This is a genomic window from Vibrio sp. 1CM7H (genome assembly GCF_023161645.1).
GTDB classification, from domain to species: domain Bacteria; phylum Pseudomonadota; class Gammaproteobacteria; order Enterobacterales; family Vibrionaceae; genus Vibrio; species Vibrio diabolicus.
The window spans coordinates 1507405-1565075 of the sequence record NZ_JALNTV010000001.1 but is presented as its reverse complement, the minus strand read 5'-3'; the positions used below and the strand labels follow the sequence as shown (position 1 = coordinate 1565075).

The 57671-nt window shown below is 45.1% G+C and carries 53 protein-coding genes, 2 pseudogenes and 1 riboswitch (2 of these 56 only partly in view); of the genes and pseudogenes, 19 read left to right on the top strand and 36 right to left on the bottom strand.

The genetic code is table 11. The features are described 5' to 3' along the window. Positions 1 to 391: the end of an alpha-amylase gene (locus tag MSG33_RS06905; protein ID WP_248380358.1), read on the top strand. Its footprint begins 1670 nt before the window's first position; only the last 391 of its 2061 coding nucleotides appear in the window; its start codon lies beyond the left edge, outside the window; its stop codon occupies positions 389 to 391. A 67-nt stretch (positions 392 to 458) separates the two neighbouring features. On the opposite strand, the gene MSG33_RS06900 is transcribed toward MSG33_RS06905, so the two are convergent. Continuing rightward, positions 459 to 1175: a DsbA family protein gene (locus tag MSG33_RS06900; RefSeq protein ID WP_248380356.1), complete on the bottom strand. Its 717-nt coding sequence runs from the start codon at positions 1173 to 1175 to the stop codon at positions 459 to 461. A gap of 96 nt (positions 1176 to 1271) precedes the next feature. Next, on the bottom strand, positions 1272 to 1559 hold the full coding sequence (locus MSG33_RS06895; protein WP_317410657.1) for a hypothetical protein: 288 nt from the start codon (positions 1557 to 1559) through the stop codon (positions 1272 to 1274). Positions 1560 to 2007: 448 nt separating this feature from the next. Here MSG33_RS06895 and MSG33_RS06890 point away from each other — a divergent pair, with 448 nt between their 5' ends. The 4 genes from MSG33_RS06890 to MSG33_RS06875 all read left to right on the top strand — a co-directional run bounded on the left by MSG33_RS06890 (position 2008) and on the right by MSG33_RS06875 (position 4892). Next, positions 2008 to 2745: a nucleoside recognition domain-containing protein gene (locus MSG33_RS06890; protein ID WP_248380352.1), complete on the top strand. Its 738-nt coding sequence runs from the start codon at positions 2008 to 2010 to the stop codon at positions 2743 to 2745. After that, positions 2745 to 3212: a YjiG family protein gene (locus MSG33_RS06885; RefSeq protein ID WP_005458317.1), complete on the top strand. Its 468-nt coding sequence runs from the start codon at positions 2745 to 2747 to the stop codon at positions 3210 to 3212. Before MSG33_RS06890 ends, MSG33_RS06885 begins: the two co-directional genes overlap by 1 nt. A 9-nt stretch (positions 3213 to 3221) precedes the next feature. Continuing rightward, the gene (locus tag MSG33_RS06880; RefSeq protein WP_248380351.1) at positions 3222 to 4346 is read left to right on the top strand and encodes a M20 family metallopeptidase; all 1125 of its coding nucleotides are present in this window, start codon (positions 3222 to 3224) and stop codon (positions 4344 to 4346) included. 171 nt (positions 4347 to 4517) lie between these two features. Next, the gene (locus MSG33_RS06875) at positions 4518 to 4892 is read left to right on the top strand and encodes a YkvA family protein (protein ID WP_140348663.1); all 375 of its coding nucleotides are present in this window, start codon (positions 4518 to 4520) and stop codon (positions 4890 to 4892) included. 9 nt (positions 4893 to 4901) lie between these two features. On the opposite strand, the gene MSG33_RS06870 is transcribed toward MSG33_RS06875, so the two are convergent. The 8 genes and pseudogenes from MSG33_RS06870 to MSG33_RS06830 all read right to left on the bottom strand — a co-directional run bounded on the left by MSG33_RS06870 (position 4902) and on the right by MSG33_RS06830 (position 14939). Then, positions 4902 to 6095 carry a lipase family protein gene (locus tag MSG33_RS06870; protein WP_248380350.1) on the bottom strand — a complete coding sequence of 398 codons (1194 nt, stop codon included), beginning with the start codon at positions 6093 to 6095 and terminating at the stop codon, positions 4902 to 4904. Then, entirely contained in the window at positions 6095 to 6568 is a 474-nt protein-coding gene (locus tag MSG33_RS06865) for a DUF6795 domain-containing protein (RefSeq protein ID WP_248380349.1), read from the bottom strand. Before MSG33_RS06865 ends, MSG33_RS06870 begins: the two co-directional genes overlap by 1 nt. A gap of 674 nt (positions 6569 to 7242) precedes the next feature. Then, positions 7243 to 7580, bottom strand: a pseudogene (locus tag MSG33_RS06855) (IS3 family transposase); the annotation flags it as partial. A 110-nt stretch (positions 7581 to 7690) separates the two neighbouring features. Beyond that, entirely contained in the window at positions 7691 to 8995 is a 1305-nt protein-coding gene (locus MSG33_RS06850; protein ID WP_005397791.1) for a dicarboxylate/amino acid:cation symporter, read from the bottom strand. Positions 8996 to 9397: 402 nt separating this feature from the next. Then, positions 9398 to 10662: pseudogene (locus MSG33_RS06845) on the bottom strand (DUF1835 domain-containing protein). 366 nt (positions 10663 to 11028) lie between these two features. Next, positions 11029 to 13194, bottom strand: coding sequence for a polysaccharide biosynthesis tyrosine autokinase (locus MSG33_RS06840; RefSeq protein ID WP_248380348.1), 2166 nt, complete (start codon positions 13192 to 13194; stop codon positions 11029 to 11031). A gap of 55 nt (positions 13195 to 13249) precedes the next feature. Then, on the bottom strand, positions 13250 to 13690 hold the full coding sequence (locus MSG33_RS06835) for a phosphotyrosine protein phosphatase (protein WP_031780663.1): 441 nt from the start codon (positions 13688 to 13690) through the stop codon (positions 13250 to 13252). A 130-nt stretch (positions 13691 to 13820) separates the two neighbouring features. Further along, on the bottom strand, positions 13821 to 14939 hold the full coding sequence (locus MSG33_RS06830; protein ID WP_006740798.1) for a polysaccharide export protein: 1119 nt from the start codon (positions 14937 to 14939) through the stop codon (positions 13821 to 13823). Positions 14940 to 15394: 455 nt separating this feature from the next. Between MSG33_RS06830 and MSG33_RS06825 the strand changes: the two genes are divergently transcribed. Further along, positions 15395 to 16288, top strand: a complete 894-nt coding sequence (locus tag MSG33_RS06825; protein WP_006740797.1) for a hypothetical protein — start codon at positions 15395 to 15397, stop codon at positions 16286 to 16288. Positions 16289 to 16353: 65 nt separating this feature from the next. Here the strand turns inward: MSG33_RS06825 and nfsA are convergent, their stop codons facing one another. Further along, positions 16354 to 17076, bottom strand: a complete 723-nt coding sequence (nfsA, locus tag MSG33_RS06820; protein ID WP_248380347.1) for an oxygen-insensitive NADPH nitroreductase — start codon at positions 17074 to 17076, stop codon at positions 16354 to 16356. Between the two features lie 195 nt (positions 17077 to 17271). Between nfsA and MSG33_RS06815 the strand changes: the two genes are divergently transcribed. Together MSG33_RS06815 and MSG33_RS06810 are read left to right on the top strand one after the other, a co-directional pair. Further along, a complete protein-coding gene (locus tag MSG33_RS06815; protein WP_248380559.1) occupies positions 17272 to 17913 on the top strand; it encodes a MarC family protein in 642 nt (213 codons plus the stop codon). 179 nt (positions 17914 to 18092) lie between these two features. Then, complete coding sequence (locus MSG33_RS06810) at positions 18093 to 18965, top strand: patatin family protein (protein ID WP_248380346.1); 873 nt, start codon at positions 18093 to 18095, stop codon at positions 18963 to 18965. Between the two features lie 53 nt (positions 18966 to 19018). On the opposite strand, the gene gbpA is transcribed toward MSG33_RS06810, so the two are convergent. From gbpA to MSG33_RS06795, 3 genes are all read right to left on the bottom strand, one after another. After that, positions 19019 to 20482 carry an N-acetylglucosamine-binding protein GbpA gene (gbpA, locus tag MSG33_RS06805; RefSeq protein ID WP_248380345.1) on the bottom strand — a complete coding sequence of 488 codons (1464 nt, stop codon included), beginning with the start codon at positions 20480 to 20482 and terminating at the stop codon, positions 19019 to 19021. 105 nt (positions 20483 to 20587) lie between these two features. After that, a riboswitch (cyclic di-GMP riboswitch) is annotated at positions 20588 to 20688 on the bottom strand. A gap of 274 nt (positions 20689 to 20962) precedes the next feature. After that, positions 20963 to 21463, bottom strand: coding sequence for a fasciclin domain-containing protein (locus MSG33_RS06800; RefSeq protein ID WP_046875719.1), 501 nt, complete (start codon positions 21461 to 21463; stop codon positions 20963 to 20965). A gap of 80 nt (positions 21464 to 21543) precedes the next feature. Continuing rightward, complete coding sequence (locus MSG33_RS06795; protein ID WP_248380344.1) at positions 21544 to 23025, bottom strand: deoxyribodipyrimidine photo-lyase; 1482 nt, start codon at positions 23023 to 23025, stop codon at positions 21544 to 21546. A 108-nt stretch (positions 23026 to 23133) separates the two neighbouring features. Here MSG33_RS06795 and MSG33_RS06790 point away from each other — a divergent pair, with 108 nt between their 5' ends. After that, entirely contained in the window at positions 23134 to 23439 is a 306-nt protein-coding gene (locus MSG33_RS06790; RefSeq protein WP_006740792.1) for a DUF6482 family protein, read from the top strand. Between the two features lie 70 nt (positions 23440 to 23509). Here MSG33_RS06790 and MSG33_RS06785 read toward each other — a convergent pair whose 3' ends face one another. Then, positions 23510 to 24490 carry a rhodanese-related sulfurtransferase gene (locus tag MSG33_RS06785; RefSeq protein WP_047009631.1) on the bottom strand — a complete coding sequence of 327 codons (981 nt, stop codon included), beginning with the start codon at positions 24488 to 24490 and terminating at the stop codon, positions 23510 to 23512. Positions 24491 to 24813: 323 nt separating this feature from the next. Here MSG33_RS06785 and MSG33_RS06780 point away from each other — a divergent pair, with 323 nt between their 5' ends. Then, entirely contained in the window at positions 24814 to 25305 is a 492-nt protein-coding gene (locus MSG33_RS06780; RefSeq protein WP_048625423.1) for a GNAT family N-acetyltransferase, read from the top strand. Between the two features lie 58 nt (positions 25306 to 25363). Here the strand turns inward: MSG33_RS06780 and MSG33_RS06775 are convergent, their stop codons facing one another. After that, complete coding sequence (locus tag MSG33_RS06775) at positions 25364 to 26659, bottom strand: alpha/beta fold hydrolase (RefSeq protein ID WP_248380343.1); 1296 nt, start codon at positions 26657 to 26659, stop codon at positions 25364 to 25366. 210 nt (positions 26660 to 26869) lie between these two features. Here MSG33_RS06775 and MSG33_RS06770 point away from each other — a divergent pair, with 210 nt between their 5' ends. After that, the gene (locus MSG33_RS06770; RefSeq protein ID WP_182035976.1) at positions 26870 to 28027 is read left to right on the top strand and encodes a D-alanyl-D-alanine carboxypeptidase family protein; all 1158 of its coding nucleotides are present in this window, start codon (positions 26870 to 26872) and stop codon (positions 28025 to 28027) included. 84 nt (positions 28028 to 28111) lie between these two features. Here the strand turns inward: MSG33_RS06770 and MSG33_RS06765 are convergent, their stop codons facing one another. Continuing rightward, the gene (locus tag MSG33_RS06765; protein ID WP_248380341.1) at positions 28112 to 30769 is read right to left on the bottom strand and encodes an alpha-amylase family glycosyl hydrolase; all 2658 of its coding nucleotides are present in this window, start codon (positions 30767 to 30769) and stop codon (positions 28112 to 28114) included. A gap of 129 nt (positions 30770 to 30898) precedes the next feature. Then, a complete protein-coding gene (locus MSG33_RS06760; protein ID WP_248380339.1) occupies positions 30899 to 32362 on the bottom strand; it encodes an AraC family transcriptional regulator in 1464 nt (487 codons plus the stop codon). Positions 32363 to 32529: 167 nt separating this feature from the next. On the opposite strand from MSG33_RS06760, the gene nfsB reads away from it, so the two are divergent. After that, positions 32530 to 33183 (top strand): oxygen-insensitive NAD(P)H nitroreductase, encoded by a 654-nt coding sequence (gene nfsB / locus MSG33_RS06755; protein ID WP_248380337.1) that lies wholly within the window; start codon positions 32530 to 32532, stop codon positions 33181 to 33183. Between the two features lie 69 nt (positions 33184 to 33252). Beyond that, positions 33253 to 33543, top strand: coding sequence for a putative quinol monooxygenase (locus MSG33_RS06750; RefSeq protein WP_021450535.1), 291 nt, complete (start codon positions 33253 to 33255; stop codon positions 33541 to 33543). Here MSG33_RS06750 and MSG33_RS06745 read toward each other — a convergent pair. Beyond that, the gene (locus tag MSG33_RS06745; protein ID WP_193271807.1) at positions 33540 to 34463 is read right to left on the bottom strand and encodes a LysR family transcriptional regulator; all 924 of its coding nucleotides are present in this window, start codon (positions 34461 to 34463) and stop codon (positions 33540 to 33542) included. The genes MSG33_RS06750 and MSG33_RS06745 overlap by 4 nt on opposite strands. Positions 34464 to 34613: 150 nt before the next feature. Here MSG33_RS06745 and MSG33_RS06740 point away from each other — a divergent pair, with 150 nt between their 5' ends. After that, complete coding sequence (locus MSG33_RS06740; protein ID WP_005396617.1) at positions 34614 to 34832, top strand: VF530 family DNA-binding protein; 219 nt, start codon at positions 34614 to 34616, stop codon at positions 34830 to 34832. 864 nt (positions 34833 to 35696) lie between these two features. On the opposite strand, the gene MSG33_RS06735 is transcribed toward MSG33_RS06740, so the two are convergent. Continuing rightward, positions 35697 to 36149: a thioesterase family protein gene (locus MSG33_RS06735; RefSeq protein WP_005374933.1), complete on the bottom strand. Its 453-nt coding sequence runs from the start codon at positions 36147 to 36149 to the stop codon at positions 35697 to 35699. 210 nt (positions 36150 to 36359) lie between these two features. Between MSG33_RS06735 and MSG33_RS06730 the strand changes: the two genes are divergently transcribed. Next, positions 36360 to 37124: a ferredoxin--NADP reductase gene (locus MSG33_RS06730; RefSeq protein ID WP_006740782.1), complete on the top strand. Its 765-nt coding sequence runs from the start codon at positions 36360 to 36362 to the stop codon at positions 37122 to 37124. Between the two features lie 134 nt (positions 37125 to 37258). Here the strand turns inward: MSG33_RS06730 and MSG33_RS06725 are convergent, their stop codons facing one another. The 10 genes from MSG33_RS06725 to MSG33_RS06680 form a co-directional block, all read right to left on the bottom strand. Next, positions 37259 to 37930: a DUF2057 domain-containing protein gene (locus MSG33_RS06725; protein WP_054866817.1), complete on the bottom strand. Its 672-nt coding sequence runs from the start codon at positions 37928 to 37930 to the stop codon at positions 37259 to 37261. A gap of 216 nt (positions 37931 to 38146) precedes the next feature. After that, the gene (locus tag MSG33_RS06720) at positions 38147 to 39295 is read right to left on the bottom strand and encodes an AI-2E family transporter (RefSeq protein WP_248380335.1); all 1149 of its coding nucleotides are present in this window, start codon (positions 39293 to 39295) and stop codon (positions 38147 to 38149) included. Beyond that, positions 39288 to 39974, bottom strand: a complete 687-nt coding sequence (locus MSG33_RS06715) for a potassium channel family protein (protein ID WP_005462716.1) — start codon at positions 39972 to 39974, stop codon at positions 39288 to 39290. The genes MSG33_RS06720 and MSG33_RS06715 overlap by 8 nt, the downstream gene beginning before the upstream one ends. 16 nt (positions 39975 to 39990) lie before the next feature. Then, the gene (locus MSG33_RS06710; protein WP_248380333.1) at positions 39991 to 40881 is read right to left on the bottom strand and encodes an HlyD family secretion protein; all 891 of its coding nucleotides are present in this window, start codon (positions 40879 to 40881) and stop codon (positions 39991 to 39993) included. Positions 40882 to 40893: 12 nt separating this feature from the next. Beyond that, complete coding sequence (locus MSG33_RS06705) at positions 40894 to 41097, bottom strand: DUF1656 domain-containing protein (protein WP_085342527.1); 204 nt, start codon at positions 41095 to 41097, stop codon at positions 40894 to 40896. Further along, positions 41097 to 42740, bottom strand: a complete 1644-nt coding sequence (locus tag MSG33_RS06700; RefSeq protein ID WP_005396609.1) for a TolC family protein — start codon at positions 42738 to 42740, stop codon at positions 41097 to 41099. Before MSG33_RS06700 ends, MSG33_RS06705 begins: the two co-directional genes overlap by 1 nt. A 10-nt stretch (positions 42741 to 42750) precedes the next feature. Beyond that, complete coding sequence (locus MSG33_RS06695; protein WP_248380331.1) at positions 42751 to 44925, bottom strand: FUSC family protein; 2175 nt, start codon at positions 44923 to 44925, stop codon at positions 42751 to 42753. 388 nt (positions 44926 to 45313) lie between these two features. After that, positions 45314 to 46183, bottom strand: coding sequence for a DMT family transporter (locus tag MSG33_RS06690; protein WP_021452935.1), 870 nt, complete (start codon positions 46181 to 46183; stop codon positions 45314 to 45316). 141 nt (positions 46184 to 46324) lie between these two features. Then, complete coding sequence (gene yidZ, locus MSG33_RS06685; RefSeq protein WP_054866820.1) at positions 46325 to 47293, bottom strand: HTH-type transcriptional regulator YidZ; 969 nt, start codon at positions 47291 to 47293, stop codon at positions 46325 to 46327. Beyond that, complete coding sequence (locus MSG33_RS06680) at positions 47268 to 48458, bottom strand: MFS transporter (protein ID WP_248380329.1); 1191 nt, start codon at positions 48456 to 48458, stop codon at positions 47268 to 47270. The genes yidZ and MSG33_RS06680 overlap by 26 nt, the downstream gene beginning before the upstream one ends. 132 nt (positions 48459 to 48590) lie before the next feature. Between MSG33_RS06680 and MSG33_RS06675 the strand changes: the two genes are divergently transcribed. Further along, positions 48591 to 49061 (top strand): GNAT family N-acetyltransferase, encoded by a 471-nt coding sequence (locus tag MSG33_RS06675; protein WP_248380327.1) that lies wholly within the window; start codon positions 48591 to 48593, stop codon positions 49059 to 49061. A 25-nt stretch (positions 49062 to 49086) separates the two neighbouring features. Then, positions 49087 to 49542, top strand: a complete 456-nt coding sequence (locus tag MSG33_RS06670; RefSeq protein ID WP_248380325.1) for a GNAT family N-acetyltransferase — start codon at positions 49087 to 49089, stop codon at positions 49540 to 49542. A gap of 10 nt (positions 49543 to 49552) precedes the next feature. Here the strand turns inward: MSG33_RS06670 and MSG33_RS06665 are convergent, their stop codons facing one another. Continuing rightward, a complete protein-coding gene (locus tag MSG33_RS06665; protein ID WP_053808269.1) occupies positions 49553 to 50065 on the bottom strand; it encodes a DUF2799 domain-containing protein in 513 nt (170 codons plus the stop codon). Between the two features lie 343 nt (positions 50066 to 50408). Next, the gene (locus MSG33_RS06660) at positions 50409 to 51083 is read right to left on the bottom strand and encodes a fructose-6-phosphate aldolase (protein WP_248380323.1); all 675 of its coding nucleotides are present in this window, start codon (positions 51081 to 51083) and stop codon (positions 50409 to 50411) included. Between the two features lie 214 nt (positions 51084 to 51297). Between MSG33_RS06660 and MSG33_RS06655 the strand changes: the two genes are divergently transcribed. Then, on the top strand, positions 51298 to 52227 hold the full coding sequence (locus tag MSG33_RS06655) for a glycyl-radical enzyme activating protein (RefSeq protein ID WP_005396594.1): 930 nt from the start codon (positions 51298 to 51300) through the stop codon (positions 52225 to 52227). A gap of 2 nt (positions 52228 to 52229) precedes the next feature. Continuing rightward, positions 52230 to 54653: a formate C-acetyltransferase/glycerol dehydratase family glycyl radical enzyme gene (locus MSG33_RS06650; protein WP_248380321.1), complete on the top strand. Its 2424-nt coding sequence runs from the start codon at positions 52230 to 52232 to the stop codon at positions 54651 to 54653. A 49-nt stretch (positions 54654 to 54702) separates the two neighbouring features. Here MSG33_RS06650 and MSG33_RS06645 read toward each other — a convergent pair whose 3' ends face one another. The 4 genes from MSG33_RS06645 to MSG33_RS06630 form a co-directional block, all read right to left on the bottom strand. Next, positions 54703 to 55785 carry a saccharopine dehydrogenase NADP-binding domain-containing protein gene (locus MSG33_RS06645; protein ID WP_248380319.1) on the bottom strand — a complete coding sequence of 361 codons (1083 nt, stop codon included), beginning with the start codon at positions 55783 to 55785 and terminating at the stop codon, positions 54703 to 54705. A gap of 24 nt (positions 55786 to 55809) precedes the next feature. Continuing rightward, on the bottom strand, positions 55810 to 56754 hold the full coding sequence (locus MSG33_RS06640; protein ID WP_248380317.1) for an SDR family oxidoreductase: 945 nt from the start codon (positions 56752 to 56754) through the stop codon (positions 55810 to 55812). A 253-nt stretch (positions 56755 to 57007) separates the two neighbouring features. Continuing rightward, positions 57008 to 57445, bottom strand: coding sequence for a MerR family DNA-binding transcriptional regulator (locus MSG33_RS06635; RefSeq protein ID WP_006741992.1), 438 nt, complete (start codon positions 57443 to 57445; stop codon positions 57008 to 57010). 98 nt (positions 57446 to 57543) lie between these two features. Beyond that, on the bottom strand, positions 57544 to 57671 hold the 3' portion of the coding sequence (locus MSG33_RS06630; RefSeq protein ID WP_047009615.1) for a TetR/AcrR family transcriptional regulator. 418 nt of this gene lie beyond the right edge of the window; the window shows 128 of its 546 coding nt (coding positions 419–546); its start codon lies off the right edge, out of view; the stop codon is at positions 57544 to 57546.

Genomic DNA, 57671 nt, shown 5'->3' with positions numbered 1-57671 from the left:
AGACTTCAACCCAGTCAGTTACATGTCTTCTCACGATACGGAGTTGTTCTTCTCTCGCTTCAAAGACTACGGCATGCAGCGTAACGCCGCGAATGCACTGCTTCTGAGCCCAGGTGCGGTTCAGGTTTATTATGGTGATGAAGTAGGTCGTAACATTGGTCCTTACGCGGATGATTTCCACCAAGGCACACGTTCAGACATGGTTTGGAAACTATCGGATGAGAAGCAAGCGCTGCTCAAACATTGGCAAACCCTTGGTCAGTTCCGTCAAGCACACCCTGCCATTGGCGCAGGTCAGCATCGAGTGATTGAACAGGAAGGTGCGTACGTTTTCTCTCGTTCGCTTGGCAATGACAAAGTCGTCGTGGCGTTTGTAGGACGTAATAAGTAACTAAACGCTCTTTATGTCGATAAATAAAAAGCCCTTCCTTGAGTTATCAAGGAAGGGCTTTGTTGTTTTAGTTCGCCAGTTCTTGGTCGATGACTTTTTCTAGCTCGTCAAACGGCACATAGCCAGGAATGACCTGATCATTAATGATCAACGCAGGCGTGCCGCGTAAACCAAGTTGCGTGAAATACTGATAGTTCTTATCAAGCAGCGCTTTGGTCTCTTTGTCGTCGACAAGCTGCGCTTCTGTCCCTGTTTTCTTCGCGATTTGCTTTAACGAGCGTGCATCATGTGCGCCCGGTTTTTTCACCAATAACTCATGCACTTGTTCGTACTTATCTCGCTGTTTTTGCCAAACATTTAATGCGTAACTTGCCGAGTTGTAGCCGTTTTTCTCGTATTGTTCTTTAAAAGAGACATTGAGGTTAAGCACTTTTATCTGCGGGTATTCCTTACCAACTTTGACCAGTTCTCCTTCTAAACGTTTACAAAAAGGGCAACTGTAGTCCGTTACGTTAATAATGGTTAACTCTGGGGTTTCAGCACCAAAAGAGGAATGTTTGCCATCACTTAGATAGTGACGAACCTCCTTCAAGGTGTCGCCAAATGACTGTTGATACGCAATGTACTCTTGAAGGTTTTGGTGCAATGAATCAAGAATTTGAGGATTCTCTTTTAGTATCTGAGTAACTTCCCCTAGCTTTTGTTCTGCGGTCTTTTCTGATGCGAAAGATACGGCAGGTACGATAGCCATCGTTAACGTCAAAAGTGTACGAGTGAATGTCATAATATTTCCTAAAACTTTTAGATTTCGTTGTTTGTTATGTGAAGTGAATAAAATACGTACAAAAGTCAGGCGAGAAGATCTTTCGCCTTGCTCGGTTTATTCTCTAAACACACAAAGTTTTAGGTGAACCCGACACTTTTCCGGTATCGGTTCTGTGTATTCCAGATAATGAATTGCTGTGGATGCCATCGGCAGCGCCACAATCAAAGCAAACAGAAAAAATGGAATAAGAATATGATCAAACTGGTGTTGGTACGCTTGAACTAGCTTCTCTGAAAGGTCGCAAGATGGTGATAAATTCACGCTTTCATCTTGCTGACTCTGTATTTGGTGAGCCTTAGGGCAGCTTTTCGAGAAGCCGGAGTTTTGGCTTAAACATACCATCACCACCCAAAACACGAGGGCGAGTGTCCACTTGGCTATTTTAGGTTGTGAGCGTAACAATGGGCTGCTTAGTCCTGTCGATTCTGGTTTATGCCGTTTGCATATGACCGGACAATCCTAACCTAAATTTCATTATGGAATGTTACTTTCGAGTTAATCGATATCGCCTCAATTCCAAAGTATGAAGTACGTCATGAATGTTGTAGAAAGCAATATTCGTTGGAATCATTGGTCGGATTGATGAAGAGGTCCTGAGGTATCGATATAGATTAATATACCTAATTGTTAGCACAAATTTTTATTATCTTTCAAATGTGATTAAAATCATAAAACAAAACTTCATAACTGAGTCGCCAGAATGTTCGGCAGGCGGATTGATTTTGATCATCTCTCTAGCACATTATTCGGGTGAACATATGTGTCCTGTCCCACATGTGTAGGTAATGTTATGAAAAATCCTGTTCAAACCGAGCGCGAGGTTACGCTGGGGTGCTACGTTGCACTGGCGTTTGCGGTCGTCTTCTTTTCTGGTCTCATGCAATCGAACGAATGGTATGGCGTATTTGATTTCACAACGTTGAATGGCTCTTTCGGCAAGGTGGCTTATGGTGTCACCGAAACGGCTGACGGTGTGCAAGTTGCAACAACGTCGCTTCGTGGTACTGGTGGTAGCGGTGCACGTGACGGTTTCATTTTTGCACTTACTTTGATTCCTACCGTTATGTTCGCACTGGGTATGATCAATGTACTTGAGCACTATGGTGCGCTTGAAGCAGCTCGTAAGCTTCTTACTCCTCTTCTACGTCCTCTAATGGGCATCCCAGGTAACTCTGGTTTGGCTCTTATCGCTTCGCTGCAAAGTACTGACGCAGGTGCGGCGATGACTCGTCAGCTTAAAGATGAAGGCCATCTTACCAAACGCGAAACCGATGTGTTCACTATGTTCCAGTTCACCGCTGGTGCCACCATTGTTAACTTTTTTTCCTCAGGTGCGGTGCTGTTTACGCTGACGATGGCGGATGGCTCGCTTGCCGTAACGTCTTCTATTGGTTTGGCGGTTGTGGTGATGTTCTTGTTTAAAATTGTGGGCGCGAACTTATTCCGTATCTACCTAAACATCACAGAAGGTAAAGAAGACAAGCAAGATCAAAACAAATCTGAGAACTTAAAAGAGGAGGCGGCGTAATGAGTGACGTAAAAGTAAGTAAGCCGATGGTGACAGATATTTTCGTTGAAGGTGCTAAAAAAGGCTGGGTTATTGCGACAACATCAACCGTGCCTAACGTTCTTATGGCGTTTGTCATCATTAAAGCGTTGCAGATTACTGGCGCGTTGGATTTGATGGGCTCGGTATTTTCTCCAGTAATGGCGGTTTTTGGTTTGCCAGGTGAAGCGGCTGCGGTGCTGATTGGTGCTTGGATGTCGATGGGCGGCGCAGTTGGCGTGGTTATCACATTGTTTGACCAAGGCATCTTGAACGGAACGCACATCGCGATTCTTGCACCTGCAATTTATCTAATGGGCTCACAGGTTCAGTACATGGGTCGAATTATGGGACCTATCGGTACTGAAGGTCGTTATATCCCAATTATGATTGCGATTTCCGTATTGAACGCATTTGGCGCAATGCTAGTCATGAACTTGTTTGTTTAGGGGGCAATCATGCAGTTTTCTCTCAATGAATATCTCGAAGAACTTCGTCCTCTCATCAATGTCGATTGTGGTACGTACACCACTGATGGCATTGAGTTCATCGCTTCTCAATTTGAAGATAAGTACCAAGCGATGTCAGGTTGGAGCGTAAAACGCATCGACTGTGGCAGAGCGGGTATCGGTCTTGAAGTTCGAAACAAGCCTGAGACTGAGCAAGTTGACGTGATGCTGATTGGTCACATGGATACAGTGTTCCCTGTCGGCACCGCTGGATTACGTCCTATGTCTCAAGACCCTGAAAAAGCGTACGGTCCGGGTGTCTCGGACATGAAATCTGGCTTGCTGAATATTGTGTACGCGATGCGTAACCTCGACCAAGCGGTGTTGGATAAACTGTCGATTTGTATCTGCATGAACCCAGACGAAGAAACCGGATCGTTAGATTCGGTCGACTGGATTCAATCTGTTGCAAAAAACGCGAAGAACGTATTGGTGGCAGAAGCAGCACGTGCAGACGGCGGTTTAGTCAAAGCGCGCAAAGGCATGGCGCGTTACAAAATCACGTTTAATGGCATTGCAGCCCACGCGGGCAACGAGCCAGAAAATGGCCGCAGTGCAATTACCGAGATGGCGAACTGGATTCTCGCAATCAATGCCATGACGAACTTCGAATCTGGCACCACATTAAACGTGGGTATTGTGTCTGGCGGTAACGGCGCAAACATCGTCCCTGAGCACGCTGAAGCGATCGTGGATGTGCGTTTCTGGAATAACGATGAGTACGATGATGTCGATAGCAAGCTAAACGGTATGCTGGAGACACCATTTGTTGATGGCGTTAGCATCGAGTTGGTTCGTGAAGCTTACAAACCTTCTATGGTGCCAAGCGCGCAAACTGAAAGTCTGATGGCATTAGTTGAAGAAGCCGCAAGTGAACTGGCTATCGACATCAACTGGAAAGAAGTGGGTGGCGGCTCTGATGCAAACAATACGGCAATTCTTGGCGTTCCAACTTTGGATGGTCTAGGACCTATCGGTGCAGGTTTCCACAGTGACCAAGAGTACTTGTTGCTTGAGTCTATCGAACCACGTATCAAAATGCTGATGCGTGTACTGGAGAAGATTGCTCAATAAGGCATTCTGCTTCTAAAGCTTGGTTCCCAAGACAATAATCCCCGGACTTCGGTTTGGGGATTTTTCTATCTGTGTTTTTGTTTCACTTTACTATCATTTCTTGTTATTAATCTTGCGTTCAGGTTCGATTTATTAATATGTTGGCCACAGTCATAAATTTCGGAGGCAACGATGACCACAACAATGTCTGTAAAATCGGCGCCGAAAGACGCCAAAGATCAAACGATGCAAGCGCCAGATGAGAAAACATTCTGGCGCAAAATGAAAGGGTCGGTTAAGAAAGCGGGTGAAGAAATTGCCGTTATGGGTATCAAATCATGGCTCGCGATGACAGATTCCAACACCGCCGTTCGCCATAAGGCGATTTTAGGTGGCGCGTTGGCTTACTTCGTATTACCCACCGATATGGTGCCAGATGTACTAGCAGGCGTCGGCTTTACCGATGACATGGCAGCGCTTACGTTAGCCGCTAACTCTGTCGGCAATGCCATCACTAAAGAACACGAAGAACGAGCCAGAGAAAAATTGAATTCGATGGCGGATTAAGTTGAAAATTTATTGTACAGCGCTAATAGCCATTTGTGCTGCTCGATAAAGTTTTCCAAATACCATAAGAAAAACATTTCTAATAAATTTTGCAGACATATCTTCAATTGCTGTTACTGGTTTTCCAATAAACACCAGCATATGGCCTAACAGCCCTTTGACTTGTGATTCTCTTACTTTAGATGCTTCAGCTACTTTTTCTATATTTCTAGCGAGTATGTCATAAAATGTCATTCCAGTAGATACTGTGGCTTGGGCTGCTATTGCTGAAAACAAGCCAGTATCTTTTAATAATGTTATTAATGCTGCTTGAATTCTTTCTGACCAATACTCTGTAAATGATGCTTGGTTTCTGTGCTCAAACTTAAATCTAGTAGGAGTATACAAGTACTTGTTAGATCTGACTTTTATTGCTCCCCACGTTTCGGAGCTAGCATTATCTAAATACCCTAAACTTGTTTCGCTAGACATACTATGAGCATTTAAATTAAAGCCAGTACTAGCGTCTAAGCGGTACTCATCGCCATTATGTGGCGCATGGATAAATGGCCAGACAGGTACTTTAGGTACAGGATCTGCGCCGTGAGTACAGCGGTATACTTTGTCGTTGCTTTTACTAGATTTACGGGAATATTGTTCTAAACCAACTCTAGGTGCGCCAAAAGTATATAAATTCACTCTTAAGGAATACTCTTCTCTCAGCCAATCAGAACATAATGAAGCTAGAGCCCCTCCTAAACTATGCCCAACACAATGAATACGGTTAGGTAAACTTTGGAATTGCTGTAAATATTGTTTTATACTTGGTTTGATACTTGAAAATGAATTAATAAATCCAGCATGAGCAATAGAACCATTTGGAGAGCCTTTAAGGCCTACATTTAGGTTGGTTACCCAATCATTGGCGTTTTGCGTCCCTCTAATGGAAATTACTAAATCTCCCTTATATTTTCCTTTCCCAACACCAATTACCGCAAACGCTTCAGATGTTCTCATTACACCAGGTATCACTTTTCTAAACAATGGTATACGATCTAATCCTGTGATACCTCCAGTTCGGCCACTAATAACATCTTGCTGCGAAAATGCAAAGTGTTTTTCAAAACCTCCTTGTCCCTTGAACGCTAGTCTCCCTTGCCCCTGATATACTCCATAAGGTATGTTCGCGATCTCTGATGCAAGTTTTGGTGTTAAAGACGGCATTATGTATCCTCCGTAAACTCTGTTTTATATAAAAATCCATTTAAATTGCAATTGCTAATAACCATTAGATCTCGAGCATTATCTAGATTGATATTTTTGAAAAAATATCGGAATTCTTTATTTTTAAGCTCACAGTAAAGGTTATTTAAGTTATCTTTTATAAATATAGGCGGTGAAACGTAGCTTAACTGGGACTCCCAAATGTACTTCTTTTCTTCATTTATATAGGTATATATTCCGATATATGAATATGTTTGATTCAAAGCTGATTCTTTGAACCTTTGAGAATGTATGACTGGTTTAAAGTGAAATTCACCTAACTCATTAGTACTTGAACTCCTTTTGTAAGTATTCTTTAAAAAATTAGCTTCTAAGTAAACGGTTACATTTTCTAGAGGTCTTTGCTCAAGAACTAAAGTACCTTTTATCTCTGGGCTTAATGTGTATTTAAATTTCTTAAAAAAACCGAACATACTTTCGTTGAAACCTAATGCAAGTATTGGAAATGAGAAACTGAATAAAAAAAGACTATTTTTAAACATGAATTTATGATGTATGTATCTTAGTACCAACTTAATTATCAGACTACTACCTATCGCGATTTGGTTTTGATCTTTAATTTAATAATGGAATTTGTATCTCTATATGATGAAAATGTCCCTTATGTCATTTTCAAAATGATAAACATAGACTAGTAAAACTCTAATTCTTCAGAAGAATTATTATCATAACCTAGCTACTTACCGATTCGTAACTAAGAAAAGTCTAGAAGCAATTATATCTGTACATTAGCACCTTTAGCGGGGGCGTCTGGTACTAAAATGCGTTGACATTTTTTACACTAAGCCAACTTCGTTAGCTGTCGGCTTTTTGTATAGAGGCCTCCAGTTAGGCTGGATTTCCCGTAAAGCTTACAGCTATAAGTCAGTTATATAACCCCTTTCAATTTGATAAAAACGTCTTGTGGTCTGGCAATTGCAGAGTTAATTAAGAATTGAAAGGGGTCCCAATGGATACAAAAAGAGCTTAGCGCACACGCGATGGAATTATAAATATCATGTAGTTTTTGCACCAAAGTATGAAGGCAGGTGTTCTATGGTGAGAAGCAAAGGACAGTAGGCGAGATACTTTTTATGAGATTCGTCCAATGTTCAGAGTCGAGAATATCAATTAACTCGTTAAAGGAGAGGTTCTTCACCCGTTCATCTTCCAATTCTCTTTCAAGTCGTTGGATTTTTTTAGCCGGAGACTCTTTCGGTTTCGTTTTTTATGCATGGTGTTCTTCCTTGGGTTATGTATCCAATCCATTTTTCCATATTTTCTTAGTCAGGTTAAAACCGTTGAACGCCCTTGAATAACATAGGTTGCTTGGGCCTGTTTGTAATTCATGTAGCCTTTTTCAATAGCATCGACGACCTGTAATTTAAAGCATAGTGTGCTATTACGCGGGGTTCGCTTAACGTAGGGGGTATGTGCAGTAGTCATAATTTGTCCTCAATGTGTAAATACATTTCAGGACAACACATGGAAACAAAAAAACCACCTTAGAATAAGGTGGTTTTTTCTTAGACAGGATAATTTAATCGAAAAACGATTTAGGCGTCAGCGCGTTTAAGGTGCACTTCTTCTTCGGCAACGCCTGCCATTGGGTCGTTGAAGCGAGCTTCATCCAATGCGCCTTCTGACTTCGCAACAATGACGGTTACTGCACTGTCACCAGTGATGTTTACCGCAGTACGAATCATATCAAGTAGACGGTCAACACCCATGATGAGCGCGATACCTTCAAGAGGCAGACCAACTTGGTTCAATACCATGGCTAGCATTACAAGGCCAACACCAGGGACACCCGCAGTACCGATAGATGCCAATGTAGCTGTCATGATGACCATTAGGTAATCGCCCATAGTTAAATCAATATTGAAGGCTTGAGCAATAAAGGCGGTTGCGACACCTTGCATGATCGCCGTACCGTCCATGTTCACGGTTGCACCAAGAGGTACTGTGAACGATGATACGCGGTTCTCAACCCCCATACGGTGCTTAGCCGTTTCCATTGTCACTGGAATCGTCGCGTTTGATGATGCGGTCGAGAAAGCAAACATGATCGCGTCTTCCATCTTACGTAGGAACGTTATTGGATTTAGACCAGTGAAACCTTTTAACATTAAGCTGTAAGTGACTAGGCCGTGCAGGACAAGCGTACCCGCCAGTACTAAGAAGTACTCTGCCAGATTGACGATTGCGCCCAGACCAAGACCAGTAAATAGCTTCGCCATTAAGAAGAACACACCATAAGGCGCTAAGTTCATCAAAATCGCTACCAGTTTCATGATCACTTCATTCAGATCAGAGAAGAACGCTGCAATACGTTCACCAGGTTTGCCTGCTGCGCTGATCGCAATACCAAATAGCACTGCGAAAACAATAACTTGCAGGGTTTTACCTTCAGCCATTGCACTGATAGGGTTGGTTGGGAACATATCGATGATCACCTGACCCAAAGATGGTGCTTCTGCTGATTTGAATGAACTTGCTGCGGTTAGGTCAGCGCCAGCACCTGGCTGGAACAGAGTACCCATAGTTAGAGCAAGCGTAATCGCGATAGCCGTTGTTGTAACGTAGAAAGCGAGGGTTTTACCACCCATGCGACCCAGTGTAGAAAGGTCTTTGAGGGAGCTAGTACCACAAACTAGTGAAACAAACACTAGAGGGACTACGAGCATTTTTAAGCTGGCGACGAAGATCTGTCCACCAACTTCAAATAATCCATTAACAATGTATGCGTCGACAAATCCGTTGCCGGCAAAAAGTGTGCGAATTGCAAATCCTGTCAAGATACCCGCTACCATACCCAAAATTACGCGGCTGGTTAGCGACATCGGTTTCTTGGTATTCATGAGAACACTCCTTATAGTTATGCACCTTGAGTTCACTTCAAAGCGGCGAGCAGAGTAGCAGTGGAGTGATAAAATACGAAAGAATAATCCTCTAAATGGTTAATAGATGTGAACTTTATCACTAATAAAAATAGAGTTTTAACCAAATCTTAACTATTTGACTGGTCGAAAAGTTTGTATTTTAACACTTTTATCGAACATACAACCGATAAGAAGGAGTGTTTACATTTATTTTTAGTAGTAAATGGAGTGCATATTATCTCTAAGGAATGTTGCTCTTGCATAACTATCTAGATTTTATTCAGGCTAGAAGCCGTCTCTTTTTGACTGTTTTTGTATTGGGCTGAACACAAGGGGCTAACGAGCCGTCTATGCCCCTGCTTATGTTACCTATCCGCTGAATCAATGATGGTTGGTCAATGTAGATAATTGGAGGTGATCCCAACTCCAATAATTCTGATTGGTATTGCTAATACCCCCAACCCAATAGCATTGCTTCGCTAGCATGAAGCCTTCCAAACAATGCTGACCAGCATCAGTGATATGGACGCTCTGTTCCCACCAGTCCCTTTCACGTGACTCAATCGTGATTAAAGGCGTTTGACATTGTGCTAGAGGGAGGAGTAAGGCGTAAAACATCACATCGCCCAAGTAAGGTAGAGGTTCACGTTGTTGATATTGCTCAAACCAATCTTTGATGAGAATTGAACGATTTTGAGAACTTAGGACCTCTAATGCAATCTGCTGAGTCAAGCTTAATCCTGTTTGTGAATGAGGTAACTCTTGCATATGGCGTATGAGCACGTTGAGCATATTGGGTAAGCAATCTAGATCATGCTGCTCGATCAAATTAACCATAGAGATGGGTGTCGGTGATGTGACAGCGTGCCAGGAATGTTTAGCCTGACTGAATAATTTGGCTGTCACGGGTTCACGGTATTGCCAACAAGCGCGAATAGCCTCTTTAGGCAACTGCCCCAAACCGATGAATCGCTCAGTGCCAGGGAACTGGTTCAACTCAATGAGCTCTATCACCTTGTTTTCTACATTCTCTAACAAGGTTAGGGCACGAAGCAGCATTAATTGGTCATAGCTGTCATGTTCGACCCAAAAGACGATTCGTTCAAATGTATCACTGAGCAGCGTATCAATATTAGCTTGCTCAAATTTGACAATATCTTGCACTGAATCTTCACGCTTCATCACGGGCAGCAGAGTCTCTACGACATATTGGTCACGAATGGCAAGGAAGTTTTGTGGTGTTGCTGGTATGGGGCCAATACAAAGCGGATCTATTAGGGCTAAAAATGTTCCCTCGAATCCGCTGTCTTTAAGCCGTTGCTGAATATCATGCCCACAGCGGACATGGAGCGTTTTTAGCTCGCTATCAAGAGGAGGGAAGTGATTTTTGATGGCGTCTTTGTGAGCTTCTAACTCTTCGACATGCGCTTTTAATTTACTCCAACTTGGTAAACCTAATTCTCTGGCTAGCGAATGTTGAACGTCAGCTAATTGAATTGTATTGGGAGCTAATGATTCTGGTTTGGAGTGAAATCGCTTAACTCGATCCAACATCTCATCATCGTGTTGACGTATAGCTTTGAGCCTTTTTTAGCAACGGATTTTTGTTGGTTAATGTTGATTAAGAAGCTATTTGTAGAGTTCATTTTTCACCTTTCTTATCTCTTCCACACTCGCCTAAATAGAAGCTAAAAAGAAGGTAAAAACAGATTGTTCCTGCTATACAGAGCAGGGTAGAAGAGTTGCCGTGAACCAAGTTCTTTCCGCGAGTGTTGGGGGCTTTAGGCGTGAGCAGACTGATAGTAGAGTTTCACAATCCATCATGCAACCATTCATGAGAGAGCCGCATCACAAAATATCAGCCCCATTAAAGAAGTGCTGAATAGTTTGACAGCCAATGCCTATGTAGATGTTAACGACCATCCGTTTTCTAGTAGATATGCATTACAGGATCCAGTAATAAAAAAGCCCTGCTGGGTCTAGCAGGGCTTTGTAATACATGTAGATATTAATTACTCGCTCTTGTAAGCGTAGTTATAGTAACCGTAACCATATCCGTATGAGTTTGACGCTTTCTTCTCTACGGCGTTTAGAATCACGCCTTTTACTTCCACGCCGGATTGTTCAAAGCGGCCTTGTGCGACTTCAATTTCCTTCAAAGTCGTTTGATCAAAACGAGCTACCATCAGTGTTGTTCCTGCGATTGCACCAACAATGCTTGGGTCGGTAACCGCGAGTACAGGCGGCGTATCGATGATCACAAGATCGTACTGCGCCGACATTTCGTCAACAAAGCTCTTAAAGCGAGGATGCATCAAAAGCTCTGACGGGTTTGGTGGTACTTGGCCACGAGTAACCACATCTAGATTGTCGATGGATGTTGATTTAATGATATTGCTATGGGATGTCTTGCCGCTCAAATAATCAGAAAGACCGTTATCCCAACGTAAACCAAAACATTGCTGCAAATAACCTTTACGCATATCTGCATCGATAAGCAGTACTTTCTGACCTGTTTTCGCAGCGACGGCTGCAAAGTTTGTCGATACGAACGTTTTACCGATAGATGGTGCTGGACCTGAAATCATAAGAACGTTGTTCTTCGCTTCCATCATCGCAAAGTGCAGGCTAGTACGAAGACTACGCAGGGCCTCGATGGAAAGATCGGCCGGGTTAGCTTCAGCAAGAAGGACTAGCTCATCGTTGCTGCCTTTGTTTCGTTTAAGCTTGTTTGCAAATTCCAGTTGTTGAATAGATTTTGGAACGCTAGCGTAAACAGGCATACCAATCTGCTCAATTTGATCTGGTGTTTCTACACCACGGTGGAATGCCGCACGAATTAATACGAAAGCCACGCCTGCCATGCCGCCAAGCAGTGTTGCTAGCACAACGATAAGCGCTTTTTTCGGCTTGATTGGCTTCGAGAACGATTGAGCGTTATCTAAGATTCGAACGTTGCCAACGGTTCCTGCTTTAATGATGTTGAGCTCTTGAACCTTGTTCAATAGCTGGATGTAGATTTGTTGGTTTACTTCTACATCGCGCGTCATGCGTAGAACTTCACGCTGTGTTTTCGGTAACTTTTGAACTTGTTTATTAAGACGCTCTTTCTCTTTGAGTAGCGTCTCACGTTTATCAAGCAGAGACTTATAAGCCGGGTGATCTTGTGTAAAGCGCTGGCTGATTTCACTCTCTTTGAATGTAAGCTCATTTAACTGCGCTTCTAATTCAACCATCACTTTCAGCGTTGATTGAGCTTCAAGGCCTAAGTCGATAGATTCATTTTCTTGACGGAATCGATTTAAAACGTCTTCAGAAGCGGTCAGTTTTGTTTTGATGTCTGGAAGGTGGCCTTTCAAGAACTCGAGACTTTGCTCTGCCTCTGCTGAGTTTCTTTGAACGTTTTGCAAGAAGTAGTTCTGGCTAATGTCGTTCAAGATAGCTTGAATCTTAGCGCGATCTTCACCAGAGAAGCTTAAAGAAATAATCCCGGTTTGCTTACCACGTTCGCTAATCGATAAGTTTTGTTGCAGTGCATTGATTGCATCTAATTTGCTGACTTTACTCACGGTAAACGATGCGCCGTCTTGCGCTATCATTTCTGTAGCTAAGAATTGATAGCCGTTCTTTTCAATGAGCTCGCCAACCTTACCTTCTAAAATGACGTTATTGTCATCTTCTATAAGTTTGAACGTCTGTTTTTCAGAATCAATAACTTCGAGAGTTAGAGGAATTCCAACTGCGTAAGAAGGGGTATTAAATCGTGAAACGCTCAGACTGATTTGTTCGCCTTGCAGTCGAGCTAAGCCCTTACCGACGATAGGCATGTAATTCGGAGATACGACCGTGGTTAAGTTGAACTTATCAACTGTACCACCTAAAATCATACGAGATTTAATGATCTCAATTTCTGTTGTCGCTGATGACTCTGCTGAAAACAGCTCTCCCATATCACCAACCATCGCTGAAATACCACCGGAGCTCTTACTTTCAATTTGGATAAGAGCGTCAGCTTTGTAGATAGGTGTTGATAGAATGGCAACGCCGACGCCTATAATTGAAAATAGGACTACGGTACATAGAATGAGCCATTTGGCATCAAGAATGATCCCAAATAACTTTCCCAAATCGATCTCATCGTCGGCTTGACGTGATTGCTTAATAGTTTGTGTTGTCATTACTTTAACTTCTTAAATACCTTGCCATTGGCGTTTATTTATTTAGCCTTGCGGCTTATAGTTTTTGAGACCACGCTTTTGCTGCTTTTTCTATAAGCGTATAAGCATGTTCGAAGGCTTCTCTACTTTGTCTGTATGGATCAGGAATGTTTTTTTCACTTATCCATTGTCCAAACAGCATCGTTTTGCCTCGTGCCTCAGGAGCGACTTTGGTTAAGGCTTCTAAATGACCTTTTTCCATAACCAATATCAGATCGTATTGAGCGCAAAGCTCAGGTGTTAATTGTCGTGCTTCGTGTCCATCTAAGCTTACGCCATGTTCATTCGCGATGGTGGTTGCCATATCATCAGCAGCTTTTCCTGTTAAATGACTTTTATCCACCGCGATTCCCGCTGACGCGACATGTTTGTTTGGTAGTAAAGACTGCAAAAGCCGCTCTCCTGTTGGAGAGCGGCAAATATTACCTACACAGACGACAAGAATATTAGAAAACAAATGCTTACCCTATTTTAAATTGTATGCCTATGATCCCAACTGAATTGCTTGCTTCTTTATATTGCACAATTGAGCTACGTAACTATTGAATGCATGCCGCAAGAGATAACTTTCTTGCGGCACGTCGTTTTTACGGCCAAGTGCGTACTCGTAGTACACCTTCGGTTAATTCGTTAAAGCCGGAAATGGTTGGAACAAGTTGAGCAATAACGCGGTTCCAACGGCTAACAGGCGCGGCTGTTACATAGACTATGTCGTATGGGTTGAGATCAAACTCTGTTCCAATCACCAAAGCAGAAGCATCAGAAACATCCAACTGATAAATGTCCGCCATTTTAGCTTCTTCTTTTGAACGTCTGATGACGAAGACGCCAGTAGCATCGGCGGAGATTTCATTAATACCACCAACGCTACTTAGAGCTTCAGTAAGGCTCATACCGCTGCGATCAATTTTGAGTAGCTTCGGATCGTTAACTTCGCCCATAACAAATACTTTTTGCGCATCGTTACGGGGAATATGAACAATATCACCTGGCTTTAGAAGACGGTTTTGAGTTAAGTCGCCTTGTTGCATCAGAGCGTATAAAGAGACATTTTCAACCACACCGTTTCGCGTCAGTGTTGCATTACGCCAATCGGCTTCGGCTGCCAGTCCGCCTGCTCTATTTACGGCATCAAGAAGTGTAAGAGGAATGTTTGTGATTGGTTGTTGCCCTGGCTTGTTCACTTCGCCAGTCACATAAGTCTTTTTAGAACGAAAAGCTGCAACGCTTACATCGACTTGCGGGCTCTCAATGTATTTTGCAAGACGGTTGGCAATGTCTGCACGAATTTGGCGAACGTTTTTACCTTCAACGTGTACAACGCCAATGTAAGGGTAGAAGATTGTGCCATCTGAGTGCACCCAGTTACCTGCTTCGGCTGAACTACGATATGAGCCAGCTGGGATCGTGAGCTCTGGGTGGTCCCAAATAGTAATATTTAAGATATCGCCAGGTCCTACTTCGTATTCATACTTGGCGATTTCAATATCTAACTCTGGATTTGGCTTTGAAAAAGGATCTATTGAATTTAAAGAGGTCACTCGCTCCAAAGTTAAAGGATAAACCGTAACCTGCGATTCTATATCACTCGATTCAGTGCTCATTACTGTTTTGTCACTGACCGAAAGGTGGCTACCAGGCAGAGTACACCCTGTAAGAAGGATAGGAAGTACTGATATCCCCAAAAATTTATTAAATGTGTTCATTGGTTTATAACTACCGAAAGAAAGTTTGCCGACTGAAATTGGTTCATTCTAATTGAACTGCATTTCATCAATGTTGACGATTTACTGCAGTTTTAAGCCTTTAGAAAGCGAGTCCATTCAGAATTATTTGTGTAATAAACACTCCAAATGGCTGCTAGCGACTTAGAGCTCTTAGTTTCATTTATGAAGGTGAAAAATCTACCCCACAAAAATAGTCAACCATTATCCATCTGGTTGCAATAAAGGCAACTACATACTTAAAAAATACTTACGAATACATGACAAAATTATGTCTATTTAGCGTTATTGAGATGAATGCATGATTTTGCACATGTAAACAGGCAGGAATGTGAAAAAACTCATGCCAAAGTTGTATGCATCCTATTTACACCATATGCAACTGCCGTTATGCTTCCTGTTGCGGTCGGATATAACAACAAATATTGGAGCTAATTTTGAAAATCAAACTTTTAACGGCAAGTGTGGCTGCAGTCCTACTAGCAGGTTGTGGTAGTGACAGCGATCCTGAGGTAAAAACATACTCAGTACAGGCTTATGATCCAGCTGTTATCGGCATGGAAGTCTCTTACGACTGTGGTGGAGATTTAAAAGGTAAGGCTGATGAACTGACAACAAACTACAAAGGTATGGTTGGCTATGCGCGCATTAGTCACATAGATGTAGTTAGTGCTCCAAGTGAGTGTACTTTCACATTAAAGCACACTGATAAGAGTGTAGATGCATCTAATGGTAAACGTATTACAACTGATTACAAAATTCCAAAAGGTCTAGCGCAAGCAGATGCACCTGTAACAGGTTCACCGTTTACTACTCTAGTAACGGATACTTTGGAAGAAGGTGCAATTTACACGCCCGAGGTTGCAGAGCAAGTGTTTGCTGACTTAGGTCTTGATGTCAATGCGATGGGCGTTTCAGTTAATGATTTGCTTCGCAATACTGAAAGTGTAGTTAAGCAGTTAGATGAGAGTGGTGATGCTGCAACAAAAGCATTAGCGACTAAACTGGTTGCTACAGCGAATGTAGTTTCAGATGTCATTAAAGCGAACCCTACGGCTTCTCCGAAAGCAATTTCAGTAGCAGCCAAAGCTGTAACTGAAGAGGTAATTAAGAAGAACCCAAATTACCCTAAAAATGATTCTGGTGATGTTATTTACGTAGAGGTATCTGAAGAAGATACTAAAGATGTTGTTAACCAGGTTGAAAAAGAGATCGAAGCAGGAAAACCTGTAGATGATTTCAAACCGGTAGTGCCACCGATTCCAGATGCGAAGCCAGGCAAACCAGTTGATCCTGTTGATCCGCCATCAGGTGGTTCAGGCGGTAACTAATTAACTGTACTGATAATTAAAAGGCCTCTTCAGAGGCCTTTTTTGATCCTATCGTACTGTGGTCATCACCTTTTAGTGAGCCCTTTACTGTTTAAGTAAGGCAGGATGTGCGGACGTGATTCGCCAGCTAGTTTACAGGTGACTTCTTGTGACCAAGTGCTTTGTTTTTGATTGCTCGAACGGTTTGCATAGTAGTTTTGCATGGTTTGGTCATAAGCCTGAATATCATCCAAATTTAGGTCTTGATATTGATTCTCATGCACCACGACATGAGCAGGTAGACGTGGCTTAACTTCAGGGGCTTGATCTGGATGACCAAGACACATACCAAATAAAATGGCTGTATTTTTAGGTAAGCCTAATAACTCGTCGACTTTTTGAGCATTGTTTCGTAAGCCACCAATATACACGCCTCCTAGTCCCATAGACTCTGCTGCAAGTAAGCAGTTTTGTGCCATGATGCCAGAATCAACAGCACCGATAAGTGTTAACTCGGTGAAATCAGCTTGCACATCAGGATTGATACTTGCGTGGCGCTGGTAATCAATGCAAAACACCAAAAACTCAGCAGCGCTTTCAACGTACCCTTGATTCCCCGCATATTGTGCCAATAGCGTACGCTTTTCTTTATCAGTCACGCGGATAATTGAGACGACTTGCAACATACTTGATGAAGACGCCGCAAGGCCAGCTTGTAGAATCGTTTCTAATTGTTCGCTCTCAATATGTTGTGAGGTGAACTTTCGAATTGAGCGGTGATTGAGAATTGTTTGTATCGTGCTGTTCATGGTGACTTAACATCCCCTGTTACATGTAAAGGCTGAAGCCTCACCTTAGCGATATTTAATGAGTCGGTAAACTATCTCAAAAGAAAAACAATGCTTAGCGCATAAGTGTGAAGATGAATAGAGAATACATCACTCGTTCTGCTTGAGAGCGTATATACTGTTTTTAGAATCAACAATTTAACTGCAGTGGAAAATATGAAAGAACTCATCGTTCATACAGTCACGGTGTTTATGGGCTTCTTTGCGATCATGAACCCCATCGCCAATATTCCTATCTTTTTGAGTTTAACGGCTGATGAGGATAGAGAAACCGTGCGTTCCATGGCGCTTCGTTCGGTTTTTATTGCATTTGTCATCATTGCGATGTTTTCGATCGCCGGTAAATTAATTTTTGATTTGTTTGGTATCACGCTGTACGCCTTGCGAATAACGGGCGGTATCTTGGTGTTTTTGATCGGTTTTAATATGCTTCAAGGTGATTCGACGCATCAGAAAACTAAAGAGAAAGCGTATTCTCCAGCGCAGCAGCAGGCGGCGTTGAGCATTGCCGTTTCTCCACTTGCAATGCCGATATTAGCAGGGCCTGGAACGATTGCTACCGCGATGAACTTTGCTACGGCGGGTGGTTTTGATCAAACCATTATTACCATCGTTTCTTTTGCTGTGTTGTGTGTTATTACCTATATATTGTTTTTATTTGGAGACAAATTGGTCAAAGCAGTTGGACCGAGTGCTCTGAACGTCGTGACGAAAATGATGGGCTTAATCCTAGCGGTTATCGGTACTCAAATGTTTATTGATGGCGCGGGCGAAGCCTATAAAACTGTTTTCTCATAGGCGTTTCCATCTCGTCTAAATCCACACCTACATTTCTAGCTGGTGTGGATTTTTTGAACTTTAGTTTTCACTTTCTAAGAAAGAAATAAATAGACTTCACCTATTTCAATAATAAGAATATTCAATTGTTTTGATTGCACGAATTTCATTACTCTTTTGACAAGAATAATGGGGGAAATATGGCAACAAAAGCAATTGTAGTGGAAGGTGGCGCGATGCGAGGTGTCTTCGCAAGCGGAGTGCTAGATGCGTTTTTAGAGCAGAGTTATAAACCGTTTGATTTTGCCATTGGTGTATCTGCTGGCGCATCAAACTTGATTGGTTATTTGACCGACTATCCGCATCGCAGCATTAATGTCATTACTAAGCTGGCAACGAGTAAACGCTTTTTTGATCCGACTCGATTCGTTAAAGGTGGGGATCTCATTGATGTGAAGTGGCTGTTTGAAGAGTCTAATCGTTTGTATCCCGTCGATGAAAATAAACTGTTTAATGGTATTCCTTTTCTGGCAGCGACGACGAATGTAGATACAGGACAGGCAGACTATTATCGCGTAACGCGTGATAATTTTCATCATGCGATTGAAGCGACAACAGCGTTACCCATTGCATACAAGCATACCCCTTGCTTTTCTGGAGGCTGCTATACCGATGGTGGGGTTGCAGATTCTATCCCAGTGTGTGAGGCTTATCGTCGCGGGGCTCGCGACATAACTGTTGTGCTTTCTCACCCGCTAAATTATGCCAAGAAGCCAGTAAAAACCACATGGCTGATGAAGAAGTTATTTGCCGAACATCCTAAAATGGTGGACGCGATGTTAAGACGTGCAGATAACTACAATCAATCGTTGGAATTTATTCGTAATCCTCCACCGGGAACGCATGTCAGAGTGATTGCACCACCAGATAATTTTTCTGTTCAGCGCTTATCAATGCGACAAACCGTTCTATTGGAAGGTTATGAAATGGGGCTGATTGAAGGGCGGGCTCATTTGGCTAATTTGTCAGGTGTTCATGGTTTAGATCGGGAAAACTGCCATTTTTGCGTTTGATAATGAAAGAGCCTCATAGCGAGGCTCTTTTTACTTAACATTCAAAGGGCGATTTAGTTGACTTTATCCCAAGCCATTTCCCAGTGTGAACCTGTTCCTGGTTCGTATTGGTTTGCGCTTTCTTTCCACTGTACACAGTAACCAGAGTATGGGAAGGGTTTACATTGGTAAATGGCACCGTCGCTTGCAAGCACTTTTGTGCCCGCTGTGTAGCTAGATAGCCCTTCAGGGAAGACAAAATCGTACTCGCCAGATGGTGGTGGCGTTACTGACTCTTCTTTTAAGTGAAAGTCGAGCGTTTGCTGATCCACCAAGTTGCCATCTTTGTCTTTAATACGAGTCACGAGCATATGGTGACCAGGCTCTGATTTGCTTAAAGCGAGCGATACAGCCTCCACCGAGCCGTCTTTCATTTCGTCTGCCCAGCTTGCAAGTGGCTCACGGTGGTGATTGTACACGGTGAGTTCTGCGTTTAAATCGCCTTCAGCAGTTAGTGTCAGATCCAACGTTGTCGGTGTTGACTCAATGATATACTCGTCTGCTAAGCCATCTACTGTGAGTGAGTACTCTGGTACGGGAGTTTCTATCTTGTAGCCGACTTCTACACGCTCAAGGCCGCTATTAGCTTGCAGATACACCGGGTTAGTACCATAAACAGGAGTGAATTTATCCTCGGCATACTGTCCAGCTTGCAGTTTAGTTTGCTCTTGGTTGATCTTCGTTGCTAGAGCGTAAGACCAGTTTTTCGCTTTGCCCATGACTGCATCGGTAATTTCTAGCTCGGTTCGATAAGCTATGTTTTCACCCGCCTGATCAAATACGCGTGTATAAACCGAATCTCCAACATTTAAATCCATCGTCGGAATAATTTGACCGCCTTGCGTCCAATCTGGAATGACTGGACTGTCACCATCAAATTTCACATCGATCACGTTATAAAATGAAGCCGCTGTGTCACCAACATCCCATACCGCCAGAATGACGTGATACCCCTCTCGCGTAGGCACATTACATTGATGGCTCACCTGTTTTGGAGGTTGAACCATATTGCCGTCGACTACACAGAAAGGAGTCAGATCAAACGAGTCGCGTGATAGTGAGGCATTTGGGTTCCAATCAGGTTTGGTGATGTAATATTTCCAGTCACGCGTCACATGGTTAGCTGTAAATGTCCATTCAAAAGTCTGTGTACCTGATTGAATAGGACGTTTAACCCAGCGGTCGGCAGTTTGTTCATCAAGAGCGGCAGCTAGAGCGGTTTCGGCACTTGCTATTTTTCCATCGCGAGGCCCTGTTTGTGGAAAACCATCAGGACCTTCAACACTTTGTGGCTCGTATTGAATGGCACCGCAGTTATTATTTTTTTCGTTGGTATCAGGTGTTGGATACTTACATAGTGCCGCGCGACTTGCAGCGACACCATCATTGGTTTCTGATACGTAGCCGTGAGCCGCAGCACTTGAGCTAATGCTTGCAAGTGCTAATGCAAGTACGGATTTGGTTGGGAAGGATTTCATCACATGTCCTCTGTTATGGCTGACAAATTAATGTCACACCTCGGCGCATGCTGAGCATGAAGCAACGCTGCATGAATCCATACTTTGGATAATGTAGTGTTGCAACATGGCAACCCCGCTATCATGAGCATTACTTTTGATGATGGAATGCTGACAGACCGGAAGCTTTGCGTCCCACCCTTTCGAATGGTTTGCCGAAATGTGATTGAGCAGCCAAAATTTAGCTCAAGAATTTACATGTGGAAAAGTAAACGACACTGACATGGAATCATGTTCTCAAATTGAAAGGTAACGGTACGCCAACCTCATTGATATTGTGCTTTTTTGTTTCTAAGGTATTGGTTTTGATGTTGTTTTTTGTCTTTTTAATAGTTGGAGTGAATGAGTGATTGGTTGTTGGGTCGAAGGTAGGGAAGGGGCAGTATTAAGGATAGAAGAAGCACCGTTTAAAGGGCGGAATATACCGCCCTCTGAATCATGTTATTTAGGCATAATGACGGTATCAATAACATGAATGACGCCATTTTTAGCTTTCACATCGGTTGCCATTACATTTGCATCGTTGACCATGACTTTGTCGCCCATGGTTTTAATCATCACGTCTTGCCCCTGAACCGTAGTTGCTTTGTCCAGCTTAACAACATCGGCAGCCATTACTTTCCCTGGGACGACGTGATAAGTCAAAATGGATACTAACTTGTCTTTGTTTTCCGGCATTAAGAGCATATCGATTGTACCGTCAGGCAGTTTTGCAAAAGCGTCATCCGTTGGTGCAAAAACAGTAAATGGGCCTTCTCCTTTGAGTGTATCGACTAGATCAGCCGCTTTCACTGCAGCGACAAGTGTATTGAAAGAGCCGTTTTCAGTGGCAACGTCGACAATATCAGCCTTCATCATGCCATGCTCATGAGCCTTGACGGGAAGCATAAAAGATAAAGTCGCCATCAATGTAGCCGTGATAACCAAGATACGTTTAAACATAATGTGTTCCTTACGAGTTGGGGGTACAACGGTTTCCCTAGAGAATGTCTTTGTTTGTACGCATCTAAATGAAAAGATGATCAACGAGCCCTGCTTTCTTTCGATGGCCTCACGTGTCGCGTTAAAATCCGTTTGCCTTCTTGTTTTACATCGGCCCGTTTCCGCCATGCCCATAGACGCTCCCTTGCGTCTTTAGCTGCGCTATTTAGGTCGACAATAGGCGCTAGGTAACGGCTATCCGGTTTCAAGTGGTACATGACGGTTTCCATCTGTGTCATTGTCCAGGGCTCGAACAATAGTGGGGTGGGGACCATTTGCAATTCAGGCACCCATTTATAGATGAACGCGCCATCAGGGTCATGTTCTTGGGCTTGCTTAACCGGGTTGTAAATCCGGATTGTATTGGTCCCAGTTACCCCGGCTTGCATTTGGAATTGTGGGTAATGAATACCAGGCTCAAAGTCGAGGAATAGTTGCGCTAAATGCGTCACGCCAGTTCGCCAATCCATGTTCATGTGATGAGTGAGAAAACTAACCAGCATGGCACGCATGCGAAAGTTTATATAGCCAGTCTGATGCAAACAGCGCATACAGGCATCGATCAAAGGTATGCCTGTATATCCAGATTTCCATGCTGCTAACTTTTCTTCATCGAAAGTGCTACTTTGTTTAATCAACGATTCGTAAGCCCGGTTAACACAGTAAAACTCCATGTCGTATTCCGACTCGAATTTCTGTATGAAATGGCAGTGCCAATGCAGCCGTGAAGACAACGCAATTAAGCTGCGACGAAACCCAGCAACTTGCCAGTGTTTCAATAGGTACTGATAAACTTCACGCAAGGATATATTACCCCAAGCGAGGTATGGAGAAAGGCGAGTACAGGCTGTACGTGAGGCTGTGGGACTAGAAATGCTTCGATAGTAATCACGACCTCGACGATTGAAAAAGTCCTCCAGTGTTTTCCAAGCGAGTTGGCTTCCTCCCGTTTGCATTCCTTTGCATTTTGATAGCCAGGATGAAGGTGGCGAAAACGCGCAGCCGAGTGCTTCTGCATCCAATGAATGCAACAAGTTGGTTTGCAGCTCAAGAGGGCTTATGGAGGCTCTCATGACCAAATCCCAATGTTTGTCCCAACCCTGCCGGTCTTTTGCTCCTCTAATAACAGCACCGTGCTCGAACTCAAACCACGTGATGTTTTGCTCATGCAGCCAGTCGGCAATTTGCTTATCGCGCTCAAAGGTGCAGTTGAGCCCTATTTCCTGATGAGAAAACACAGCGTTGATTTGATATTGCATTTGAATTGATTGAAAACATGCTAAGGCATCGCCAAACAGAACCGTGATGCGGTGTCCATAGGCTTTGAGCGTCTCATTCATGTCTTGCAATGATTGCCAAACAAATCGCCAGTGACGCTCAGAATAGTGAGGGTTGTTTAACAGCAACGGTTCAACAATATATAAAAGTACCGTTGGGTGCTTTGACGACAATGCTTGTGTTAAGGGCTGGTGGTCAGTCAGTCTTAAATCTCGTTTTAACCACACGACATTGATTGTTTGCATCGGAATCCTCTTTGTTTCCGATGTTGTACGCAAATGATCCGAAGAGACCTCACCTAATGATCGGTTTTGTTCATTAAAACGTAGAGGTTGCTCACAAGGAGGTGAGATATGTCGATACCACTGAGTAAGTTAGAAAAGTTCTTCTACGTAGATAAATTGATCATTCACTCGCTTGATCTCGCATTGTATCAAGCATCTGTCGTAGTTGATGGGAAAGCGCAATTCATCACTGATGACAACGGTATCTTTTTGAGGGCTCATTCCCTTATCGAGATGCAAAAGAAGTGCAAGAATATCAAAGCAAATAAGCAGGTTTTAGTACATCAAAGTGCTTATGATGAGATGGTGGGGCTACCCGAAGGCAAAAGAGACAATCAACTAGAGGTTTTGGTGAGGGATACAAAATTGTATTGAAAGAGTGTTGGTGCATAGTAAAAGCGAGCCACCTTACGGCAGCTCGCTTAAAATAGAATTAGAGTTGAGCTTAGTCTTGTTTACGCTGAGCTTCTTTTTGTGCGTACTTAGCGGCACGTCGAGCTTCTCTTTGCTTGGCACTTTCGCCACCAACATGCTGCTCGCCTCGTTGTTCTGCAAGAACAATTTGTTTTTCACGTTCGCGGAATCGAGCAATTTGTTCTTCTGAGTGTGTGCCGTGACATTTCGGGCAGCTCACGCCTTGCTCGAACAAATCAGACTGTTTGTCTTCTTCAGTGATCGGTAGACGACAAGCGTTACATAAGTCGTAATCTGCTTTTTCTAGCTGGTGGTTTACTGCAACACGGCCATCAAAAACGTAGCAGTCACCTTCCCACATGCTCTCTTCTTGAGGAACTTCTTCAAGATATTTAAGAATGCCGCCTTCTAAGTGGTAGACCTCATCAAAGCCCTGTTCTTTCATGTAAGCAGTTGATTTTTCGCAGCGGATACCACCGGTACAGAACATCGCCACTTTCTTATGCTTTTCCGGGTCCATGTTTTCTTTTACATAGTCTGGGAATTCACGAAAGGTTTCAGTATTTGGGTTTACAGCGCCTTTGAATGTGCCGATCTCGATTTCGTAATCATTACGTGTATCGACAACAAACACTTCAGGATCAGCAATAAGATCGTTCCACTCTTGAGGTTTCACGTAAGTACCCACTACGTGGCGAGGGTCTATGCCTTCAACACCTAATGTTACGATCTCTTTTTTCAATTTCACTTTGGTGCGATTGAATGGCTGGGTCTCAGAGTACGACTCTTTGTATACGGTGCCTGTCAAACGAGGCTCGTTGTTTAGCCACTCCAGTAGCGTATCAATACCTGCACGATCAGAGGCAACAGTGCCGTTGATGCCCTCACTTGCCAGCAGTAATGTTCCGCGAATATGGTGTTTTTCCATCAACGCAAGTAATGGCTCGCGTAGTTCTTGATAGTTATTCAGCTCAACAAACTTGTACAGCGCACAAACTACATACTGACTCATGAGGTTTCCTTTAAAAATACAGGTGGTCAACGACCTTAAAATTTTAGCGGCACGAAGTATACCTGACTAAATTAGTCGGAAATACGGACAAATTATGCGGATATTATGGCTAGGCGGGATGTAGCGGTGTTTTGATGCGGCAAAGCGTCACGCGGGTAAAATCGCTATGTGTTCAAATTATAAGCATAAATTGCAGAGAACAAGGTAAGTTGAACTCGACACTTTTGGTTTAAATTTGTACTGTGATTCCTTCTTCGGCTCTTCATTAAAGTTGTGCGCAAGAGCTACAAAATAATAATCGGATCAGTTGGCAAGGAAAGGACATGCAGCAGTTTTATATCAGGCGGCTGAGGGAAGAAGATGCTCCCTTGCTCAAACAATTACTCGTTGAACTCGATACATCGCACTATGAAGCTGAACCGAACTTCTATCGTCCACCCAAGGAATTGGCACAACTAAGAGAATCATATTGCACCTTCGAAAAGTATTTTGATGGGAGCGTGAGCGCTTTTATTGCTTGTTCGCAAAGAAAAGTCGTCGGTTTTATCTCTGGTTCGGTTCGTAACGTTCAGTCGCTGATTTCACCAGAAAAACGCGTTGGTTTTATTAATGAGCTTATTGTTGCAGAGAACCATCGAAACTTAGGAATAGGTTTATCGCTGATGGATAAGATGGAAAGTGATTTGTGTGCTCAAGGAATAGAAGAAATCGGCTTAACCGTGGCGTCATTTAACCATGAAGGTGAGGATTTCTATCATAAAATGGGCTACCGGGTGATGACGAAACGTATGACCAAGCGCGTAAGAGATTCGTAAAAACAAGATGGTAGGAATGAAACGCCTCTTACTTCTAGAAGAGGCGTTTTTATAGTATTTATTTCAAATTAGCGGCGGTTTGATTCCCCATCGCAATTAACTTATCTAAAACGCGCTCACCGTCGGCACGTAAACCGTTGTGCTCGTACTCGTTAGTGATCCACGCTTTTGAGTTTGGGATTAACGCGAGCGTTTCTCGGCTGATATCCATTTCCACAAACATATCATCGGCGTAAACGGCGCAACTGACAGGCACTTTGTTTTGAGCCAGTTGTGTTTGATCGTACAGCGCAGCCCAACCTTCTTTCGCGGCCAATATTTCAGCAGCATCTTTTAGTGGCTTGAGGTTGACGTATTGATCGAACATCCATGGGAAGACCATTTCCCCCGTAAAGTAAAATGGCTTGCCAGGTTCATAATTAAACTCTGGTCGGGTTTGGCGAACACGGTGTGCACTCCAATTTGACGCAAAGCCTTGGCAATAAATCGACTCATGCAAAATGGCGTAAATCGGGTTGGTTTGGAAGTTTTGCTGCGCCAACATATCGTTCAAGAACTCATAACGAAGTTGTTGTTTGCCGTTCACTTCAATCAATGCACTTTCTAGCCAATAGTAAGTTGGCAAGAAAGTATCACTCACACCAAAGTTGATACCGATTTGCTGAAATTGCTCCACCGTGAAGCGTTGACCATTTGGTAGGTACTCTTCATTTTCCAGCAAGTGATTCGCAATGTTTTGGCAAAGTTGTTGCGCTTTTGGGAATTGCTGGAAGAACGCTTGGTTTTTCTCCATGGTACGTTTGAAGGTAGCGTCATACACATCGTCGGCATGACGCGAGACTGATGGCACGCCACCCGTGATGTAGCTTTGTAGCAAGCTGTCTGGGAATAAAGACAAATAGGTGAGGGAGCAAAAACCACCAAAGCTTTGACCTAAGATCGCCCATTTTTCGACGCCAAATTGCTCACGAATGTACTCCGCGTCGCGCACGATGTTATCCGCTCGGAAGTGGCTCAAGTACTCGGCCTGCTTCTGCGGCGTGAAATGAGCCAGAGTCTGATGATTAATCACCGAACTATTGCCCGTACCGCGCTGGTCGAGAAGCAAAACTCGGTACTCTTGCAGCGCGCGTTTTACCCAGCCGTTATTGCCGTTTTGACGCGGAGAGGGAAAGCCTGGCCCGCCCTGAAAGTAAACCAACCAAGGTTTGGTCGATTCTTCATCGCCAACTAGGCAAACCGCACGAGCGAAGACTTCAATGGTGCCTTTACTCACGTCTTGGTAATCCAGAGGAACGGTAAAACTGTGGGGAGTGTAATGCAATCCTGCGTCGATAAATGATTGAGCGTTCATTGTTATCTTTATTTCCTTATTGAGGGGTAGCGCTACTTTACTGCGAATGGCGTGAAGAACCAATGCTATTTCCAAATCGCTTCGTCAGTTCTATACCTTGGTCAAATCAATGTAAGTTCAAGAAAATGAAACGATTAGCGACTGGTGCAACTGGTTGAGTGAGCTATGCTCAATAGAGTTGCGACAAAGTGAGAGCATGGAGGAAGTCGGATGAAAGTGTCACTAGCTCGATGGATTATTGTGACTTGTTTAATAAGCGTACCTACTTTTGCCGTTGTTACGCCCAACCCACCTCAATTAAAGGCGAAAGGTTACGTATTAATGGACTTTCAATCCGGTGCCATTATTGCCGAGCATAACGGGCGAGCAGGCCTTGCTCCGGCTAGTTTAACCAAGTTGATGACCGCTTACGTCGTTGGACAAGAAATCAAAGCGGGGCGTTTGAAATGGGATGATGTTGTCACCGTGAGCGAAAACGCGTGGTCGGCCAAGTTTCCCGGATCTTCTAAAATGTTCATCAAACCGAAAGATGAAATTAGTGTTGCGAACTTAATGCGCGGCGTGATCATACAATCGGGTAATGACGCGTGCGTTGCACTGGCTGAGCACGTTGCTGGCAGTGAACGCGGCTTTGTCGCCTTGATGAATGGTTGGGCTGAGAAGTTAGGGCTGCAAGACACTTATTTTGTAAACTCCCATGGTCTCGATAGTGAAGGCATCCAAACCTCACCCACCGATATGGCAAAACTCATGCAGTCGATCATCAACGATGTTCCCGCAGTGTATGCGCTATATAGTGAGAAAGTCTTCAAGTGGAACGACATTACGCAGTACAACCGCAATAAATTACTGTGGGACAATTCCATTGATGTCGACGGGGGCAAAACCGGTTACACCAGCAATGCGGGATACAGTTTGGTGAGCTCCGCCAAAGAAGGGAAAATGCGGTTGATTTCGGTAGTGATGGGCACGCCAAGTAAACAGGCTCGAACGAGCCAATCCAAGAATTTACTCAGTTATGGTTTTCGTTTTTATGACACCAAACAAGTTGCCAAACAAGGGCAGGTTGAGTCTAAAGTTCGCGTTTGGAAGGGAAATGCCAATCAAGTTGAGGCGATCTTCGCCAAAGATGCCTATCTCACTCTGCCTCGTTCTATGACGGCTGGGCTTGATAAGAGTGTGGTGTTAAATGAACCGTTGATTGCGCCGCTCGCGCAAGGAGATGAGATTGGTAAGGTCGTTTGGAAAAGCGATGACAGTACCGTGGCGAGTTATCCCTTGGTCAGCAGCCAAGCGGTAGAAGAGGGCTCGTGGTTCGGTCAGCTTTGGGACAGTCTGGTGCTGTGGGTGAAATCGTTCTTTAACTAGAATAAAAACGAGCAGAAGTGTCTTTCTGCATTCTTTTGTTGATGGCCGCCCAGCTAAACGCTGGACGGTGTCTTATTTAACGGTTTATTCAGACAAGGTGATGATTGGTAAGTCATCCCAAATCTTGCTCTCATCCGATGCGCCACCGGAGAAGTTCCAAGGGCCTTTGTTTTGTTCCAGTGGACGGTAAGTGGCAGACAATCCATCCAAGTCCCAAGTTGTCACATAGAATCGAATGCCATCCAGTGAATCAGGTCGACCCAGCGCGTCACTCGCAAAGTCCATCGAAATAGTGTTATTGGCTTTGTCTACTGTCACTGTTGGTGCTGGCGTGACCGCTTCTCCCCATGTCGTCGCATTTGCTCCTTTGGTGTTGTAAATCGAGCTTTGCCAGCCAAAAACAACCGCATTACGACTCCAGGTTCCGCTTGGCATAGAAGCGTTGATCTTCGGTAGCTCAGACAAGTTAGTTGCGGCTTCTTCAGGTAAATCAATAAAGATGGTGAAACCCACGTGGTCGAAGCCGTTTGGTGGCAACCAAGTGTCGGTGATGTTGTCCATGGTGAAGGTCAAACGTACGTTACTGCCAACGGTAAACACCTCTGCTTTGTTGATTGCGAGTTGGCTGTTGTCTTTGTCGAACGTTGGATCGGTTGGTAATGAGTAGTTACCGTTAGGACCGCCAGTGCCGTCTTGCGCATCGCCTGTATCATCAATAGTGTCATCCGGCGTGTTTGACCAGCTTAGGTTCGAGACAAAATTCACGTCCTCGATGCCTGCTTTTTTCTCGGTGGAATAAATCGCGAAGCGGTGCTGTTGCTCGCCAATAGCAAAGTGACGAGTCGACAGCGTGACACTAAACTGACCATCAGCACCTACAGTAATGGTTTGCGCTGTTTCCAAGTTACCATCGATGACGAGGTTCAACTTCTCGTTGGCGTTCGCACTACCCGCGATAACAATATCACCAGTGATGGTTTGTCCTTCCCAATCCTGCGCTAGTTGGATGTTGAGGTCTGGGGTCTCTACAGATTGGTTGCTGCTTGTTTTTGAGTAAATCACTGCAGACTTGGCTGGTAGCTCAAGGGTTACGTGACCATTTTCATCTGCGACTAACCGTTCTGGAGCGTCTGCCCAGTTCGACATGATTTGTTGTTTGAAGACGGTGCCGCCAACTTGTTCTACATCGAGTTGGTTCATCAACATCGGCGAGTTGGATGTATTCATCACAACCAAGACCTCGTCGTTATCCAACGTTCGGGTAAAGGCGAACACGCCCGCGCCCGCTTTATCGCTGCCAATCACTTTTATTTCGCCACGTGTCATGACTTTGTTTTCAGTGCGTAGCTTGGCAAGTTCTTGAATAAACAAGTACATCTCACTGTTTTGGTCGAACGAGTCTACGTAGTTGCCATCTTCACGGTAACCGCCAGCAAACATCGCATCGCGCGCTGCTGACATCGCCTGTTCAGTACCTTGGTAAATTACAGGGATGCCCGGCACTGCCATCATTGTGATCAGCGCTTGCTTCATATCGTTGACACTGCCTTGCGACAGAAAGCGCGGCATGTCGTGATTATCAATGAAGTTCGGCATGATGTATGGATTTGGGAACATCTCCATCATTTTCTCAAGACGGAAACGCAAATAGTCGGTCGGTTGCCCTGATGCAAATACGCGCGTTATGGTCGCTTGCAGTGGGAAGTTGAGTACCGAAGTTAGCTGCTTCGGCGAGCCACTTTCACCGATGTAAGTCAGCATCTTCTCTTCGCCTTCCGTGTGGTAAGGCGTAGAAGTCTCGAACACTTCACCAAAGGTAAGGAAGTTGTCACGGCCTGTATCAACCGCTTGCGTCATCACTCCATCGTCGGCGTGTAGGAAGTCGTTCCAGAAATCGTGTTCAACAAACTTCACCGTATCGATACGGAATCCGTCAACGCCGACTTCGCGAATCCATTTTCGGTAGCTCTCTTTTAGATAAGCGCGTACTTCGGGATCGGACGTATTGAGGTCATCTAAATCAGAGAGCTGCCAGGTTTTTTCTTGTACCGGATCGTTGTGGTCGGTGATGGTTGGCGTCCAGTGGTAGCTGCCTGTGCCGTCTGTTTTACACTCGTTCATGTTGAGTGGGTACGGCAGCTCTTGCCCGGTGGGTAGTGCATTTTTTATCAAACGGAAACCTTGGCAAGGTAGGCTTGGATCATAACTGTAAGGATCATCGTAGGTGAAGAAGTTGCCTACATGGTTAGTCACGATGTCCTGAATTAAGAACATGTTACGCGCATGCACTTCGCGTGCTAACGCTTGGTAGCTTTCTAGGTCGCCGAAGTGCTCATCCACTTTTTGGAAATCGCGCGCCCAGTACCCGTGGTAGCCGCCGTAGTTTTGCTCCGCATCCCACCATTGGTTAGCAACTGGCGGAGTAATCCAGATCGATGTGGCACCGAGATCTTCGATGTAGCTTAACTTATCACTCACGCCAACGAGGTCGCCGCCGCTGAATTTTTTATCCGAAGTTGGATCGAATTCGTTTTGCCCTTGATCATTAAGAGCGCTGTCGCCGTCGTTAAAACGGTCGATCATCAGGAAGTAAATAATTTGATCTTGCCAATCAGGAGATGCCACGTGGCTGCCTGTATCGACTGGTGTGGTTTCGTCGCTTCCACAGCCAGAAAGGGCAAGAGCGATCGCGAAAGGAAGTATTTTTATTTTATTCATTGGGTTAGGTAGAGTTTCAAACACAGTATTTGCCTCCGTTATGCAGTAATGCAGAAACGATAAAGCAAAGGTTTGAAATTGAGAGTGTCATTTCACGCCAAAAAAGACGTGAAATGATGTCACGAAGAGACGATTTTGATCTGACCGACAGTTTTAATTGAGCGGTTGCACAATAGGATATTGTATCGGGTAATGCTCTTTCGCGAGCTCGTTGCCGGATTCATCATAAAGGCGGAAACGGCACTGCTTTGCAGTTTGAGTGAGCGATAATTGCAGCACCCAACAAGCATAATGTAGCGAGTGTTTGGTTAAGCGCATTGCGTGAGGTGTGGGGTCATCATCGGCGTAACAGTCAATCCTCGCAACGTTTTCAAGTCGGCATGCCAGTTCGACAAAGAGCGTGTATTGCGCCCCGATATTAATCAGCTGCCGAGTCGGGACAATGTATTCCGTTGCGCCAATTAAAAGCCCCTTAGAAACCACATAATCACGCTGGTGGTTATTCTCAATGTAACGCTCCCCATCGACTTCATAACACAGGCGAAAGGTAAGGGGATGCGCCACCGGAAGTTCAGTCGTTGCCCAGAGTTCGGTGCCATGACTTAAAAAACGCTCGAAGAAGGCGGGATAGCGCCGCCATGCGCCATCACGGTCACGGCATTCTACCGAGACCACTTTTTCAAACGCAATATTGTCCACTTCCATCCAGATTTTGCCGACAGGTTGGTCGATGTGATTATCGTCGAAGGTATTGGCTTTGGCGTAGTACAAGCGGATCGGTTGCTGATTTAGCTGAGTTCGGTTATCCAAACATTGTTGGCGATACTGCATGGGTGAAAACGGATACCAACGACGAAAAGTGCGGTGAAAGTTCGATGGTTCTTCATAACCGAGTTGATAGGCGATTTGCTGCGTTGTGAGTTGGGTATCGGCGAGCAAAGTGAGTGCTTGCTTTCTTTTAGCGAAATCAACGCATTGAGAGTAGCTCATTTGCTTCTCTTGCAGTCGACGTTGCAAGGTGCGTTTGGAGACGCCCAGTTGCCTTGCCGCTTGCTCTAATTTGAGCGCGTAATTACTGTTTTTGATGAACAAGGCGTTCAAAACACTCAGCAATTCGGGTTGCTCAATGGGTTGGTGAGAAAGCAGCAAATAAACATGTTTCACCAGTTCAAACACGCTTGAACTCGTTTTAGAATCTCGCGTTTCCTCTAGAAAAATATCGGCCGCGAGTGGATTGTTGGCGTGAACTTGTACCTGTATTGATTCGCTTAGGTCAAGCATTTCCAACTGCATTTTGAGCAAGCCAAACACCGACTCCGCCCAATTTGGCATATCGGCCGTTCTACATTCGACTTGCAGATGGATTTGGGCATCATCATGTTGCAATGTGACGTACAAGCGGCGGTCGAATAATGAGACACTTTTACTCCACCAAAGCAGCCCTTCTTGGAGGTTAGGCGCTTCTTTCAACATCATGCATTGCAAGGCCACCAACTTCTCAATATGCCAATATTCGCCGGCAATTCGAAGGTGATTGTGACCGAGCTTTTTGCACAGAAAGGATGTAATAACGTTATCTTGAGGCAGCATGAGTTGAGTTTGGTTGCGAGCAAACATGCATTATTGCTGAAAAGATGAAGAAGTTCAGTGAGAACGCTCAAAGCCTTTCTTATCGTTTTATTTTCAAATTTATTTTGAAAATGTTTTTAATCGAAATCGGTTTTTCCCTTTATCTCATGAGGTTATGCTGTTACACAGCTTAAGTTCATTAATTGGAGAACCTCATGGATATCGTACAAGCTGCAAAATCTCGTTACTCAACGAAAGTGTTTGACCCAACGCGCAAGCTACCTCAAGAAAAAATCGACGCAGTTAAAGAGCTGATTCGTTTTAGTCCATCGAGTGTGAATTCTCAACCTTGGCATTTCATTCTGGCAAGCACAGAAGAAGGCAAACAGCGCATCGCTAAAGCGGCGCAAGATAATTACGCGTTTAACGTGGCGAAGATTCTCAACGCTTCTCACGTATTGGTGTTTTGTGCGAAAACAGGCATTGATAACGACTACATTGAAGCGCTAATGGTGCAAGAAGAAAAAGATGGCCGATTCCCAACTGAAGAAGCGAAAGCGGCTGTGCGCGGTGGTCGTAGCTACTTTGTAAACATGCACCGTTTTGATCTGAAAGATGCGAACCATTGGATGGAGAAACAAGTTTACCTCAACGTGGGTACGTTGCTGCTGGGAGCTTCGACGCTAGAAATTGATGCAGTGCCAATTGAAGGGTTTGATCCCAAAGTACTGGATGAAGAATTTGGCTTGCGCGAAAAAGGTTACACCAGCGTTGTGATCGTGCCGCTTGGCTACCACGCGGAAGATGACTTCAACGCGAAAACGCCAAAGTCTCGCTGGGACGCAGAAACCGTATTCACCGAGATCTAATTCGAGCTTACTTGCAGGTGACGTAGAACCCTGTAATCAATATATAAATCGCAAAAGAGTGAAAAAACGATGATCCACTTAGTTGCAGAAGTGAAAGCCTATCCAGACAGTAAGGATCAGGTGGTGAATTTGCTTGCTGGTTTGCTAGAGCCAACTCGGAAAGAAGAAGGCTGTTGCCAATACGAGTTGTATCTTGACGAGAAAGTTGAAGGCCTATTTATGTTCCAAGAGATTTGGGCATCGCAAGAGGCCTTGGATAAGCATTTGCAAAGCCCGCACATGTCGACGTTTCTTGAAACATTAGAAGAGAACGATTGGGTTGAATATACCCAGATTCGTCCTCTTCGATTTATCGCCTAATGACAGAAGGTTGCCAGCACGTTGGCGCGTTGTTGGCAGCATTTTTGTTGGATAAAGTCGCGGAAAGTCCGAATCGTTGGCGTCAGTAAGCGACGATCGGCACACACCATGTAGAGTGGCACTGGGCCGCAATCCCACTCTGGTAACACTCGCACCAATCTTCCCTCGATTAAGTCTCGGCTGATGTCCATCAACGATTTATTCGCAATGCCTTTGCCTTTGATCGCTAACCGGTGTGGCAAGTCACTATCGTTGCTCATCAAGTTACCGCTGACCACGACTTGTTCTTTCTCGCCGTCACGCGTGAGCGTCCATTTGTTGTAGACCGAATCCGCGACCATGTAGCACAAGCAGTTGTGTTGCGTTAGATCGACAGGAGAGGTGAGTTCTGGATGTGTGGCTACGTACTCTGGCGATGCACATAAGATCCGTTCGTTTGACCCACACAATGCCAACACGACCAGGTTGGAGTCGGCCGGCTCGCCGTAGCGAATCGCAATATCGACAGGCTTGGTGTACATATCCGTCAAGCTATCGGACAGCTCTAGTTTGATGGAAACATTTGGGTAGAGATCGATGAACTCATCCACCCAATCGAGCAACATATTGCGACCAAAATCGGAGGGCGCAGTAATGTGCAGTTGACCAGATAACTCGCCACGCGCACTTGAGATCTGATCCAACCCCTCTTGCAATGTTGCCAACGCTTGCGTGGTTTTGTCCAAAAACAGTTCGCCCTCTGAGGTTAAACGCAGGCTTCGGGTAGAACGCACAAACAGCGGGAAACCGATTTGCCCCTCAAGACGCTTAATCGATGCACTAATGGCGGCAGGTGTCATGTCCATGCTGTTAGCAGCTTTTGAAAAGCTGCCTTGGCGCGCTGTTTCGACAAAAATATTGAGGTCGTTGAGGGCTTTCATCGTGAAAAGGATGTTTGTGAAGTTTGAGCTACTATAGGGGAGATGAGCAAAGTAATTCAAGCTAAACGCCTTTGAAGGTGAAAACATTAGGTTAAGTGGTCACTTTGAGTTAGATTAGCCCGCCACTTACATCGCTACTGGATCAACAACATGAGCAACGAACAGCCGAATAACCCTCTGCATGGGTTGAGTTTAGAAAAAATCGTCACCCGACTAGTTGAACACTTTGGTTGGAATGGCCTGTATGAGCGCGTTCGAGTGAACTGTTTTAAGAAAGATCCGTCGATCAAATCTTCGCTGAAGTTTTTGCGTAAAACGCAATGGGCAAGAGATAAGGTGGAAGCGCTATATATCGAGACGTTCTGCTGATCACTCTATGGTCTGCAGCAAGCGTTATGTAGATTCTTAGTCTCGCCTTGGCTCGCTAGAATGACGTCACTTTTCTTATCGTGTGGGCTTTAAGAGTGGCTCTGCTGTTACGTCTAAAGCGTGATTCAGAATCTACCCTCAGATTGTATTGAGTTTATTCATCGCTCTAGGGTCTGCAGCAAGCGGTAAGTAGATTCTTAGTCTCGCTTTGGCTCGCTAGAATGACGCAGCTTTTCTTATCGCGTAGGCTGGAAGAGTAGCTCTGCTGATACGTCTAAAGCGAGATTCTGGATGACTCGCTTGTGCTCGTCCGCGATGGTTTTCTTAGATAGTGTTGTAGAGTTCAGAACCTAAACAGGTTCGTCATTCTGAACAGCGAGGAACGAGCGTGATTCAGAATCTACTCTCAGAATATATTGAGTCCATTCATTGCTCTATGGTCTGCAGCAAGCGGTATGTAGATTCTTCGTCGCGCTTTGGCTTGCTAGAATGACGCAGCTTTTCTTATCGCGTAGGCTGGAAGAGTCGCTCTACTATTACGTCTAGCGAGATTTCGGATGACTCGCTTGTGCTCGTCTGGGATGGTTTTCTTAGATAATGTTGTAGAGTTCAGAGCCAAACTCGAACCGTCATTCTGAACCGCGAGGAACGAGCGTGATTCAGAATCTACTCTCAGGATTTTATTGAGTTTATTCATAGCTCTATGGCCTGCAGCAAGCGGTATGTAGATTCTTAGTCTCGCCTTGGCTCGCTAGAATGACGCTAGTTCTCTTATCGCGTAGGTTGGAAGATTAGCCATACGTTATTCCCGACAGCGATGAAGAATCGCTGTCGGTAACCTCGCCTTTAATCTCTTGTTTCTTGCTACTCTAAATGATGCGTGCTACCCACAGTTCCTTCCAAGTCTAAAATCGACTGGCGAACGTGGTCTGGAATCGCCGCTTTTACGTTGTTCTTAAAATCAAACATCACACCAGTGGCGGTCGCGATGGTCGCAATCTTACCCCACTTCTTACTCAGCACTTGGTATTCCATCGTGATTCGATCTTCTTGCATGTCGATTACGCGCGAGCCGACTAATAACGTGTCTGGGTAAGTGACAGGAAGCTTGTAGCGGCATTGCGTCTCGCTCAGTACTGGCCCAATTTGCGAGGTTTGCAGGTCGACTAGCAGATTAATTTTGTTGAAGTAATCTAAACGCGCTGTCTCGAAGTAGCGGAAATAGACCACGTTATTGACGTGTTGCAGAGCATCCATTTCACCCCATGCGACTTTGATCTCTGTGATAACGGGAAAGTCCTTTAACAGTGTGTCCATTTTTAGTGCTCCTTTTTCATCTGCATTGCCACAAATTGCGACGCGACTTATCACTTTGAGCATTTATTCTAGATGTAATCATTTAATATGTAATAAAATTGTTTTTAAAATGTGAAATGAAATGGCAATCTTATTATGTAAACTAGAAACTTTACATAATCGAGTTGAAGGCGTAAGTTTAACTAAGAGTAACCAAATAGGAGGTGTCTCATGACTGAGCTGAAAGGTTTCAATCTAGCCAAGGTGGAAAAACGCATTGACTGGACTGGCGAGCTGTTCAGTTTAAGGGTCTCAGGCGCGCCTCTTACCTTTAAAGCCGGCCAGTTCACCAAGCTTGCTTTGCTAGATGATGAGGGCAAGCCGATCAGCCGTGCTTACTCTGTGGTTAATGCACCAAGCGAACAGTTCGATTGGTTGGAGTTCCTAATAGTAGCGGACCCTCAAGGACAACTTTCCCCAAGGCTCCAAAAGCTTAAATCTGGTGATAGTATTTATGTTGGTGAGACCGCACATGGTGACTTAATCCACGACTCTATTCCTAAACAGGCTCATGATCTGTGGCTGCTATCTACAGGTACAGGTATTGGACCGTTTTTATCGCTACTGGATGATATAAACTTACCACCCCATAATGAGCGAATTGTGCTTGTTCATGCGGTTCGCTACGAAAAAGATCTGGTCTACAAATATCTGATTGAGCAACTGCAGCAACGATATGAAGGCAGATTAAAGTACATCCCGATAGTCAGTAGGGAAGTGGTGGATGGCCAGTTACAAGGTCGAATTCCCGAACTCATCGAATCGGGTAGACTGTCCAACGCTGCTGATGTGCCATTCTCTGCTCAAAGTAGTTTTGTCATGATGTGTGGGAACCCGCAGATGATCAAAGATACCTTGCCAGTCTTACAAGATCTTGGGTTGGAAAAGTATCGTCCTAAAACAGGAGGCAATATCATCTATGAGCGTTACTGGTAGCGTTTGGTTAAATTGATATAACCATATTGAACACATGATGATCACCAATACCAAAGTCGTTCAAACGTCCTAGCTTGTTCGATCAAAAAAGCCACATGAAGTGGCTTTTTTAATATCGATAGAGTTAATCAGACTTATTGTTGATTAACGTACGCTTTAAAGCGAGCTTTGGTTTCTGCATCTGCTTTTTGGTACCAGAAGTGCAGCATCTCTTCTGCTGTCGAATCTGATTTAACCGCAGTCGCTCTCGCTTGTTTCATATCTTCAGGAATCTTTGCTGGCAGTGTGACTGGTTGAGCAACGGCTGCACCAGCAACAGCGATAGCAGCAACGCCGCCTGTTTTGTTGTAGCTTTCCACTTCACGCACGTAGTCACGACCGATTTGCATACCCGGTTTGATCAATTTGTCTTGCTCAACGGCGACGGTGTTGCCTGAATCATCAACCAGTTTCCAATCTAAGTCCTTGATCTTTTCTTCCGCATCGCGAAGGTTGCGGTATTCTGGCATTTGTAGCGTCAGCTCGGCATTGGCAGCGTCAAATCGTGTAACGATAACATCGCTTTCAACACTTAAACGGTCATTGCCTTGGTTAAAGTAAGGGGCGAAGCGAAATACGACTTGGTTAACGCCATCAGGCAACGTTAGTGTTCTTTCCGAGGCGAAAAAACCACCCGAAAGGTCTGCTTTTTCACCGTTAGCCGCTAATACTGAAACGTTGTCAGGAACACTCACGGTTACATCTGCGAATGCCATGCCACTCATTGCGAGAGCAAGCGCACAAGTTAAAGGCTTGATCAATTTCATTGTTTTTATCCTAAGCAAATTAGTGGTCATCGAGAGTGCATCGTTCATTGCCCGATTGCAACTCCCAAGTGTAAGAAGTATGAAAATTTAACAAGAACGTCATTTTTATCGCATTTATTACGGGGAAACTGTGATCCAAATAGAATCAAACCGCTGCAATAGAGCGGTTTGATATCATAAATTATAGATTAAATTTCTTTCTAACTTATTGATTTATTAAATGCCTGCACCGTGTCCAGGCTTTGATTGGTCATCAGAAGCGTCTTGTTGTTCTGCCATTTCTTCTTGCTGTTGTGCTTTCTCAATGCTCAACCACCAAACAAATAACTCATACCAAATCGCCAGGATAACAGCACCTAAGAACAGACCAACGATGCCGTAGAAAAGCATACCACCGATGGCACCGAGCAGAATCACAGGCATTGGCACGTCGACGCCACGTCCCATTAACATTGGTTTGAACAGGTTTTCAGAAAGTGCTGCAACTACTACCCAGACAGTAAACATGGTTGCTGTCGTTGTATCTTGAGTCATGTACATGAAGCCAATCACTGGTAGTACAGCAAGCAGCGCTGGTAGCTGAGCGATACACAAGATCATCAGAATCAGAGTGAGCAAACCAGCTGCCGGAACGCCAAATACAAAGAAACCAGCACCGATCAATAGGGCTTGAATCGCCGCCACACCGACTACGCCAAGCAGTACGCTTTTAATGGTTGCTGCGATAAGCGTGGTCCAGCTTTTAGCGTTTTCACCAGCGGTACGAATAGCGATGGTTCTTAGACCTGATGCTGCAGATTCAGAGTACGTCATAAAACCTGCTGCAATCGCAAGTGATAAGATTGAAAGCAGTAAACTTCCCAATACACCGCCAAGAGTGCCTAGCAAAGAAGTGAGCGCGGACTTTATCTGCGGCATAAAGGTTTGAATCGCTTGTTCAAGGTTAGTCGCGAATAGGGTCCACACCTCATAGAGCTTATCACCTACGACAGGCCAATCCGCAACGGAAGGTTTTGGACCTGGGATCTTCACTTGCCCGTTTTGCAATACTTCAAGCGCATGCGTTGCACCATCCACAATGGAACCTGACACCATAACAAGTGGTGTGACTAAGAGTGCAATACCAAGTAAAGCAATCGTCGTGGCTGCCAGGCCTCTGCGACCGCCATATGCACGCTCCAGCTTTTTTGTAAGTGGCATTAAAGCGACGGCTATAATTGCACCCCAAATAACGGGAAGAATGAAGGGTTTGATGATGTCGTACGTAAACATCAGCAAGACGAAGATCAAGCCAATGCGTATTGCTGACTCCACCATATTACTGATGAAAAGCTTACTGTCGATTTTTACCGATTGTTTATCCATTTTTGTTTACCTGATGATCAATGTTAGAACTGACGAGACTTGAAACAACAATCGCCATATAGAACACACCTGTAATGGCCTCTAAATACACCACGACTTGAGCCAATGGTGTTAGAGGGCTGATATCGCCATAACCAAGCGTGGTTAAGGTGACGAAACTAAAATACGCCGCATTAGAGAAATTCTGCCCCCAAGAAATCGCTTCCATACCGGTAAAGGCTTCAGGCGAGAACTCAAGCAGAATGAGGTAGGCAATCGCCCACATCAGACCAAGCAGCAAGAAAAGCGCGACCGAGCCAATCACTTTGTTGCTGTTGACGTGGCCAGTGAAAAGAATCTGTCTTGCGATGGATTTAAAAGTGCCGAAAAAGAACGCGAAGGTGAGGGCAAGCATCACCACATTCATCTCGCGGATGTTAAAAACGGTCTTGATCACAATCACTAGTACCCAAACACCAAACAGGGTATAGAGGAATCGAGACCACGTTTTGTCAAAGCGAAGGCTGGCAAAACAGACAATGAACGTGAGAACCGTGAACGCCTGTAGTATGTGTTCAATAGTCCCTTCACCCACCACTTGTGCCATCGCACTCCCTAGCAACAAAATCACCAGCGCTAAAGTTAGATAGAAGAAATTGTTTTCTTCATTAATGTTTTTGAGTTTTTTACCAATGACCATGGTTCTTCTCACTTAGTTACTGTTCATTTTCTGCCGATGAATCTTTCATCACCATGATGGACGCAGAAAGCCCGAATCGAAGATCAACATCTTCTGGAAGTTCTTGGATTGAGATTCGCACCGGAATACGTTGTGCCAAGCGAATCCACTGAAAAACAGGGTTCACGTTTGGAAGAAGGTTGTAGCCGACCGTGCCGTCTTTCGGCGCAATACCCCAACCGATAGAGTCAACCGTTGCGTCAATTGGTGTGTCTGGGTGAGACATCAAAGTGACACGTGCTTGGCTGCCCGGTTCGATTTGCGCGAGTTGGTTTTCACGGAAGAAACCAAACACCCAGAAACTGTTCTTGTCGATCAGCGCCAGCAGTGGCTGGTTTGCGACCGCTTGCGTACCGTTTCGAATATCGAGGTTAGACACAAAACCATCGACGGTCGTATAAACTTTGGTGAAGCTGAGGTTAAGGCGCGCTGACTTTAATTGCTCTTCTGCAGATTTGATTTGCAGTAGCGATTCTTCGTAAGCGATTTCACGACGAATCAGATCCTTGTGAGATACTGCGCCGCGGTCTTTCGCGCGAATATCTTTAAGGCGGTCGTATTCGATTTTTTTACCGCGAGAGCTAACAATGGCGCGTTCTAGTGCCACTTCGGCTTGAGACAAAGCAACTTCGTAAGTCGCTGGGTCGATTTCAAACAGTAAATCGCCTGTTTTCACTTCTTGGTTGTCTTGCACCGCGACATTTACAATTGGGCCTGATACACGAGGAGCTACTTTGATGACGTTCGCGCGCACTTGGCCGTCGCGTGTCCAAGGGTTATTAAAATACTCTTCAAATTTTTGATAGCCGAGCCAAGCTGCGCCACCAAGAATGACAAGATTGAGTGCGATTACGAATAGTTTTTTCATCTTGTTTGGCACCTAAAATTGAATATAAAAGCTGTCGATGGCCACCACATAACCGACCATGATGGCAATAAACGTCAGAGACGGAAAAGCAATGAAGCGAGACAGACGTGTCTTGTTCAATATCATCACCGTTATCCACGTTGCCGTGACGGCGAGAAAGAGCACCAGTAACGTGGGAGAAAAGTAAATGTCTCCCAAAGAAAGTTCATGAGGCATTAGAGATCCTCCGTTTTGTTTTCATCACTGGTCTCATCCGGAGTTTCGAGGCGCAAAGGCGGCAATACACGGTTTTCTTCATTTAAATAACCATCCCAGTCAGTTCGTTCTGTCATTTGCTTGGCAATAGATTCACTGAGGAAGGGTTTGCCTGTTTGGGTTTGCCAGCCTCCACCTAGGGCTTTGTAGAGCGCTACAACTTGGTTCGCGACGTTCCCTTTGATCGTTGCGTAGCTGTCTTCCGCACGGGTCATTTTCTCTACCGAGTTGAGCAGACGTTCAAAAGAGATTTGGCCGTTTTCGTACTGCGTCATGGAGATGTTGAATGCACGAATGGAAGAGTTGACTGATTGCAAACGTAAATCTTTTTGCTGTAAATACAGGTCATACGCTTCGATCGCATTGGTGACTTCATTAACGGCTTGCAGCACTTTTTTGTTGTAGTTGGTCAGCGTTTCTTGGAAGCGAGCATCTTCGAAACGAATGTTATTTTTCACGCGTCCGTATTGGAAAATATTCCAACTGAACGTTGGGCCAACCACCATGGTGAGCGAATCGCTAAAACTGAAACTGCTGCCATCGGGAACCGTACTGTCGATACCGATGGAACCGAATAGTGAAAAGCTTGGGTAAAGAGCGGTTTCCGCCACGCCAATTTGCGCACTCTGCGCGCGAGCTTGCATCTCAGAGACTTGCAAATCCGGACGTCGCATCACTAAGTTTGCGTCCACTTGGGTATCCAACAGAGGTGGACGCGGCACAATGGAGCGCTCGTCGGTGCCCGATAACGCCGATTTTCTGCCTGTCGATTTGAACTGTTTTTCGTAGTCAGCAATTTGCTGTGTCAAACCGTCCGATTGCAGCAATTTCTCTACTTCTTCAGGCAATACGCCCAGTAACAAAGCAAGTGCCGTGCGCGACTGCTTCATCGCCACTTCGAGGCTTGGTTGCGCGGCTTTTGTGGTGTAAAGCTGGTTTTTCGCTTGCTGTACGTCTAGCTCTGTAACGTTGCCAGAGTCGAACTGCACCTGTGTAATGCGGACGACACGCTCTTGAATTTCGATGTTGCGGCGAGACAGCAAAATACGTTCTTGGAATGTGCGATAGTTGATGTAATTGCGCGCCACCTCAGCGGTGATGGTGACCATGATGTCGTGATACGACGCGATGGATGCGTAATAACCAGCTTCTGCAGATTCGATACCACGAGCGTATTTGCCCCAAATATCCATTTCCCACGCAGCATCAAACGACAGAGCGGCGTTGTTTACACCCTGATCATTCACGTAGGCACGCGCTAGATTTCCTGACACGGTTTGAACTTGCGGGTATTGCAAGCCAGTCGAAATGCCAAGCAATGAACGAGCTTGGACAATGCGCAGTCCCGCGGCTTCTAAATCGAGGTTTTGTTTGCTCGCCAACTCAACCAGCTGATTGAGAGTTGAGTCATTAAATTGCTGCCACCATTGTTGTAGCTGTTGCTCTGATTGCTGCGTATCTTTGGCTGCTTTTTGCACCGACCAGTCACTTGGCATTGGCGCCTGCTTTGGATGAACATAGTCTGGCCCCACAGTGGTACACGCACTGAGCCCGAGCAGGGAAAGTATGGCGAGGCTTGGTTTGGTTAGTTTTGGAAGCATCATATCCCCACCTTTAAAAACGCTTCTGTTGTAAGTTCACCCAATCGATATCCTCATAGGTTTGCTTGCAATGCTTGATTGCTTCGAACACGTTCCGTTTTAAATTCAGCAAGATATAAAAACCGGCTATCTCTGAATAAGCGTAGTCAGATAAATCCAACTCACTAAAAAAATCTTCCAGTTTATCTTCGAATGTTTGGTAATCCTGACTGTATTGGTCGAATACGGAGTCGAGTTCTTGTGTTGCTTGATGGCTGGCTAAAGCGCCCGCCATCAAAGGAATGATGGAATCTCGGTGCTGTTGGCGAAGCTGAGTAATTAGTGGATTGGTCATCAACTTTTTCTCGGCGGCCATTAAGATGTTGATGTGATTACTGAGTACATCACACGCTTTGCTGAACGCGCCAATCGCTTCTGGCGTGGTTTTATCAAAGTGTTTGTGGTTGATTTTCGAACCCCAGACTTTGAGCTTTTTCGATGAGACATTGAGCGTCACCAAGTGTAAGGCCCGTTTGAGCGGCGTAATAACCGAGCTAGACTGCTGTTGATAGGTAGTGAACAGCTCTCGGGTATGTCGGAAGTAGCGTTCTTTTATGGTCAAAAAGAGGTGTTCTGGTCGTGAGCTAAACGGGAAGTAGTGCGCGAAAATGATCATTAACACCACCATGTAGAACAGCAGCATGATCGTCATGAGGATCCCGAAGTGATAGAACATGTTGTTGTCTAAACCGAGAACAAACAAGCCCACCATGTAGAAAATCGTCACTGGCCCGTTGAGCAGATAAAAGCCGATAAAAGTGTAGATAAAGATGAATAGGCCAAGCTCTAACCCGAGATCCAATTGGGGAAGAATGAAGACGTAAGAAGGCACCGCGAACAAAAAGCCGAAAGTGAACAGCACAAGCAACAAAATCGGGTGCACAGGCACGAACGACAGCAAAGACATAAACATGGTCGAGAAGACCACGAACGAGTAGCCGCCTGGTGGATTGAAATAAATCCAAATCAGTCCTGCAACCCAATAAGTGACAAAGGTTTTGACCGCGGTTTTAAAGTTTTCTGCGTCCCACCATAGAAACTTGCCTTTCGGTTTCGGCAGCGGCACGTCAAAGGAGACATTGTTCGTCACAGAGTCAATGCAGCTAATGCTTTCCGCTAAACGCGACAAGTTTTGATGCATGAGCCCCAAGAGGTGCCCCAGCATAAGCGCAGAGCCTTTCTCTAGGTGCGCCGCGTCTTCAAGCAACGCCTGGTTGTATTCGACTTTGAACTCTTGAGCACGAAAAGCGGGCTCTTTTTCGTCCCAGACTTGTTGGCAGGTATCAAATAGCGCGTCAATTTCCGCAACGGCTTGATCAAAGTTGCTGATGCTTTCACGGTCTTGCTGGTGGCTAAAGTGGCTGTGCGCCGCGACGGTCAATTGTTGCGTTACTTGCTTGTTCAAATGAACCGCCAAGCGCCACTCTTTCATGTAGGCCGACACGTCGCTGCATTCCACACTGACTGTGGCAAAACGCTGTTCGAGCGCATTTTGGGCGGCAAACATCTGTTCGATAAGAGAATCCACGCTAGGTTGTGGCTCTCCTGCTTCTGGATTTTCTTCTCCCTCTTGTTGAGGAGAGACTTGTCCTGCCGATTTTTGCTCGAAATTTTGCAGGATAGCGGTGAACAACGCGCGTTGTGCTTGGTTGAGTTGTTCGATGAGCTGTCTTAGATTTTGTTCTGTTTTGGTCGGGAATAAGAAAGTCCCCACGAGTGTGTAAACCACCACCCCAAACACCGTCATATAAGCGCGGTCAACGCCATAAAGAAACGCACCTTCTGCGTCACCGCCATTGGACATCATCAGCGTCATGACACCGGTCAGCATGAGTAGCGTTGGATCTTTTTGATAGGCATTACGGAAGTAAAAAATGAAAGAGACCACAACCGACACGCTCAGCATGTACAGCAAGCGGTCTTGAGCAAACAATCCCACTAGTAACAAGCCAACCACGGCGCCAACCAACGTACCGAACACGCGTAAGGTACCTTTGGCGAGTGATTCACGACGACTGCCTGTGGATGCAATCAGCATCACTGTGGTTGCGGCCGTCGATGCTTGCGGCCAACCCATGGCAAATGGGATCAGATAAGCCAGAGTCAGGCTAAGCGATACTTTAATAGCGAATTTTATTTTGTCGTTCATAGTGTCAAAGTTTGCTCAGGCTTATCGTTATAAGTTGATGAATTTCTTATGTGAATAATCAGAATCTTGTTCTGAATAAATTCGGGGGGCGGAATATAGCGGGTGAAAAAGTGTGCTTTGTAAACCCTTTGTCAAAACACAAAGTGCGTATTTGGCTCGATCTCGCGCTAGCCCTTGGCGGTATTGACGAAACGCCTAAAACGAGCAAAATCGCGATCTGTGACGATTCTCACTTTTGAAACAAAATCGTCGTGTTGTGTGAGCCAATTCTCACCTTATATCCTTCGCCTGATACTAAAGCAGGCCATTCGTACCATCTGCAATGAGCTTTGCTGCTTTAAAAAGCATAGATGATGAATGGGTATTTGAGAGGGAAAGTTATTATTTTTTATCGGCTTGCCGATTGTTCGCTTGTTTTTTTGGATCGAGATAAAAAAACCAAAGCGATACCACCAAGAATGATGCCACTGGTTAAAAGTGTATGCAGTGAAAGAGACTCGTGGAGCACGACGGTACCTAACAGCAAAGCAATGGCTGGCACGGAAAGTTGGCTGACGGCGGCTTGAAGTAAAGAGAGCTTACGCATGACTTGATACCAAAGCGTATACCCAAGGCCAGATGCAATGGCGCCAGACGTGATAGCGAGCAAGATTCCGCTCAGAGAGAGATGGATTGAGGACAGCATCAATGGTGATAGCAGTATGCCAATTATAGATGCAGCGATAAATCCCCACGTGATGCCACTACTTGGAGAAGGTGCTTGTTTGCCGAGCGCAGTAAACGCAGCCCAACAAACGCCAGAAATCAACATGAGAAGTGCAGAACTGATGTCGGGGCGAGTGGCTGATGGCAACATTAACCAAACAAAGCCAACAATCGAAAGGCCGATACCGATGATTTCGAGAAACTGAAAGCGCTCACCTTGCCACCAATAGATGGCCAGTAAAGTCAGTTGCACGGCACCAAACAAAAGCAAAGCACCGGTTCCTGTCGCCAGTTGTAAGTACGCGAAAGAGAAAAGGGCAGCGTAACCAAATAAAGCCACGCCAGCAAAAAAGCGAAAGCGAGAAGTTGGCCGATCGGTTTTCCACTGACCTCTCACGACAAGCAATGCGATTAAGGTAATCGCGCCAGATATCAATCGAACGAGAGTGAAGCTTCCTGCATCAATCAACCCTTCGGCCAATGCAAGTCGGCACAATAATGAATTGGCGGCGAACGCCAGCATCGTAATAGCAGTGAGTAAAAAGGTCGACATCCTTGGCCCTTAACGCAGAAATATGGATTGAGTGTAGCGTCAAACGACCTTTTTCATTAGTTGATAAAGTGATTAGTTATAGCTGTCAGAGCGAGAAAATCAGCAAAAATCACCAGAGAAAACCTGACCTTAGCCTGAGTGTTACTGTGGTAGGGATGGTTGTTCGTACAATGACTTGATGGTATTTTTCAACCATAGCAATTTGGGATTGTACGCATTGCGTTTATGCCAAATCATGGTAAATGGAATCAGTAACTTGTCTTGTTGAGTTTGGTCTAACGGAATTGGCAAGCACACCAAATCGAGATGCAGCTTTTCTGTGTAGCTTTTGCAATAGTGCGGCGCGGTGGTGATCATGTCATGTGTGGGCTGCGCTGCCATAAAAAGGGATTGCTCAAAGTTGGACATCGTCAGCCCGATAGAGCGCTGTAGCCCTAGTTCCGTTAACACTTCATCCAACGCCCAAGTTTCACTTTTTTCCCAAACAATATTGATGTGTTGGTAGCTCAGAAAGGTCTCGAGATTCCACTCTTGCTGTAATGCCGGATGATTTTTATGTAAATACACCATCGGCAGGTCATAAAATAGAATCTCAAAATCCAAGAAATATGGCAGAAGATCCAACGACTCTTTCGATCTCGGGTGACTTTCTCGGCCGGTAAAACCGATATCCGCCTCGCCTCGAATGATGGCGTCGAGTGAATCGTAATCCCAGTTACTGGTTTTTACTTTCGCTTCAGGGTATCGCTGGTGGATAGCGATGATGAGTCTGTCCAGCACCGTGAGCACTAATGGCGACTCAATCGTGATATCAAAACGCACTCCTTTAGGCGTAATATCGCTGCGTTTTTCTGCAATCTGGCTGCCAATTTGCAGCCATTCTGCAAGATCTTGCTCCATGCTTTGTGCCAAAGGCGTTGGCGCAAGACCTTTAGGTGTTTTGACAAACAAAGGATCATCGAACCAATGACGAAGTTTGTTGAGCGACTTACTTACGGTAGAGGGCGTAACGTTCAGCTTTTTCGAGGCTCTCGAGACGCTTTGCTCTTGCAGCAATAATTGCAGAGTGAACAGTAAGTTTAAATCAAGTCGCGCTAGGGATTTCTTCATAATGGGTATCGTGAACAGGCTTTGGAATCAATAGTATTAGAGCAAGGCTGATTACGCTACCTAACACTAAGATAAACACCAACATATTCAGAGCACTAACGCCGATGAAACCCATAAACCAAATATAGAACGCGGAACTACAAACTTGAGCAATGCCCAGTAACGAGCTTGCCACGCCAGCTTGTTGAGAGAATGGGCTGAGCGCTTGGCTCATGGCCACGCCAAAGCCACAAGCGAAGCCAGCGCAAATCAGCCCAAGTCCGAATACATAGTAAAGAGATTGTCCATCATGGAAATGGGCAGCACTGAGTACTATGGCTGCACAAGCGAGCAATACTTGAGAGGTGATCATTAAGGTTCGCTGCTTAAAAATCCCCAATGCCAATGGCGCCGAGAACGAAATCAACATGCTGATCGTCGCAGTCCCTGCCATGATGGAAGAATAGCCGCCGCGATCAAAACCAAGCATGCTCATCACGACAATTGGTGAAGCGTTAACAAAGGTCAGAATGGTGGTCACTCCAAGTGCAGTAATGATCAGCCTACTGATAAAAAATCGCTCGAAGAAAGTCTCTTGATGGCTCTCTGGCGCTGTCTGTTCTTCACCTTGTTGGCTGGGTAGTGATTCCTTGAGAACAAAAATGGCCAATACACTGACGAGAATGCCCATTCCTGCCATTGTGGTAAACAAACTCGGCCAAGGAAATTTCAGCATAATCAAGTGACCAATCACGGGTGCGATCACTGGAATGATACAGGTGATGCCATTGAGCATCGACAATACTTTCGCGCGGCGTTCATCGTCTAACGTGTCGCGTAAAATCGCGAACGCGACGACATAGCAAGATCCAGCTCCGATGCCTTGGCAAAAGCGAGCAATCAAGAAAGCGTTTGGTTGCTCAGCCATCCCGCCGAGAAAAGACGCGAGCACGAAGATCATCGCGCCGACGACGGCAACAGGCTTTCGTCCCACAGAGTCTGCAATTTTCCCCGCGAATAACATGGTGGTAGCCATGCCAGCTAAATAGATCGAAAACGCAATATGCAACTGAGATTCACTGGCGTTGAGATCTGACGCAATTTGAGGCAAACCAACAAGATACAAATCAATGGCAGTAGGGTAGAGTAAAACGAGTGCAAAACTACAAAGTAAAAAACGGGACATGGAAACCTCTCTATCGAATGGCGAGGATAATAGAGTGCTAAACGTTTGCCTGCGAGTGGGAAATACGACACTAGGTATTTCTATTTACGACATACCCTGTATGAATTGAGCATAAAAACAACAAGGAAGATTATGATTACTATTGAAAAGTATTCGCCTGAGCGACATGAACAAACTTGCGAACTTAGCGTGCTAGAAGAGCAATCGCAGTTTACGGTCGCGGATGTGGGTGAAATGCTTACACGTCTTGAACCCACAGAGCTTCCGCATCTGATTTTGGCGGACGATGACGTGGTTGGCTTTTTTCTATTTGATGCTGCTTACAACGAGAAATACGATTTTTGCTCGAAAAACAGTTTAGGCGTGCGTGCTTTGCTGGTGGATCACCGTCATCAAGGCAAAGGCATCGCCAAGCAAGCCATTCAACAGTTTGCCGATTTCGCCAAACGCCATTATCCCGAGTTTGATGCGCTTTATCTCACCGTGAATTGCCGTAACATACCCGCTTATCAGTGTTACTTAAAATCAGGGTTTGAAGATACCAATGAGCTTTACCACGGCGGCCCCGTTGGACCGCAGTACATTATGAGACAACCGCTTTAACTAGGAAAACACCAAGGATGGAAATATGAGAATTGAAATCGACAATTTAGAACGGCCGCAGGTGATTGCGTTGTTGGAAGAGCATTTACAGGACATGTACGCTACATCGCCACCAGAGAGCGTGCATGCGTTAGATGTAAGCAAGTTGAAGTTGCCTTCAATCACGTTTTGGACGGGCTGGGATGGTGAGCAGCTATTGGGATGTGTGGCAATGAGCCAACTAGAAGATGGTCACGCAGAGTTGAAATCGATGCGTACGACGTTATCGGCGAGAAAACAGGGCGTGGCATCCCGCTTACTCAATCACGTGATTGAGCAAGCGAAACATCAGGGGATACAACGTCTAAGTTTGGAAACTGGGTCGATGGCATTTTTTGAACCCGCGCATCGCCTATATGAAAAATATGGCTTCGCGTACTGCGAGCCGTTTGGTGACTATCAACCTGATCCAAACAGCCGCTTTATGACTCTAGCGTTGTAGCCCGTCGCGACTAAAAGTTAAAGTAGTAATTAGCTCCTGGCGAGATGAGTGATGCACGCTCACGCGCCAGTTGTTTTCTTCTCTCTCTAATACGCTTCGCGTTGTCTTTATCTAAGTTTGCATCCAATTGATGATCAAGGCGTGATATCTCCGCATCTAACGCATTAATGCGTTGTTGACGCTGATATTCTTGATGGCCTAACTGATAGTTTTTAAGGAAAAGATCGTTAGAGCAAACGCCATAGTAGGTTTTTCCTTCTACACCCACCGTGTAACCATTGTCTGGCGAACAGTAAAGAATAGTGCCTTTATCAAAACCGTCTTGCCACTCAACGTGATTTGGCGTTACGCCTGCTTCGCGACAGTCTTTAATGTATTCGTACAAAATGTTTGGGTTGTTGCCTGATCGGCCATCTTGGTAGCCGACGCGATACCAGTCTGCGGTTTGGCATTGTTCTGGCGACATGCTGCTACAACCAGAAAGTAATGCAAATATGGCAAAGAGAAGCGCAATGCGTTTCATGAAGTGGATTCCTTGTTACTGCGTTAGGTTCGCTGATTATAAATGAACAGTGTTCATTTCCAATAGATAAAATTAATAATTACCGAGTTATTGATGCGTTTCGCTTGTGAGTTTGTCGGCTTGAAGCAAAAATTTTTTGCTTGTGGAACGAGCGTTGTTCGTCAGTAGTGATGTTACGAATAGAGTGCTTTGCGTGAAGGGAGAGGTGAGACTAGTGGGCTGGGAATCTCTTCGTAAGCCGCATCTACAAACAGTTGCCTGCGCGAATGTTACTTTTTCTCAGAGATTCCCATATCAAAAGCCCCTCGATCGAGGAGGAACGGGACTTTCGATAATTTTATGCTTAACTTTCAAATGAAAGTTTGTTGCCAAACGCGGATTTCCAGTCTTTATCAAATTGATCGACAGCCGGCTGAACTGCTGGATGAGAAAACATCTGCGCGGCCACATCGACAGGCAAGGTGATCGCTTCAATGCCCAACTTCATCACTTCCATCGCTTGTTGGGTATTTTTAAAACTCGCTGCCAAAATTTTTGCAGGCAGTTGGTTTTGATCCAGTAGCAATTGCAGGTCTGCGACCACTTCTACACCGTTTCCGTTCATCGCATCAATACGGTTCACATAAGGCGCAAGATAGTCAGCGCCGCACAATGCCGCAAGGAAACCTTGCTGAGCAGAGTAAATAGCAGTGGCGAGCACTTGAATTCCCTCTTTTTTCATTAACTTAATTGCCGCTAAGCCCGTTTCGGTTGCTGGCACTTTGACGACCATATCATAGGGTAATTCATGGATTTGGCGTGCTTCTTCCACCATGCCTTCTACAGTAGTACTCACCACTTGAGCATGGAAACGGGGTGTTCCCCCTAACGCTTCTTGCATGCCAGCTAAGGTTTGGTTCAAGCCTTGTTTTGATTTCGCCAAAATACTTGGATTTGTGGTTATCCCTTTCAGAGGTAGGCATTGGTTAAAGCGTTTTACTTCTGCCACGTCAGCAGTATCTAAATAGAGTTCGATCATGGGTTCTACCTTATACAAAATCTTCGTTTTGATGATGGGATCACTATAGATCTGACAATCCGCTGAGATCTTGATTTTGATCAATTGAAATTTCAATTGAAACTATAATAATTTCACAAAACGAAAGTTAAGTGCCAATATTTCATTATCAAATGAAGCTTTCAGCAAAAGAAAAGCGTGAAAAGTAGAAGAGCAAACCAAGAGGCGGACAGCAATGTATTTCAATATTCAGAGGTTCTCGACCCACGATGGTGATGGTATTCGCACCATTCTGTTTCTGAAGGGATGCAGTCTGTCTTGTCCTTGGTGCCAAAACCCAGAAAGCCGCAGTGAAAAGCACTCTCTGCTGTTTGATGAGCGCAGTTGTATGGCGGACTGCCAGCTTTGTATATCGGCTTATAAACAAACCGTAAACGGCAATATGGCGAGCGATGGTATCCGACGCATTGACGATCAAATCATCATCAATCGAAAAGCTATGAGCGAAGCGCAGATCATTGCGCTGCGAAACGTATGTCCAACACAAGCGCTCAGCATATGTGGAGAAGAGGCGAAATCGGACGACCTGTTTGAAGTGTTGATGAAAGACAAGCCTTTCTACGATCAAAGCCAAGGTGGCGTGACATTTTCTGGTGGCGAGCCGCTGATGCAGCCAAGTCTTGTGGCAGAACTTGCCGAACGTTTGCATCAAAACCATGTGTCTACGGCGGTGGAGTCGTGCATGCATGTTCCGTGGAAAAACGTAGAAAAAGTCGCGCCGTATATTGATTGCTGGTTAGCGGATCTTAAACACACCGACGAAGAAAAGTTTCTCCGCTGGGCGAAGGGATCGTTAAAACGCATCAAAGACAATTTTAGAAAATTGGCACCAATTGCCAAACGTATTGTTATTCGCGTGCCGGTTGTGCCGGGCTTCAATGACACCATTGATGAGCTCAAAGCGATCATTGACTTCGCTGCTTCTTTAGAAAGCTGTCAAGAACTCCACTTGTTGCCGTATCACACCCTCGGCATCAATAAATACCGTTTGCTCGATATGCCTTACGAGTGTTCTGACAAACCATTAAATAATCCAGAACTGCTAGAAAACGCAATGCAATACGCAAGCGAACATACTCAACTTAACGTGATTGTTAGAGGTTAACCATGGACCTACATACCCTTCCAGAGCGAATCAAAGCCCACAAATCGGCACTGGTCAACATCGTAACGCCGCCTATCTGTACCGAGCGCGCAGAGGCTTATACTCGAGCGTATCAGGCAAATGAAGACAAACCTGTGATTGTGCAACGAGCGTTGGCGTTACAAGAGCACTTACGCACTCGTACCATTTGGATTAAGCACGACGAGCTGATTGTCGGTAACCAAGCGAGCAAAGTACGCGCTGCGCCGATCTTCCCTGAATACACGGTGCGTTGGATTGAAGCGGAAATCGACGAACTGGCCGACCGACCTGGGGCTGGTTTTGCGGTAAGTGAAGAAGACAAACAAAGCATTCACGCCATTACGCCATACTGGCGCGGTAAAACGGTTCAAGATCGCTGTTATGGACTTTTTACCGACGAGCAACAAGAGATCCTAGCCAGCACCATCATTAAAGCCGAGGGCAACATGACTTCGGGCGACGCGCACCTTGCGGTGGATAACGAAAAAATCCTGAAGATCGGTATGAACGGTCTGCTGGATGAGGTTCGTCAGCATCGCGCTAATAACGACATGTCGACGTATGAAGGGTTGAAGAAAGAGCAGTTTTATAAGTCCGTCGAAATTGTCTTGCTTGCGATTCAGGAGCACATGGTGAGTTACGCCGATCTCGCTCTGGAAATGGCACAAAACGAAACTCGACCAGAGAGGAAAGCGGAACTGGAGACAATCGCAGAAAACTGTCGTCATGTGGCTTTCCATGCGCCAACCAACTTCTGGCAAGCTCTGCAACTGAGCTATTTTGTGCAGTTGATGTTGCAAATTGAATCGAATGGCCACTCTGTTTCATTCGGTCGGATGGACCAGTTCCTAAACGACTACTACGTGCGTGATCTTGAAAGTGGCGCGATGAACAAAGCGTTCGCCCTTGAGTTATTGCAAAGCTGTTGGTTGAAATTGCTTGAAGTAAACAAGATTCGCTCTGGCGCGCACTCAAAAGCATCGGCAGGTTCTCCGTTGTATCAAAACGTCTGTATCGGTGGCCAAAAGCTGAATGAGAATGGAGAACCTGAAGACGCCGTAAATCTGCTATCTTGGGCGATTTTAGAGTCTTGTGGTCAGCTACGTTCCACACAGCCGAACTTGAGTGTTCGCTATCATGAAGGTCTGAATCAAGAATTCTTGATGGGCTGTATTGAAGTGATCAAATGTGGATTCGGTATGCCTGCATTTAACAACGATGAAATCGTCATTCCAGAGTTCATCAAGCTAGGTGTCGAGAAAGAAGACGCTTACAACTACGCGTCTATTGGCTGTATTGAAACCGCTGTTCCAGGCAAATGGGGTTACCGTTGCACGGGCATGAGCTTCATTAACTTTGCGCGTATTTTACTGGCTGCGCTTAACGAAGGTGTGGATGCAACGACGGGCAAAGCCTTCTTGCCGCATGATAAGTCGCTAGCAAAAGGTAACTTCGAGAGCTTTGAGCAAGTCACCGCTTCTTGGGCGGAGCAAATTCGCTACTACACACGTAAATCGATTGAGATCGATACCGTAGTCGACAGCGTGCTTGAGCAGCAAGCGCAAGATATTTTCTGCTCATCGCTGGTGGATGACTGTTTGGCGCGTGGTAAAACCGTAAAAGAAGGCGGAGCGAAATACGATTGGGTATCTGGCTTGCAAGTGGGTATCGCCAATTTGGGTAACAGTTTGGCGGCGATCAAACATTTGGTGTTTGAAGAAGCACAAATCAGCCAAACGGAACTGGCTAAAGCATTAGAAGAAGACTTTGATGGTATTGAGAACGAACAACTTCGCCAACGCTTAATCAACTTCGCGCCAAAATACGGCAATGACGACGATTATGTCGACCAATTGCTGGCTGATGCTTACCAAGTTTATATCGATGAGTTGGCGCAATTTGTCAACACACGTCATGGGCGCGGACCAATTGGTGGCGGCTACTACGCGGGAACATCGAGCATCTCTGCCAACGTGCCATTTGGCGCATCCACGATGGCAACACCAGATGGTCGAAAAGCGAAAACGCCACTGGCGGAAGGCGCAAGTCCAGCATCGGGCTCTGACCGCTTGGGACCAACGGCGGTGTACAACTCAGTCGGTAAAATTCAAGCTAATAAAATCTTGGGTGGTGTGCTGCTTAACCAGAAGTTAAGCCCAGCGGCTGTCGCTTCAGAAGGAGATAAGCTCAAGCTATCGATGCTGATTCGTACCTTCTTTAATCACCATAAAGGTTGGCACGTGCAGTACAACATCGTCTCTCGTAAAACCTTGCTGGCAGCGAAGAAGAACCCTGAGCAATATCGTGACCTTGTCGTACGAGTTGCGGGCTATTCAGCCTTCTTTACCGCGCTGTCACCAGACGCGCAGGATGACATCATCGCTCGTACCGAACACGAGTTGTGATGGCCTCAACCCCTGTTAATGCAGAAGGCACCGATTGGTGCCTTTTTGTTTACTCTTCAATGGTTATGCCACTAGAGCCGGGAAGCTGCGACACAAAATTGGATCCCATGAGCTTAGATGGGGTGTATACACCGGCTTCAGGCTTTGTATGTAGCAGGTGTTCTACAATCGCCAGAGATCCCGTTACGGTTAAGCTGTAGCCATTGGCCGTTTGTACTCGTGCTGTTTTGCTTTGTCCGAGTTTGTTGCTTGCTTTACCCCACACATATGTGGGTAATTGGTTTCTTTGCTCCTCATTTGGTCCTTTTACGGTTCTTTCAATACGGCTTTTTATGAGGTTTTGTACCCAGGTTATGCCGAGAAGGGGGCGAACCCAATTCGCTCGTTTAGCGTTTTTTATCATGTTCGGCGATCCGGGAACAAAAACATCAATATTCTCAATCCCCGTGGTGTAATAGGCGGTTGAAACATCGCCCCACGGAATGGTCATAGCAAGTTTTTCGCCGTCACCAAAATCAATGTTGCGAACTTTATACGCTAGCGGAACGGTGGTGATTTTTCCGTTAAGTCTCACTTTTCCGCCTTGAGCCAAACCTTCGACAGACGTTTTCGCTGTGCCCGGAGAAAAACCAGAGCGAGAGTCAAAACCGAGAGACAAGTGTGTTGCATCTGGTAGCTCAGCTTTCAATGTGGCTGCAATACAATCCGTTGGAATAACATCAAAACCAGCACCAGAGCACAATACGACACCAGCTTCCTTTGCTTGTGATTGCAGCGTTTGTGCAAACTCAAACACAGAGATCTCACCTGTAATATCGAGATAATGTGCGCCTGCTTCTAGGCACGCTTTCATCATCGGTTTTGCCGTCGAAGAAAAGGGGCCTGCGCAGTTTAATACCAGTGAGGAACCCGAAATATGTTGGACCGCGCTGTTTTTATCCTCAAGAGAAAAAGCAAGACTTCGCAGCCCTAGTTCAGCCGCTAGGCTTTGTACTTTCTCTAAACTTCTACCTGCAAGGATTGGGTGGTGACCCCGTTTTACGGCCTCTCTCGCAATCAGCTCGCCGGTATAACCATTGGCTCCGTATATGATCCAACGCTCTGGGGATGATGCCGGTGTGTTATCTTTCATCAAAAAGCTCCTATCAATGCCTGCTTAAAGAAGTTTCTGGTCATTGGCTTTTTCTTGTTGAATTGTGGTCAAGCCTTGTTCGAATGTGGTGATTTTAAAATCTGGAAAACGAGTCTGAAACTTATCCGAAACGAAAAGGTTGTCAGATTCGTAGCGGGGCAAAAGCTCGGCTGCATCTCGAATGGTTTGATTAAATCGCCCAGCTAGCCACAATTGCCAGCGCTTGATGACTTTGTATTTCGGTTGAACGTTAAAAACCTTTGCTGCAACAGCGATAAACTCCCGATACGTCAGTCGACAATCATCGCAAGGCAAATGCCAAGTTTGTCCGTAAGCATCGGGCGTATTCCCAATTAGCGCCATGGCTCGGCTTGCGTCTGGCGTATAAATTAAGCTGCGTTTGGTGTCATCACGTAAAAACACTTTTGCGCTCTTTTGGTTAAGTAGATTATCGATAATGGCGGAATTAGTGATGCTTTGCGTTTTCCCCGGGCCGTAAAATTCCGGAGCACGACAGATAACGGCTTCGATTTCTCCTTTATTCATGGATTCTAGCAGCATGTCAGTAATGACCGCACGAATTCGACCTTTTTCTCCATTGGGCTGAAATGGTGCATCTTCTTGTTGAGGCGTATCCGTTTGCGGGTACATGTAGGTATTATCAAAGTAAACAAGCTTTGCTTGATGAGTTTTACATGCGGCGATGACATTACGCATCATTGTTGGCCACTGTTCCACCCACAGTTGGGTATCCATTGGTAGCCCTGCAGTAAGGTAAACGATACTAGAACCTTTTACGGCATCTGATGTTTGTTTCGCGTCGAGCAAGTCCGCTTTTACCAGTTGATCCGTCTCGTTGACTCGATGTGGATTGCGGCTCACCAATCGGATGTCGCTCGTAAAGTCTCGTTTTAGGCTTAATGCCAGCTCACGGCCAATTTGCCCACTTGCACCCAATATCGTTTGCATTCGCCAGTCTCCTGCTGTGTTACTTTGATATTCATCCTAACGTTAAAGTTAGGTTTAAGGTCAACCCGCATTTTGAAGATAAATTGGATTGATTTTTTATTGATTATAGAAACAAGGAGGTGGTACACCTGAGCTAAGGGCGAATGGTTTTTACAGACTCAATTTAGTGGCGGGCAGGGGAATTGGCGAATCTTTAACCCAACATCAAGAGTAAGGCTTCGCTTGTTAACATTGCCTTGACTTGGTGACGGTCTTATTTTTTATTTGAGGGATTTTCTTTGGTCAGAATCGTTTGACCAAGTTGAGACATGACGCGTTTTGCATTCATTGCACAGTCCATGTCATCTGGCTTAGCTTCAATCTCTTTAAGTACTTCTTTTAACTTGCTTTTACTCTGCGCGATTTTTCGCTCAAGCTCGTCGAGCTCTTGGACTTTTTGCTGCAAGGTTGTCAATAACTGATGATGATCCCAGTTAGAAAGGTCGGATGGCAGTAACGCACTTAGTTCATCCAAACTGAATCCAGCTTGCTGACCCGTTGTGATCATGTCCAGAATCATTAATGCTTCTTGCGGATACTCACGGTACCCGTTGGCTTTACGGGTCACGGTTTTTAGCAGTCCGATGCGCTCGTAAAATCGAATACGCGAGGGAGCAAGGCCCGTTTTTTGCGCCAGTTCGCCAATTTTCATATCAAGCGTGTCTCATTAGGTTGATAAAATAACCTTACCATTTCTGAACATTCTCGCCAGTTTGGTGCTCGGTCGTTTCGTTTCTTGCTTTCTTACCGTTACAGCTTGTGCAAAATTTCCACGCATTTCTTTGTGACGTCGTCGTACTCTTTTGTCATGTAAGCGGTAGTGATGGCGCCTTCTTTCATGATGCAAATGGCATCGAGTAATGATGTGTTGTCTGATT

Excerpts from the sequence above, each read along its gene's own strand:
- MSG33_RS06875 (WP_140348663.1), top strand. The coding sequence starts at position 4,518 with ATGACCACAACAATGTCTGTAAAATCGGCGCCGAAAGACGCCAAAGAT.
- MSG33_RS06870 (WP_248380350.1), bottom strand. The coding sequence starts at position 6,095 with ATGCCGTCTTTAACACCAAAACTTGCATCAGAGATCGCGAACATACCT.
- MSG33_RS06720 (WP_248380335.1), bottom strand. The coding sequence starts at position 39,295 with ATGGATAAACAATCGGTAAAAATCGACAGTAAGCTTTTCATCAGTAAT.
- MSG33_RS06830 (WP_006740798.1), bottom strand. The coding sequence starts at position 14,939 with ATGAACACATTTAATAAATTTTTGGGGATATCAGTACTTCCTATCCTT.
- MSG33_RS06840 (WP_248380348.1), bottom strand. The coding sequence starts at position 13,194 with ATGACAACACAAACTATTAAGCAATCACGTCAAGCCGACGATGAGATC.
- MSG33_RS06800 (WP_046875719.1), bottom strand. The coding sequence starts at position 21,463 with ATGTTTAAACGTATCTTGGTTATCACGGCTACATTGATGGCGACTTTA.
- MSG33_RS06750 (WP_021450535.1), top strand. The coding sequence starts at position 33,253 with ATGATCCACTTAGTTGCAGAAGTGAAAGCCTATCCAGACAGTAAGGAT.
- MSG33_RS06640 (WP_248380317.1), bottom strand. The coding sequence starts at position 56,754 with ATGCAAACGATATTGGGTGCAAGTGGGCAAATTGGCCGTGAGCTGGCA.
- MSG33_RS06895 (WP_317410657.1), bottom strand. The coding sequence starts at position 1,559 with ATGGTATGTTTAAGCCAAAACTCCGGCTTCTCGAAAAGCTGCCCTAAG.
- MSG33_RS06795 (WP_248380344.1), bottom strand. The coding sequence starts at position 23,025 with ATGCAAACAATCAATGTCGTGTGGTTAAAACGAGATTTAAGACTGACT.
- MSG33_RS06890 (WP_248380352.1), top strand. The coding sequence starts at position 2,008 with ATGAAAAATCCTGTTCAAACCGAGCGCGAGGTTACGCTGGGGTGCTAC.
- MSG33_RS06850 (WP_005397791.1), bottom strand. The coding sequence starts at position 8,995 with ATGAATACCAAGAAACCGATGTCGCTAACCAGCCGCGTAATTTTGGGT.
- MSG33_RS06660 (WP_248380323.1), bottom strand. The coding sequence starts at position 51,083 with ATGATCGAACTCTATTTAGATACTGCTGACGTGGCAGAAGTAAAACGC.
- gbpA (WP_248380345.1), bottom strand. The coding sequence starts at position 20,482 with ATGAAATCCTTCCCAACCAAATCCGTACTTGCATTAGCACTTGCAAGC.
- MSG33_RS06695 (WP_248380331.1), bottom strand. The coding sequence starts at position 44,925 with ATGAACGACAAAATAAAATTCGCTATTAAAGTATCGCTTAGCCTGACT.
- MSG33_RS06670 (WP_248380325.1), top strand. The coding sequence starts at position 49,087 with ATGAGAATTGAAATCGACAATTTAGAACGGCCGCAGGTGATTGCGTTG.
- nfsA (WP_248380347.1), bottom strand. The coding sequence starts at position 17,076 with ATGAACAGCACGATACAAACAATTCTCAATCACCGCTCAATTCGAAAG.
- yidZ (WP_054866820.1), bottom strand. The coding sequence starts at position 47,293 with ATGAAGAAATCCCTAGCGCGACTTGATTTAAACTTACTGTTCACTCTG.
- MSG33_RS06655 (WP_005396594.1), top strand. The coding sequence starts at position 51,298 with ATGTATTTCAATATTCAGAGGTTCTCGACCCACGATGGTGATGGTATT.
- MSG33_RS06760 (WP_248380339.1), bottom strand. The coding sequence starts at position 32,362 with ATGTTTGCTCGCAACCAAACTCAACTCATGCTGCCTCAAGATAACGTT.
- MSG33_RS06700 (WP_005396609.1), bottom strand. The coding sequence starts at position 42,740 with ATGATGCTTCCAAAACTAACCAAACCAAGCCTCGCCATACTTTCCCTG.
- MSG33_RS06790 (WP_006740792.1), top strand. The coding sequence starts at position 23,134 with ATGTCGATACCACTGAGTAAGTTAGAAAAGTTCTTCTACGTAGATAAA.
- MSG33_RS06775 (WP_248380343.1), bottom strand. The coding sequence starts at position 26,659 with ATGAACGCTCAATCATTTATCGACGCAGGATTGCATTACACTCCCCAC.
- MSG33_RS06770 (WP_182035976.1), top strand. The coding sequence starts at position 26,870 with ATGAAAGTGTCACTAGCTCGATGGATTATTGTGACTTGTTTAATAAGC.
- MSG33_RS06675 (WP_248380327.1), top strand. The coding sequence starts at position 48,591 with ATGATTACTATTGAAAAGTATTCGCCTGAGCGACATGAACAAACTTGC.
- MSG33_RS06635 (WP_006741992.1), bottom strand. The coding sequence starts at position 57,445 with ATGAAAATTGGCGAACTGGCGCAAAAAACGGGCCTTGCTCCCTCGCGT.
- MSG33_RS06810 (WP_248380346.1), top strand. The coding sequence starts at position 18,093 with ATGGCAACAAAAGCAATTGTAGTGGAAGGTGGCGCGATGCGAGGTGTC.
- MSG33_RS06865 (WP_248380349.1), bottom strand. The coding sequence starts at position 6,568 with ATGTTCGGTTTTTTTAAGAAATTTAAATACACATTAAGCCCAGAGATA.
- MSG33_RS06880 (WP_248380351.1), top strand. The coding sequence starts at position 3,222 with ATGCAGTTTTCTCTCAATGAATATCTCGAAGAACTTCGTCCTCTCATC.
- nfsB (WP_248380337.1), top strand. The coding sequence starts at position 32,530 with ATGGATATCGTACAAGCTGCAAAATCTCGTTACTCAACGAAAGTGTTT.
- MSG33_RS06785 (WP_047009631.1), bottom strand. The coding sequence starts at position 24,490 with ATGAGTCAGTATGTAGTTTGTGCGCTGTACAAGTTTGTTGAGCTGAAT.
- MSG33_RS06710 (WP_248380333.1), bottom strand. The coding sequence starts at position 40,881 with ATGAAAAAACTATTCGTAATCGCACTCAATCTTGTCATTCTTGGTGGC.
- MSG33_RS06650 (WP_248380321.1), top strand. The coding sequence starts at position 52,230 with ATGGACCTACATACCCTTCCAGAGCGAATCAAAGCCCACAAATCGGCA.
- MSG33_RS06715 (WP_005462716.1), bottom strand. The coding sequence starts at position 39,974 with ATGGTCATTGGTAAAAAACTCAAAAACATTAATGAAGAAAACAATTTC.
- MSG33_RS06740 (WP_005396617.1), top strand. The coding sequence starts at position 34,614 with ATGAGCAACGAACAGCCGAATAACCCTCTGCATGGGTTGAGTTTAGAA.
- MSG33_RS06645 (WP_248380319.1), bottom strand. The coding sequence starts at position 55,785 with ATGAAAGATAACACACCGGCATCATCCCCAGAGCGTTGGATCATATAC.
- MSG33_RS06725 (WP_054866817.1), bottom strand. The coding sequence starts at position 37,930 with ATGAAATTGATCAAGCCTTTAACTTGTGCGCTTGCTCTCGCAATGAGT.
- MSG33_RS06815 (WP_248380559.1), top strand. The coding sequence starts at position 17,272 with ATGAAAGAACTCATCGTTCATACAGTCACGGTGTTTATGGGCTTCTTT.
- MSG33_RS06690 (WP_021452935.1), bottom strand. The coding sequence starts at position 46,183 with ATGTCGACCTTTTTACTCACTGCTATTACGATGCTGGCGTTCGCCGCC.
- MSG33_RS06730 (WP_006740782.1), top strand. The coding sequence starts at position 36,360 with ATGACTGAGCTGAAAGGTTTCAATCTAGCCAAGGTGGAAAAACGCATT.
- MSG33_RS06680 (WP_248380329.1), bottom strand. The coding sequence starts at position 48,458 with ATGTCCCGTTTTTTACTTTGTAGTTTTGCACTCGTTTTACTCTACCCT.
- MSG33_RS06900 (WP_248380356.1), bottom strand. The coding sequence starts at position 1,175 with ATGACATTCACTCGTACACTTTTGACGTTAACGATGGCTATCGTACCT.
- MSG33_RS06885 (WP_005458317.1), top strand. The coding sequence starts at position 2,745 with ATGAGTGACGTAAAAGTAAGTAAGCCGATGGTGACAGATATTTTCGTT.
- MSG33_RS06735 (WP_005374933.1), bottom strand. The coding sequence starts at position 36,149 with ATGGACACACTGTTAAAGGACTTTCCCGTTATCACAGAGATCAAAGTC.
- MSG33_RS06745 (WP_193271807.1), bottom strand. The coding sequence starts at position 34,463 with ATGAAAGCCCTCAACGACCTCAATATTTTTGTCGAAACAGCGCGCCAA.
- MSG33_RS06705 (WP_085342527.1), bottom strand. The coding sequence starts at position 41,097 with ATGCCTCATGAACTTTCTTTGGGAGACATTTACTTTTCTCCCACGTTA.
- MSG33_RS06780 (WP_048625423.1), top strand. The coding sequence starts at position 24,814 with ATGCAGCAGTTTTATATCAGGCGGCTGAGGGAAGAAGATGCTCCCTTG.
- MSG33_RS06665 (WP_053808269.1), bottom strand. The coding sequence starts at position 50,065 with ATGAAACGCATTGCGCTTCTCTTTGCCATATTTGCATTACTTTCTGGT.